Below are 52,965 nucleotides of genomic sequence, written 5' to 3' on the forward strand. Positions count from 1 at the left end.
TTTGCTTGAAGGCAAACCTGTAAAAAGCTGGAATCGCCTGTAACGGCCGGCAATCCGCCAATACAAACACGCGAGCGAACCAAACCCCTTCGCTCTCCTTGCTGTCATCCCGGCGAAAGCCAGGACCCAGAGGCCCCTGAACTCCACCCTCTCCGAAGACCCCTGCGAAGGCAGGGGTCCAAGTCTCTTGGTGCGCTGGATACCTGCCTGCGCAGGTATCTCCGGTCTGCTGCGGCCCAGCACCAAGTCGTCCCAAGGAAATCCGGGTCAAAAATGGCCGGATTTCCACAGCCGGCAGGGCAGGGGCCAGGGTGTGCCAGAATGCCTGCAGATTCCCCCTTAACGGCTGTTGACGCATCCGATTCCCGCGCGTATACGCCCCACTTCGCCGGGAAGGCTGCGCTTTGAAGAGCGAACGCTCCCTCGAAACAGACAATTTAACCTCACCCAAGCCCAGGGCCGCTCGAAGCTGACGAGCTGCGCGCCCGGGGCAAAAGTGTTTTGCGCGGACGGAAGCAAGATGGAAAAACAAAATATCCGGATCAGGCTGAAAGCCTTTGATCACCGCGCGCTCGACATGTCGGCGAAGGAGATCGTGAACACGGCGAAGCGCACCGGCGCTGAGGTCCGCGGTCCGGTTCCGCTGCCGACACGCATTGAGCGCTTCACGGTCATCCGGTCACCGCACATCGACAAAGCTTCGCGTGACCAGTTCGAAATCCGCACACACACCCGCATTCTCGACATCGTCGACCCCACCCCGCAGACCGTTGATGCTCTGATGAAGCTCGACCTGTCGTCCGGTGTCGGCATCGAGATCAAACTCGAGGGAGGCCGTTAATGGCACAGCCAGCTGCCCGTTCCGGCGTGCTCGCACGCAAGGTCGGCATGACCCGTGTATTCGGTGACGACGGACGCCACATCCCGGTGACCGTGCTGTCGCTCGACGGCTGCCAGGTCGTCGGCGTGCGCACCGAAGAAGTGCGCACCGTGAAAACCAAGAAGGGCGGGGAAGTCACCCGTACCGACGGCTACAAGGCCGTCATCCTTGGCACCGGCGAGAAAAAAGCAAAGCGCACCCCCAAGGCTGAGCGCGCTGCGTTCGCCAAGGCCGGCGTTGCGCCGAAAGCGAAACTCAAGGAATTCCGCGTCACCGGCAACCTGCCGGAAGTCGGTTCGACCGTTCTGGCCGACCACTTCGTGCCGGGTCAGAAAGTCGACGTGTCGGCAATCTCGACCGGTAAGGGTTTTGCGGGCGCCATGAAGCGCTGGAACTTCTCCGGTCTGCGCGCCACGCACGGCGTGTCGATCTCGCACCGTTCGCATGGTTCGACCGGTATGCGCCAGGATCCGGGCCGCGTGTTCAAGAACAAGAAGATGGCCGGCCACCTCGGTGTGGACCGCATCACGACGCAGAACCTCACGGTTGTGCGCACCGATGTCGAGCGCGGCCTGATCCTCGTGAAGGGTTCGGTCCCGGGCGTCGATGGCGCCTTCGTCGAAATCCGCGACGCTGTGAAGAAAGCCCTGCCGAAAGACGCGCCGGCCGCCGGTTCGTTCAAGGCACCAGAGAAGCTGACCGCCGGGGGTGAAGGCTAATGGAACTCTCCGTAAAAACCCTGGCCGGCAAGGCTGCCGGCAAGATCGAGCTGGACGACGCGATTTTCGGCATTGACGAAATCCGCGGCGACATCCTGCAGCGCACCGTTCGCTGGCAGCTCGCCCGCCGTCAGGCTGGCACGCACAAGGCCAAGTCGCGTTCGGAAGTGAACCGCACGACGAAAAAGTCGATCAAGCAAAAAGGCTCGGGCGGCGCCCGCCACGGCTCGCGCAACGCCCCGATCTTCGTCGGTGGTGGTGCGGCCCACGGCCCGCGCGTTCGCAGCCATGCGCACGACCTGCCGAAAAAGATCCGCAAGATGGCGCTCGCCCACGCGCTTTCCTCGAAAGTGAAGGGCGATGCGATCATCGTGATCGACAAGGCTGAGTTGAAAGACGCGAAGACCAAGGAACTGGTCAGCGCCTTCAAAGGCCTCGGCATCGAGAACGCGCTGATCATCTCGGGCGCCGAAGTGAACCAGAACTTCGCCCGCGCCGCGCGCAACATCCCGAACATCGACGTGCTCCCGGTTGCGGGCCTGAATGTCTACGACATCCTGCGCCGCCGCACGCTCGTCATCACCAAGGAAGCCGCCGAGGGCATCAAAGCCCGCTTCGATGGCGCCAAAGCGGAGGCTGAATAATGGCCGATGTGAAACCCCACCACTATGACGTGATCCGCCGCCCGCTGATCACCGAGAAATCGACGCTTGTCGCCGAGCAGAACAAGATTGTCTTTGAAGTCGCGCCCGGCGCCGACAAGCAGGCGATCAAGGAGGCCGTCGAGGCCCTGTTCAAGGTGAAAGTGACGAAGGTCAACACCTTGGTCCAGAAGGGCAAGACGAAACGCTTCCGGGGTTTCCTCGGCCGTCGCTCTGACGTGAAGAAAGCCATCGTCACCCTCGCTGAAGGCCAGTCGGTCGACATCTCGACGGGCCTCTAAGGGAGAAGGACGAAGCAAATGGCACTGAAGACATTCAATCCGACCTCTCCCGGCCGCCGCCAGCTCGTGCTGGTGGACCGCAAGGGTCTGCACAAGGGCGCGCCGGTCAAGGCGCTCACCGAAGGCCTCACGAAGAAAGGCGGCCGTAACAACCAGGGCCGCATCACCGTTCGCCACCAGGGCGGCGGCGCGAAGCGTCTGTACCGCAAGGTCGACTTCAAGCGCAGCCGCTGGGATGTACCGGCGACCGTCGAGCGTCTGGAATACGATCCGAACCGCACGGCCTTCATCGCCCTGATCAAGTATCAGGACGGCGAGCTGTCCTACATCATCGCGCCGCAGCGCCTTGAAGTCGGCGACACCGTGATCACTTCGGCCACCGCCGATATCAAGCCGGGCAATACCCTGCCGCTGAAATCGATCCCGGTCGGTACGATCATCCATAACATCGAGCTGAAGCCCCAGAAGGGCGCGCAGATGGTCCGCTCCGCCGGTACCTATGCCCAGCTCGTTGGCCGCGATGCCGGCTATGCCCAGATCAAGCTCGCTTCGGGCGAACTGCGCATGGTGCTGGATACCTGCCTTGCCACGATCGGCGCTGTGTCGAACCCGGACAAGATGAACGAAGTCAGCTCCAAGGCTGGCCGCACGCGTCACCGCGGCGTTCGTCCGACTGTCCGCGGCGTCGTGATGAACCCGGTCGACCACCCGCACGGTGGTGGTGAGGGCAAGTCGTCCGGTGGCCGTCACCCGGTCACCCCGTGGGGTAAGAAAACCCGCGGTCCGAAGACCCGTAACAACAAAGCGACGGATCGCCTGATCATCCGCCGCCGTAACGCGAAACGCTAAGGGAGCCACGAGACATGCCCCGTTCTGTCTGGAAAGGCCCGTTCGTCGATGGCTACCTCCTGAAGAAGGCTGAGGAAGCCCGTTCTTCGGAGAAGCGCGCCGTGATCAAGACCTGGTCGCGCCGCTCGACGATCCTGCCGCAATTCGTTGGCCTGAACTTCCAGGTCCACAATGGCAACAAGTTCATCCCGGTCACGGTCTCGGAAGAGATGGTCGGCCACAAGTTCGGCGAGTTCGCTCCGACCCGTACCTATTACGGCCACGGCGCAGACAAGAAAGCGAAGAGGAAATAGTCATGGCAAAGGCCAAGAATCCTCCGAAGCAGGCGGCTAACGAGTCGCGCGCCGTGCTGCGCATGTACCGCTCCAGCCCGCAGAAGCTGAACCTCCTGGCTCAGCAGATCCGTGGACTGAAGGTCGAGCGCGCCCTGGCAGAGCTGCAGTTCTCGCCGAAACGTCCGGCCAAGGACGTTCGCAAGCTGCTGCAGAGCGCCATCGCGAACGCCGAGAACAATCACGGCCTCGACATCGACAGCCTCGTCGTTGCCGAAGCCCATGTCGGCAAGAACCTGGTGATGAAGCGCATCCGGGCCCGCGCCCGTGGCCGCGCTGCGCCGATCCAGAAGCCGTTCGCCCAACTCACCATCGTCCTGCGGGACGTCAGCCAGACTGCGGAGGCCGCATAATGGGTCAGAAAGTTAATCCGATCGGCTTTCGCCTGGGCATCAACCGCACGTCTGACAGCCGTTGGTATGCCGACAGCTCCGATTATGGCCGTCTCCTGCACGAAGACCTCGCGATCCGCAAAGCGATCCGCGAGAAGCTGAAGCAGGCCGGCATCTCGAAGATCATCATCGAGCGTCCGCACAAGAAATGCCTCATCACGATCCACACGGCCCGTCCGGGTCTCGTGATCGGCAAGAAGGGCGGCGACATCGAAGTGCTCCGCAAAGAGCTCGCCTCGATGACGACCGATGAAGTCCGCGTGAACCTCGTCGAGATACGCAAGCCGGAAATCGACGCGACCCTCATCGCCGATGACATCGCCCGCCAGCTCGAGCGCCGCGCCTCGTTCCGCCGCGCCATGAAGCGTTCGATCCAGTCCGCCATGCGCCTCGGCGCTGAAGGCGTGAAGGTCGTCGTTTCCGGCCGTCTCGGCGGCGCAGAGATCGCCCGCACCGAGAAGTATGCTGAAGGTTCGGTTCCGCTGCACACGCTGCGCGCCGACATCGACTACGGCACCGCCGAAGCCGAGACGACCTATGGCATCATCGGTGTGAAGGTCTGGGTCTACAAAGGCGAGATCCTCGAACACGACCCGATGGCCCAGGACAAGCGTCTTGAGACCTCGGGCCAGTCGCGCGCACGCGCCAACGCCAACCAGCGCGGCCCGGCCTCGGGCGCGCAAGCTGCCGGAGCGTAATCAGTCATGCGTCAACCGAAGCGAACCAAATTCCGCAAGGCCTTCAAGGGCTCGATCAGCGGGCAGGCGAAGGGCGGCTTCACGCTGGCCTTCGGTGAGTTCGGCCTCAAGGCGCTCGAACCGGAACGCGTCACCGCGCGCCAGATCGAAGCGACCCGCCGTGCCATCACCCGCGAGATGAAGCGCCAGGGCAAAGTGTGGATCCGCGTGTTCCCGGATGTTCCGGTCACCGCGAAGCCGATCGAAGTCCGGATGGGTAAAGGCAAGGGTTCCGTCGAGCGTTGGGTCGCTCGCGTTGCTCCGGGCCGTATCCTGTTCGAGATCGACGGTGTCCCGGAAGAAACCGCACGCCTGGCGCTCGCGCTCGGCGCGGCCAAGCTTCCGATCAAGACCAAAGTCGTCAAGCGCATCGAGGGGATCTAAGCCATGAAAGCTGCTGACGTCAGATCGAAATCCGCTGACCAGCTCAATGACGAGCTGGTGAAGCTGAAGAAAGAACAGTTCAACCTGCGTTTCCAGGCGGCCACCGGCCAGCTGGAAAAGACTGGCCGCGTGACGGAAATCCGCCGCGACATCGCCCGGATCAAGACGATCCTGCGCGAAAAGGCCCAGGCAGGTAAGGCGTAAGGAGAGACCCATGCCGAAGCGTATTATGAAAGGCGTTGTTGTCTCCGCGAAGCAGGACAAGACCGCCATTGTCCGCGTCGAACGGACCTTCACGCACCCGATGCTGAAGAAGATCGTTCGCCGTTCGAACAAGTACCATGCCCATGACGAAGGCAATGTCGCCGTCGAGGGCCAGACCGTAACCATCCGCGAGTGCGCGCCGAAGTCGAAGCTGAAGCGCTGGGAACTCGTCACCGGTGAAGGAAGTGACGCATGATCCAGATGCAAACCAACCTGCGGGTCGCCGATAACTCGGGCGCACGCCGCGTGATGTGCATCAAGGTGCTCGGTGGCGCTGGCCGCCGTTACGCCTCGGTGGGCGATGTGATCGTGGTCTCGATCAAGGAAGCGATCCCGACGGGCCGCGTGAAGAAGGGCGACGTCCGCAAGGCGGTCGTGGTCCGCGTGTCGAAGGATATCAACCGGGCCGACGGCTCGACGATCCGCTTCGATTCGAACGCTGCCGTCCTGATCAACAACAATGGCGAGCCGATCGGCACCCGCGTGTTCGGGCCGGTTCCGCGCGAACTGCGCGCGAAGAACCAGGTCAAGATCGCCAACATGGCGCCGGAGGTCCTGTAACCATGGCCGCGAAGATCAAGAAGGGCGACACCGTCGTCGTCATCACCGGCAAGGACAAGGGCACCAAGGGTGAAGTCCTGAAAGTGCTCACGGAAGAGAACCGCGTCGTCGTGCGCGGCGTCAATCTCGTGAAGCGCCATCAGAAACCGACCCAGATGGATCCGGGCGGCCTCAAATCCTTCGAGGCGCCGATCCATGTGTCGAACGTCGCCCATGCCGACCCGCGCGATGGCAAGGCCGTCCGCGTCGGATTCAAGATTGACCAGCATGGCCGCAAGACACGCGTGGCCAAACGTTCAGGGGAATCGATCGATGTCTGAGGCTTATGAACCCCGCCTCAAGCGGAAGTACCGGGAACAGATCCGGGCGAAGCTGCAGGAGCAGTTCAACTACTCGAACCCGATGAAGGTTCCGAAACTCGACAAGGTCGTGATCAACATGGGCGTGGGCGAAGCCGTCAACGACTCCAAGAAGATCAAGGCGGCCCTGGCCGAGCTGGAGCGCATCGCCGGTCAGAAGCCGGTGGCCACCAAGGCCCGCAAGTCGATCGCTGGCTTCAAGCTGCGCGAAGGCATGCTGATCGGTGCAAAGGTCACGCTTCGCCGTGACCGGATGTACGAGTTCCTGGACCGCCTGACGACAATCGCGCTGCCGCGCGTGAAAGACTTCCGGGGCCTCAACGGCAAGAGCTTCGATGGCCGTGGTAACTATGCCATGGGCATCAAGGAACACATCGTGTTCCCGGAAATCAATTACGACGAGGTGGATGAAGTGCGCGGTATGGACATCATCGTCTGCACCACCGCCGAAACGAACGAAGAAGCCAAGGCACTCCTCGCGGAGTGTGGCTTCCCGTTCCGGAATTAGCGCCAGGAGACTGCTTAGATGGCAAAAAAGAGCGCAATCGAGAAGAACAACAAGCGCAAGGCCTTGGCCGAGCGTTACGCCGCCAAGCGCGCTGCCCTGAAAGCGGCCGCGATGGACGAGAACCTGTCGCTGGAAGAGCGCTTCAAGGCCCGCATCAAGCTGGCCCAGATGCCGCGCAACACGGCAGCCAACCGGGTTCGCAACCGTTGCGAAGTCACCGGCCGTCCGCGTGCGTACTATCGTAAACTGAAGATGTCGCGGATTGCGCTTCGTGAGCTCGGCTCGCGCGGCCAGGTCCCCGGCCTCGTGAAATCCAGCTGGTAAGAGAGGAGGGAAGCAGATGAACATTTCCGATCCCCTCGGCGATATGCTGACCCGCATCCGCAACGCCCAGATGCGCGGCATGACGAAAGTCGTGACGCCGGCATCGAAGCTGCGCGGCCGCGTGCTCGATGTGCTCGTCCAGGAAGGCTACATCCGCGGGTACACCGAAATCGAGAAGGACGGTCACAAGTCCCTCGAGATCGAACTCAAATATTATGAAGGCCAGCCGGTCATCTCCGAGATCAAACGCATCTCGAAGCCTGGCCGCCGGGTCTATTCGTCCGTGTCGGACATTCCGCTGGTGCGTAACGGCCTCGGCATCTCCATCCTGTCGACTTCGCAGGGTGTGATGTCCGATAACGCCGCGCGCGCCAAGAATGTCGGCGGCGAAGTACTCTGCCGCGTATTCTAGGAGGCAAGTTCAATGTCCCGTATCGGAAAACTTGCGATCCCGGTTCCTGCTGGTGCGACTGTCACCGTCAGTGGACAGACGATCAAGGCCAAAGGCCCGAAGGGTGAGCTCGAGCTCGTCCTGCCGGAAGTCATCACGCCGAAACTCGAGAGCAACGAGCTCTCGGTGTTGCCGCGGGCTGATCTCGTCGAGGCTGCCAACGAAGTGATCGAATCCGCGAAAGCGAAAGGCAAGCGTCCGCCGACCTTCGCCCAGTCGCTGTCGCCGGATGCGCGCACCCAGTGGGGCACCGCCCGCGCCCGCGCCGCCAACATGGTGGAAGGTGTCACCAAGGGGTATTCGAAAACCCTAGAACTCGTCGGCGTCGGCTACCGCGCCCAGATGCAGGGCACGGACCTGAAACTGGCGCTCGGCTACTCGCACGATGTGATCTACAAGGCGCCGAAAGGCATTACGCTTGCCTCGTCCAAGCCCACCGAGATTGTGATCTCGGGCGCCGACAAGCAGGCCGTTGGCCAGGTTGCTGCCGAGATCAAGAAGTTCCGTCCGCCGGAGCCGTATAAAGGCAAGGGTATCCGCCTGCAGGGCGAATACGTCCGCCGCAAGGAAGGCAAGAAGAAGTAAGGCCATGAAGACAGCACGCGACAAGAAGCAGCGCCGCGCACAGCGGGTCCGCACGAAGCTCCGCCGGGTTGCCGAAGGCCTTCCGCGCCTTTCGGTTGCCCGCAGCCACAAGAACATCTCGGTGCAGATCATCGACGACGAGAAGGGCATCACGCTCGCCTCGGCCTCGACCCTGGAGAAAGACGTTCTCGGCTCGGCCAAAACCGGCGCCAACATTGAAGCCGCTGCCCTCGTCGGCAAGGCAATCGCTGAACGCGCGAAAAAAGCCGGCGTCGAAGACGTCGTGTTTGATCGCGGCGGTTACATGTTCCACGGCCGGGTGAAAGCTCTGGCAGATGCCGCCCGTGAGGGCGGTCTCAAATTCTAAGGAGTCTGCCTGATGGCTGAGGAAAGAGGAGAGAGAAGGGGCCGCCGCCGTGATCGCGAGCAACCGCGTGATCGTGAAGAGGAAGCCTCCGAACTCGTAGACAAGCTGGTTGGCATCAACCGCGTCGCGAAAACCGTGAAGGGCGGCAAGAACTTCGGTTTTGCTGCGCTCGTCGTGGTCGGCGATCAGAAGGGCCGTGCCGGCTTCGGCAAGGGCAAGGCCCGCGAGGTTCCGGAAGCCATCCGCAAGGCGACCGAAGAAGCCAAGCGCAATATGGTCCGCATCCCGCTGCGCGAAGGCCGCACCCTGCACCATGACGGCAATGGCCGTCACGGCGCCGGCAAGGTCGTGCTCCGCGCGGCCCCTCCGGGTACCGGCGTGATCGCCGGCGGCCCGATGCGTGCGGTCATGGAAGTGCTCGGCGTCCAGGACGTCGTCGGCAAGTCGATCGGCTCGTCAAACCCCTACAACATGGTGCGCGCCACGTTTGATGCTCTCAAGGGCCAGGCGAACCCGCGCACGGTCGCCTCGAAGCGCGGCCTGAAAGTGCAGGACGTTATCGCCCGCCGCACCGATGGCGTCTCCGAAGCCGGCATGGCCGATTCGGCTAACTGAGAAGGATTTCGGTCACATGGCTCAGAAAACCCTCACCGTCCGTCAGATCGGCAGCCCGATCGGCCGCAAGCCTGGCCAGCGTGAAACGCTGGTCGGCCTCGGCCTGAACAAGGTTGGCCGCTCGAAAGAACTCGTGGATACGCCGGAAGTGCGCGGCATGATCCGCAAGGTCTCCCATCTCGTGGAAGTGGTCGGCGAATAGGCTTTTCCGCCTGCCGGCCTCTTATCCCTGAACCTGAAAGTCCAGTGTCATGAAACTCAATGATCTCGCCCCCGCAGAAGGCTCCACCAAGAAGCGCATGCGCGTTGGCCGCGGCGTCGGCTCGGGCAAGGGCAAGACGGCTGGCCGCGGCGTGAAAGGCCAGAAGGCGCGTTCGGGCGTGGCCGTGAACGGCTTCGAAGGTGGCCAGATGCCAATCTACATGCGCCTGCCGAAGCGCGGCTTCAAGGCGCCGGGCGCCAAGACGCATGCCTGGGTCAACCTCGGCCGCATCGCGAAAGCCGTCGATGCCGGCAAGCTCGATGCCTCGAACGTGACCGAAGAGTCGCTCGTGGCCGCTGGCCTGGTGCGCAACGTCCGCGACGGCGTGCGCCTGCTGGCCAAAGGCGAAGCCCCGAAAAAGCTGAAAATCACTGTCACCGGGGCCTCGAAAGCGGCCGTGGAAGCGGTCGAAAAGGCTGGCGGCAAGGTTACGGTTACGGGCGCAGCACAGGAAGCCGCTGCGGAATAATCCGGGGGTTTTGCTTAACGCCCCTTCACAAACCATGCGTCGCCGCCGATCTTTGGCGGCGAACGTCTTTCAGGGAGGCTCGTACAGCCGATGGCGAATGCTGCGGAACAAATGGCCCGCAACCTCAATTTCTCGACGTTCGGGAAAGCGAAGGACCTTCAGGCCCGTATCCTCTTTACTCTCGGCATTCTCGTCCTTTACCGGCTGGGCACCTTCATTCCGATCCCGGGTCTTGATCCGGCCCAGTACGCCTACCTGTTCGAACAGCAATCGGGCGGAATCCTCGGCTCCATGAACATGTTTGCCGGCGGCGCCGTCGAACGCATGGGCATCTTCGCGCTGAACGTGATGCCCTACATTACTGCCTCGATCATCATCCAGATGATGACAACCGCCTCTCCGACGCTGGAAAAGCTGAAGAAGGAAGGGGAGGCGGGCCGAAAGCAGATCAACCAGTACACCCGCTATCTGACACTGGTCTTCGCCCTCGTGCAGTCTTTCGCCATCGCGGCGGGCCTCGCCGCCGTGCGCCTTGAAGGCATCTCGTCCTGGTTCTTCATCCTCACCGGCGTCGTGACGCTGACCGGCGGCACCATGCTGCTGATGTGGATGGGTGAGCAGATCACGGCGCGCGGCATCGGCAACGGAATCTCGCTGATCATCTTTGCCGGCATCATCGCGGAAATGCCGAAAGCGATCTTCAACCTGATCGCCCAGGCCCGCACCACTTCGATCGATATCGGCTTCGTGCTCGCGATCATCGTGATGGTCCTCGCCCTGATCGTCTTCATCGTGTTCATCGAGCGCTCGCAGCGCCGGCTGATCATTCACTATCCCAAACGCCAGCAGAGCCAGGGTTTTGCCCAGGGCCAGCGCAGCTTCCTGCCGCTGAAGATCAACACCTCCGGCGTCATCCCGGCGATCTTTGCGAGCGCGCTCCTGATGCTGCCGATGACGGCTGTCGGTTTCCTCGGCGCCGGCGCTGCCGCCGATCCCACCGCCGCCACCGGCGTGCTCGGCTGGCTGGCCGCGAACTTCTCGCCCGGCTCGTGGACCTACATCATCTCCTACGCCGTGCTGGTGGCCTTCTTTGCCTTCTTCTACACGTCGATCATGTTCAATCCGCAGGAAACGGCGGACAACCTGCGCAAGTATGGCGGCTTCATTCCCGGCATCCGTCCGGGTTCGAACACCGCCGCGTATATCGACTATGTCCTGACCCGCCTGACGACCATTGGCGCTTTCTACCTCGTCTTCATCTGTATCCTGCCCGAGCTCCTGCGCCGCTATTTCCCGATGATCCCGTTCTATATCGGTGGCACCTCGCTGCTGATCGTCGTCTCCGTGACGATGGACACCGTCACGCAGATTCAGTCGCACTTGATTGCCCACCAGTATGAGGGGATGATCAAGAAGTCGAAGCTCGGGGGCAAGCGTAAGTGAATCTGATTCTGTTCGGCCCGCCGGCGGCCGGTAAAGGCACCCAGGCCAAGCGCCTGGTCGAAGGCCGCGGGTTCGTTCAGCTCTCCACCGGCGACATGCTGCGCGCCGCGCGATCTTCCGGTTCGGAGCTGGGCCAAAGGGTCGCAAAGATCATGGATGAGGGCGGGCTGGTCTCGGACCAGATCGTCATCGACCTGATCGATGAACAGCTGACAGCCCGCGCCGGTGCGCCGGGCTTCATTTTTGATGGTTTCCCCCGCACGATCGGCCAGGCAGAGGCGCTCGACCGCCTCCTGGACTCGCGCGGCGAGAAAGTGGATCTGGTGATCCGGATGCGTGTGGACGACGAGCGTCTGCTGGCCCGGGTAACCAGGCGTTTCGAGGAGCAGGGGCGGGCGGACGACAATCCGGCCACCTTCTCGCGCCGTCTGGAGCGTTATTATGAGGATACGGCCCCCCTGGTCCCGCTCTATGCGGAACGGGGCGTTCTTGTCGAAGTAGACGGGATGGGCACGATCGAGGAGGTGTCTGCGTCAATTGATGCGGCCCTGAAACAATCGGCCTGAACCGCGCAGTTCTTCTGTTGACGGGCGAAAAAGCGCGGCTATAAGCCTCGTTTCTTAGCTTCAGGCTTAACCGCCGGTGCGCGCGACGGGCTCATTCGCCCGGTTGGCGCGCATTTCATGTTTTAAACCCGCTTGAGGAGACACGGCCTTGGCCCGTATTGCAGGCGTAAACATTCCGACCAACAAGCGCGTGATCATCGCGCTTCGCTATATTCATGGCATCGGCCCAGCCTTCGCAAAGGAAATCTGCGAGAAGGTCGGCGTCGAGGAATCGCGCCGTGTAAACCAGCTGACTGACGCTGAAGTCATCAAGATCCGCGAGACGATCGACGCGGGCTACATGGTGGAAGGCGACCTTCGCCGTGAAACTTCGATGAACATCAAGCGCCTGATGGACCTCGGTTGCTACCGCGGCCTGCGCCACCGCAAGAAGCTGCCCGTCCGCGGCCAGCGCACCCACACCAACGCGCGCACCCGCAAGGGCCCCGCGAAGCCGATCGCCGGCAAGAAGAAGTAGGACTGAGCCCACATGGCCCGCGAAGCAAACCGTATCCGCCGCCGCGAACGCAAGAACATTACCTCGGGTATTGTTCATGTGAACTCGAGCTTCAACAACACGATGGTCACCATCACCGACGCACAGGGCAATACCATCTCCTGGTCGTCCTCGGGCGTCATGGACTTCAAAGGCTCGCGCAAGTCGACGCCTTACGCTGCTCAGATGGCTGCTGAAGACGCTGCGAAGAAGGCGAAAGAGCACGGCCTCCAGACGGTTGAAGTGCGCGTGCGTGGCCCGGGTTCGGGTCGTGAGAGCGCGCTGCGCGCCCTGCAGGCTGCCGGCCTGACGGTTACCGCGATCAACGACACGACGCCGATCCCGCACAATGGCTGCCGCCCGCCTAAGCGCCGCCGCGTCTAGTACCTGACTACTCCCGGCAGCGCCTGAAACAGAGGCGCTGCAGTCCTTTTGAGGATCCCTGATGACCACCGTGAATGACCGCAACTGGAAAGTGCTGATCCGCCCGAACCGCCCTGTGGTTCAGGCCAACACCTTCGACGCGAAACGCAAGGCGAAGCTCGTTGTCGAGCCGCTTGAGCGCGGCTACGGCACCACCCTTGGCAACGCACTGCGCCGCGTGCTGCTCTCCTCGCTGCAGGGCGCTGCCATCATCGGCGTCCAGATCGACGGCGTCGTGCACGAATTCTCGGCCATCCCGGGCGTGCGCGAAGACGTCACCACGATCGTGCTGAACCTGAAACAGGTCGCCATCTTCATGGAATCGGAAACGCCGAAGCGCATGGTGCTTCGCGCGAAAGGCCCGGGCGAAGTGAAAGCCGGCCAGATCGAAACCTCGGGCGATGTGAAAATCCTGAACCCCGACCACGTCATCTGCACGCTGGATGGCAACTCGGAAGTCCGCATGGAATTCACCGTCGCCACCGGCAAGGGCTACCAGCCCGCCGATGCGCACCGTCCGGAAGATGCCCCGATCGGCTATATCCCGATTGACGCAATCTACTCGCCGGTCCGCCGCGTCGGCTACCAGGTCGAAGACACGCGCGAGGGCACGGTCCTCGACTATGACAAGCTCACCCTCGACGTAGAAACCGACGGCTCCGTCTCGCCGGAAGACGCGGTGGCCTATGCCGCCCGCATCCTGCAGGACCAGCTGCAGCTGTTCATCAACTTCGAAGAGCCGACCCTCGACACCGGCAGCTCGGCGGACGAAACCGATCTCGGCTTCAACCCCGTCCTCCTCAAGAAGGTCGATGAGCTGGAGCTTTCGGTGCGTTCGGCAAACTGCCTGAAGAACGACAACATCGTTTACATCGGCGACCTGATCCAGAAGTCCGAGGCGGAAATGCTCCGTACCCCGAACTTCGGCCGCAAGTCACTAAACGAGATCAAGGAAGTCCTTGCTGGTATGGGCCTGCATCTCGGCATGGAAGTGCCGGACTGGCCGCCGGAGGACATCGAAGGCCTCGCCAAGAAATACGACGACCACATCTAGCCCAAGGATTGACCGGGGCCTGACCACCTCGGAAGGAACACCGCCATGCGCCACCAGATTGCCCACCGCAAGCTCAACAAATCGACCTCGCACCGCAAGGCGATGTTCGCCAACATGGCGGCGAGCCTGATCGAGCATGAGCAGATCGTCACCACGCTGCCGAAGGCCAAGGAAATGGCCCCGCTGATGGACAAGCTCGTCACCCTCGCGAAAAAGGGCGACCTGGCTGCCCGTCGTCAGGCCCTGTCGCAGGTCCGCAACGAGGACGCTGTCCGCAAACTGTTCGACACCTTCGGCGAGCGCTACAAGGCCCGCAATGGCGGCTACACGCGCGTGCTGAAAGCCGGCTTCCGCCCGGGTGACAACGCTCCGCTGGCCGTGCTGGAGCTGGTCGACCGTGACGAGTCCGCCAAAGGCGCTGCCGACAAGGCCCGCCACGAAGCCTCGCTCGAAGCCGGCGAATAATCCCTCCGGCAACGGATCAAATGGCCCGGACCCGCAAGGTCCGGGCTTTTTTGTTTGCCCCCTTCGCTTGACAGAATGTCGCATCGCGGACTATACGCCCGCCTCCGTGCCCACCTTGTCCGCACGGCAACATCTCAAGAGCCGCCCATGAAGCAGTGTATCGAAACCCATACCTGCTCCCCAACAGACCGGGGAGCGCCGCCTGCGGCCCCCGCGCGTTTGCAGGGTGCCAGCTGGCGAAACTGAATCGCAGCTGATCAACGCGCGGCGGAAAAACCGTCCGTATCCTGATAAAATAAATGGAGGTGGATCATGGGCATTCCCATGACCCTGCCGGATACGGCCGTGCTTGCGCGCGCCGTGCCGGTTACGCCCCTTCTGGCCTTCCTTGCGGGAGGCCATGCCGGGGCCATCGCCCGCATCTGGCCGGCGCCGCACGAGGATTTTCTCGCGCTGCCGGCTGCGCGCCGCCACGCGGCCGCGATCCTTGCCGGCCGGGCAGACCATGCGCCCGCGCAGGTCCAATGGCTCGCAGCCCGCGCCCGCGACGGTGACATTGCCGCCAGCCTCTATGGCGGCGAGGCGCCCGGCGGCCTGATGAAAGCGCTCGCCCGCATGGGCGAGGTGCTCTGGGCGGCGGATGAGTATGCCCGCCTCCTCCGCCTCTTTGGCGAGGAAGAGGCGCGTCTTCTCATCCGCCACATGAAGGCGCTGGATGCCGGAACGCTCGCCCGTATCTACGCGCTGCCGGCGCCGCTGCGCCTGCCGGGCGTCCTCACCCATCTGGGTGCGGACGAACTGGCCATCGCCGATCTCGCGGCCGCCTGGGCGTTTGCCCTGCGTGTTCGCGGCGAGGCTGCCGGCCCTGCCATCGCCCAGCGGTTCGGGCGGGCCACCAGCAGGGCGGGCCTGTTCGAAATGGCGCGGCAGGAAATCCAGCCGCAGGATTTCGGTGCGGTTCGTCCGCCTCCGGAGCTTCCTGCGCCGTTCCATCCGGTGCGCCGCTACGACACGCTGTCGAAAACGGCGCACGATTTCCGCAACTGCCTGCGGGATTTCGTGGCCGATCTCGCATCGGGCCGGATGGCGGTCTATGTCTGGCGCGGGGAGAGCGGGCCTGCCGCCGTCGCCCTGCGTCAGGACCCAGGCGGCTGGCGTCTCGCCGAGGCCCGTGCCCGCGACAATATCGAGCTTGCCGATGCGCCGCTGTTGGAGATCGTCGCGGCGGTGAAAGCAGCCGGTATCCGCACCGGCGAATCCTGGGGCTGGCTCAACCGCCGGCTTGAGGACCGCGCCCTCGAAGGCCCGCCGCTGCCTGCGCCTCCCGTGGTGCAGGACTGGCGCGCCGCGCTCGGTCTCGGAAACATCTGGGACTAGGCAACAGGGTAGGGCGCTCCGGGGGTTAACCTCGGGGCGTCTTGCTTTTCAGGCCTTCCGTTCCGGGTTACTCTCCCGGCAGAGAAAATGGAGGAAACAGGCATGGCAGACGGTCAGCAGCCCGGCGCGCAGGCGAAGTTCAAGGAAATGCTCGAAGGGTCCAAGGAAGACTGGGACATCATCGCGGAGCATTCGCGCCACTTCAACAAGGGCCTCGCCCAGCGCGTCATCAACCACCTGAAGCTGCTCGACGGCGATTTCGGCGGCTTCCCGGTCGACCGGCTCACCCACTCCCTGCAGACCGCCACCCGCGCCCACCGCGACGGGCGTGATGAGGAATATGTCGTCTGCGCCCTCTTGCACGATATCGGCGACACGCTCGGCAGCTACAACCACCCGGATGTTGCCGCCGCCATCCTCAAGCCCTTCGTGTCAGAGGCCAATCACTGGATGGTTGCCAATCACGGCATGTTCCAGGGTTATTACTTCTTCCACCATCTCGGCCTTGACCGGAACATGCGCGACCAGTTCCGCGACCATCCGCATTTCGAATACTGCGCCCAGTTCTGCCACCTCTATGATCAGGCAGGCTTCGACCCTGACTATGAAAGTGAGCCGCTGGAATTTTTCATTCCGATGGTGGAGCGGCTGTTCGAGCGGCCGAAAAACTCCATGTATCTCAGGAAGCAAGAGGCATAAGTTGAGGCAGGAGGAAAACACCGGATGCTGAAAATCCTCGTCTTCCTCCTCCTCGTCGCGGCCGCCATCCTGTTCTTTGCGCTGCGCAGCACACCCCGGCGCCCGCCGCGAGACTGGCGCCGCGGCGGCGATGATGGCGGCCCCATCCTCCCCACCAGCCAGATCGGCCTCGACGCCGGCGGCAAGAAGTCCGGAGACTCCCGCGAAACGGAATCTGCCTCATCCGACGCTGGCGGCGGCGATGGCGGGGGCGGGGACTGAGCTACGGAAACCCCGTCAGGAAGTGTCTAGGCTTTCCGCGTCACGTCTCTGAATTCCAACAGATTTCAGTCTTCACGCGCTTCGCACTCACCTGCCGCAGCAACGCTGACGCCTGCCGAATGCGCGGCGCACTTGTTGCCATAGGTCTTGCCGTCACAGCCGCAGACCGGGGCATATTCATAGGTGCACATCATCGGCGGCGCGGTGCAGGTGCCCGCCGAGTCCGCCGTCGTGCGGCAGGCGCCGTCTTCATGGATGCAGGCGAGCCCTTCGGCGCACTGGAATGCCGCGATGCCACCGCACATCTCGCCCGCAGCGGCCACTGGCCGCTCGGCCGTGGGCTGCGCGGTCTCGGCAGGTGCTTCCGCTTTCTGCCAGAAGGCGCATCCGGTCAGAACGAGGAAGGCGGCGGCAAAAAGAAAGGGGCGCATGGCGAATCTCCGGTTGCGGAGAAAGCCTGCGCCCCGATCAGGGATTTGACAATATCAGGCCTTGGCGGTCGCCGCGGCCACGGCTGCGAAGATGTTCTGGCCATGCTCGCCGCCGGCCTTGAAGGCGGGGCGGGTGGTGTTCACGTCGGTGATCTGGTCCCACTTCGCGGCCACGGCTTCTGCTGTCAGCGCATCGCCCGCGCCGACAAACACGCCGGCGGTTTCCACAATGCGCGCCATCGAGAAAGCGCCGGCGCCCGCCGACAGGATCATGCCCGTCGGGGCATCTTCCTTGACGAGGTTGATCACGCCCGGCGTCACATATTCGGGCTTCAGTGCGGCCAGCATCTGCTCCGACATGATGTCTTCAGTCATCCGCGTCGCCGCAATCGGGCAGACGGCGTTGATCTTGATGTCGTTCTTCGCGCCTTCGATCTTCAGCGTGTTCATCATGCCGACAACGCCCAGCTTCGCGGCGCCATAGTTCGCCTGGCCGAAGTTGCCATAGAGGCCGGTGGAGGAGGTGGTCACGACGATACGTCCATAGTTCTGGGCCTTCATGATATCCCAGGCGGCATGGATCGGCAGGAACGAGCCGCGCAGGTGAACGGCGAGAACGAGGTCAATGTCCTCAACCGTCATCTTCGAGAAGGAGCGGTCCCGCAGGATGCCGGCGTTCGCGATTAGGATGTCGATCCGGCCCCACTTGGCCATCGTGTCATCGATCATGCGCTTCACGCCGTCGACATCTGCCACCGACGAGCCATTGGCGATCGCTTCGCCGCCGAGGGCTTCGATTTCGGCCACCACGGCCTTCGCCGCGTCCGAACCGCCGCCCGAACCATCGCGCGAACCGCCGAGGTCATTGACCACAACCTTCGCGCCGCGGCGGGCAAGCTCAAGCGCATGCGCACGGCCAAGGCCGCCGCCAGCACCAGTCACAATGGCCACGCGGCCGTCAAAACGGATCTCGGACATCAGGGGTCTCCCTCAAACGGTGGGTCTTGTTGTGGCGGTGTCACACCAGACGTTCACGTCAACGTCAAGAACGTCCGCTGCGGCATGGCGCCTCCGGGGAGAAATCGCCGGCCCGGCTTCCCCTCGGTCAGTCTTGCCTTGCCTTCCTGACCGTGATTTTCTTAGTTCTGAAACAGCACTCAGGGAGGATCCAAGATGCTGGCTTATGTCACCCTCGGCACCAACAACAAGGAAAAGGCCCTGGCCTTCTATGACGCCGTTCTCGGCGAAATGGGCGCCAAGCGCTTTTTCGCGAATGACCGCCTGCAATTCTACGGCACCGGCCCTGGCCAACCGATGATCGCCATCGGGGATGCCTACGACAAGAACCCTGCCACCGTCGGCAACGGCGTCATGCCAGCGCTCGCCGCTAAGGACAAGGAAACAGTCGACAAGGTCTACGCCAAAGCCATCTCGCTCGGTGCGACAGACGAAGGCCCACCCGGCAACCGGATGCCGACCTTCTACGGGGCCTATTTCCGTGATCCGGATGGTAACAAGATTTGCGTCTGTAAGTTGGGCTAAGCTGGAAAAAGCTGGAATCGGCCGGAAAAAATCCGGAAAAATCAGTCAACCACCTGCGAAACGGGCTCAGCAATGGGCCCGTTTTTCGTCCAGCCCTCGATACGGTAATGGCCCGGCGGCAGCAGCAGGGGCAAGCGGTCGCCGGGCAGCAGCAGCAGCCGGTCTTCCGGTACCGCCAGTACCGGATCACCCGCCCGGCGGGCCTCGACGAGAACCGGATCCTGTTGTGGCTGAAACACAACCGGCACCGTCACCGGCGCCTCGCCACTATCCTTCGCCGAGCCCTGCCGGCCCGCCACCAGCGGTGGTCGCGCAATCGCAATCACAATATCCGCCCCCCCGGCAGGACGCGCCCCTTCACCCAGTTCCGGCAGGAAAGCCGGCGCCTCATCCGCTTCCGAACAGCGCACTAACGCCACCGTCACCGGTTCAAATCCCGACAGGCGGCGCACTTCGGTTTCCAGGATTTTTGTCTCCCCGCCGCGCTCCGCCATCAGGATGGCCCGCGCCGTCGGCGAGCGCGACAGCACCCGGCGGTTCACCTGCTGCGCCAGGGCCAGCTGGCGACGGGCTCTCTGCTCCTCGGCGCTCAGCGAGGCGAGTTCCCTCGGGCTCGTCCACCAGATGCCGGGATCGATCAGGGCCAGGCCGCGCCCCTTCATCTCGCGCAGCAGGCGGCCATAGGCCGGATCACGCGCGACCGAACCTTCCGTCACCAGCGGCGCGGCGGCATCCGAGCTGCCACCCGGCCCGAAGGACAGGCTGTCATCGGCATATGTGTCGAACCCGTCCTGCGCGAGACGCGCGGCGATGCGCTGCGTGAAGGCGAGCTGTTCCGGCGCGAACCGGTCCGTCTCCAGGATCACTGCGCGCGCGCCCTTTGCGGCTTGCGAAACAAGTTCCACCGGATCGACCCAGCGCTGCGGGCAGGCCATCTCGGGTTCGGGAATCGTGGCCGGATCAACCAGATCGTCACGCCCCATCGCGCGCAGCATGTCTGCCAGCGGGCCACCTTCCGCCGGGCTTGCCCCGGCAAGGTATAGTTCGGCCTGCGCGAAGAAGAAGGCGCGGGCATCGCGGGCAAGGTCGCCTTCGACATTCCAGCCTGTCGCAGCGGCCGGGTCCACGCCCACGGTCTCCACGCCGACAGTTACTTCCTGTGTCGAGGGAACACAGGCCGTCAGCAGGATCGCGAGGAGGCTGGCGAGACGGCCGGCCATGAGGGACACCTTCATACAATGGGCAGGGTCTGGGTCAGGCATGGGGCGGGCAGGGTCAACGCAACTCCCCTCGGGGGTTAGGCGGTCCTGCCGGATGCAGCCCAGACGGGAGTCGCGCGCCCGCAGATTGCCATTGCTGGCTTTCCAAGCCCGGACACGCCGGTTAAGCCTGTCAGCGGGGTTATCCAGATTTCGGGAGGCGCGTTGAGCATGCCGGCAGGATTTGAATGGGGCTGGGACAATGCCCGTGCACTGATCGGCATTGTCCTGATCTATGCCGTGTGCTGGGCGCTCTCGGAAAAGAAGAAGCTGCTGCCGTGGAAAATCATCCTCGGTGCCACCGCGCTCCAGTTCGCCTTCGCGCTTGTCCTTTTCGGTATTCCGGTCGTTCGTGATGTTCTCTTCCAGGCCAACAATGTCGTCAGCGGCTTGCAGGATGCCACCCGCGCCGGCACGAACTTCGTGTTCGGCTATGTCGGCAACAACCAGGCTGCGTCGGAGCTGATGGGTTCATCGGCGCCGCCGCTGTTCTTCTTCCAGATCCTGCCGATCATCATCGTGGTCGCTGCGCTTTCGGCAATGCTCTGGCACTGGCGCATCCTGCGCTGGATCACCAACGGCTTCGCCGCCGTCTTCCGCCGTACGATGGGCCTCGGCGGCGCTACTTCGCTCGCCGTGTCCGCCAACGTCTTCATGGGTATGACCGAAGCGCCGGTTCTCATCCGCCCTTACATCAAGGGCATGACGCGGTCCGAGCTGTTGATCATGATGACCGCCGGTTTCGCCACCATCGCCGGTTCGGTTCTGGTCGTGTACGGAGCATTCCTTGACGGCAAGATGGCCAATCCGCTGGCCCAGCTGCTCACCGCTTCGATCATGGCGGCGCCTGCGGCGGTCGCCGTGGCGCTCACGATGATCCCGGAAACCACGCCCGCCGACCAGCGCGCGCAGAATCCGGATTTCAACTACGCCTCCACAATGGACGCATTCTCCACCGGCGCGACCGACGGCCTGAAGATTGTCTTCAACATCGCCACCATGCTGATCGCCGCGCTGGCGCTGCTCTGGCTCGTCAATGCAGGTCTCGGCGCGTTTCCGGATGTGTTTGGCGCGCCGCTCTCCATCGAGCGCATCCTCGGCTGGATCTTCGCGCCGTTGATGTACATGATCGGTGTGCCATGGGCGGAGGCCTCGCAGTCCGGCTCCCTGATGGGCGTCAAGACCGTGCTCACCGAATTCGTCGCCTTCATCCAGCTCGCCGAAGTTCCGGTTGAGGCGATGGACCCGCGCACGCGCATTATCACGGCGCATGCCATCTGCGGCTTTGCCAACTTCGGCTCTATGGGCATCCTGATCGGCGGCCTGTCGATTGTGGAGCCGGACCGGCGGGAAGATTTCCTCTCGCTGGCCTGGCGCACCCTGCTCGCGGGCACGCTGGCCACCTGCCTGTCGGGCGCGGTCGTCGGTGCGCTGCCTTATCAACTCTTCGCGGGAGCGGGCGGCTGACGCAGCGGCCGGGGTCGCCATTCCGGGCGCCAGCGCCTAGAACTTCCTGACCTCGTTTCAGTGGAGTACTGCCGCGTGCCGGTAAGAACAGGCCTGATCCTTGTTGCCCTTGTCAGCGCGGTCCCTTGGGCTGCCGCCGAGGAATCCGATGCGCCTGTGCGCATTGCGGACCTGCGCCTGCCAGCGGTCGAGACGCTGGGCGACCGGCCGAGCGCCGCACCCGGTTCGCGCGCCGTGCTGGACGCCGAACTCATCGCCGAAACGGCTGCTGACCGGCCGGCGGAAATCCTGAACCAGGCGCCGGGCGTCAATATCCAGATGAATTCGGGGCAGGAGCACCTGATCGCCATCCGCTCGCCGGTGCTCAGCGGCGGGGCCGGGCAGGGAAGCTTCCTGATCCTCGAAAACGGTGTCCCCGTCCGCTCCCCCGCCTTTGGCAACGTCAACAGCCTGATTGAGCCGCACCATGAAGTGGCCAGCCAGATCGAGATCGTGCGTGGGCCGGGCAGCGCCAAGTATGGCTCGAACGCTGTACACGGACTGATCAACACCTTCCTTCCGTCTCCGGACGATAGCGCCTATCTGCGCGCCAGCTACAACACGCTGGACCGCTGGCGTGGGGACGCGTCCGTGAACCTTGGTGATGATACGCGCCTCAACCTCTCGCTGCTCGACGACAAGGGCTGGCGCGATGACACCGGCAGCAAGCAGCAGAAACTGTCCCTGCTCACCGAACAATCCCTCGGCCAGTGGGATGTGACAGCCTGGATTGCCGCCTCGAGCCTCAATCAGGAAACGGCGAGTTTCATCCAGGGTCCCCGTGCCTATGAGGACCGCGATCTTGCAAAGACCAATCCGAACCCGGAAGCCTTCCGCGACGCCTGGTCTGCCCGCGCCGCCTTGCGGCTGGAGCGCGATCTCGGGCCGGGCAGTCTTGTGCTGACACCGAACGTGCACAGCCAGGGTATGGTCTTCTCACAGCACTTCCTGCCCTATGGCGGCGTCGAGAAGAATGCCCATACCGGCGGCGGACTGATGGCACGCTATGATCTGGATACGAACGGACTCATCGACTGGCGGTTTGGCGCGGATGTCGATCTGGCCTCTGGCTATCTGAAGGAAATCCAGCTCAATCCGAATCCCAGCCCGAACTTTCCACAGGGTATTCATTATAACTATGTGGTTGACACACAGGTCTTCGCGCTTTGGGGCGAGGCGGACATGTCGCTGACCGGTGATCTTCGTCTGCTCGCCGGCCTGCGCGCCGAGACGCACGACTATACCTATGACACGCGCGCGCCTGCCGGAATAAATGGCCGTTTCAATGTGCCCGCTGATCGTTCGGATGATTTCAGTTTTATGACACCGAAGCTCGGCCTCGTCTGGGACCGTGACTGGTATAGTCTGTATGCAAACTATGCGCGCGGCGCCCGCGCCCCGCAGGTGTCCGATCTCTACCGGCTACAGAATCTCCAGGTCCCCGGCGAAATCAAAGCCGAAAGGATCGACAGTGTTGAAATTGGTGTGCGGGGCTCTGCCTTGTTCAACCATCTGGACTTCGACATAGCCGCCTACTGGATGGAAAAGGAGAATTTCTTTTTCCGTGATTCCGATGGCCTGAATGTTGTGGACGGATCAACCCGGCATCAGGGTATTGAAGCCGCCGCGACACTACGCATAGACGACCGGCTCAGCGTTGGCGGAAATGTTGCATGGAGCCTTCAGGAGTATACTTTCGACCGTCCGGTAGTTGCTGCTCTGGAGCGTATCGTTTCGGGTAACCGCATCGATACCGCGCCGGAATGGCTCGCCGATGCACGGATCGACTGGCAGGCGCTGGGCGCCCTGAAACTCTCGCTCACGCTCGAACACGTCGGAGAATATTTCACTGACCCTGCCAACACCGTTGCCTATCCGGGCCATACGGTGCTGGGCGCACGGGCCGGATGGACCCTTTCGGATTCGCTGGAGGCCTACCTCATCCTCCGTAATCTGACGGATGAGCGCTACGCCGATCGCGCGGACGTCGCCTTCGGCAATGAACGCTATTTTCCCGGAGAGCCACTGAACGCCACCTTCGGGATAACCAAGAGATTCTAGCCAGAAATTTGGGAGGACCACATGAAGCTCTATCACAGCCCGCAGGCGCCGAACCCGGACCGGGTCGTCTATTTCCTGCGCGCCAAGGGTAAGCTCGATGCGGTGGAGCTCGAGGAAGTCTCGATCATGAAGCAGGAGCACAAGGCACCCGGCTACCGTGATGTCTCGCCCTATGCGCAGGTGCCCGCGCTCATCCTCGACGATGGCACGAACATCACCGAAAGCCGCGCCATCTGCACCTATCTCGAAGGTGTCTTTCCGGAGCCGAACCTGATGGGACGGGACCCCAAGGAGAAAGCCCTCATCGAAATGTGGGACCGGCGTGTGGAGCTGATGTTCTTCATCCAGTTCGCGGGCTGGTTCCGCAACGCGCATCCGCTGATGGCTCCGCTCGAAGTGCCGCAAAGCGCCGAAGCAGCCGCCAAAAGCGAGAGAGCCGCAAGGAAGATGGCCGAGCGTCTCAACGAGCACCTAGCCAATAACGAATTCGTCGCTGCAGACAGGTTCTCCATCGCCGACATCACGCTCTACATAACCTGCGGCTTCTGCCGCGTGATGAAATGGGCGCCGCACAAGGAATTGCCGCATCTCGGCCGCTGGCATGAAACCATGACGGCGAGGGGCTTTGCCGGCTGATTTCGGAATATAGTCCGCATAAGGACTAAAACGGGTAGGGCGAAAGGACTGAAGAGCAGGGGTTTCCACTGGCGCCAGATGCGCTATCTAGCGCCGTGACCAGATTTCAGGGGGTTGCCCACATGCGCTGGATTGGCCTTGTCGCTGCGCTTTGCCTTGTTGCCACGGCCTGCGCGCAGCGCTCCGCATGGACGCTGCCAGTGCAGTCGGCCGGGCTGGAAGAGCTGCAGCGCGCCGCTCCCGCCGGCCGTCTGCCCGGCATCGCCCGCCCCGCCACCTACCGCGCTGCGCTCGATCTCGACCCGCGCGAGGACAATTTCAGCGGCACGGTCGAGATCGATATTGACCTGAAAGCCGCCGTCACCGGCTTGTGGCTGCACGGCGAGAATCTCGATGTCAGCCGCATCACCGCTACTGCCGGCGGCGAAACCGTGGAGGCGAGCTGGACCGAAGTGCTCGACACCGGTGTCGTCTGGGTGGGCTTTCCAAAGCGCCTCGAAGCGCGCCGCGTGACTCTGAGTATCGATTATACCGCCCCGTTCGATGTGAACCTCGCCGGCCTCTTCCGCGTCGAATCGCAGGGCCGCCGCTATGCGCTGGCCAAGTCCGAGAGCATCCAGGCGCGCCGCTTCCTGCCGGGCTTCGACGAGCCGGGCTTCAAGGCCGTGTTCGATATGGCGATCACCGTGCCGGATGGCATGCACGCGATTGCCAATACGCCGGAAGTCTCCCGCGAACCTGCGCGCGACGGCCACGTCACCATCCGCTTTGCGCCGACGCGCCCGCTCTCGACCTATCTCCTCTCCACCGCCGTCGGCGAGTTTGACCGGATCGAGCGCCCGCCGCTGCCGCCCAACAAGGCGCGCGATTTCGAAGTACCGCTCACCGGCTACACGCGCGCCGGCAAGGCGTCCGAACTCGACTTTGCGCTCAATCTCACGGCAGACATGGTGCGCGTGTTCGAGGAGATGCTGCGCCAGCCCTATCCCTATGAGAAGCTCGACATCATCGCCTCGCCGCAATGGCCTTCCGGCGCCACGGAGCTTGCTGCGGCGATCACCTATAATGAAGCGCGCATCCTGAAAGGCCCGGATGCCGGACCGGCACTCATCCGTGCCCTGAAGGAAATCCACGCGCACGAGATTGCGCATATGTGGTTCGGCAATCTCGTCACGCCGCCCTGGTGGGACGATCTCTGGCTGAAAGAGGCTTTCGCAAGCTGGGCGGAAGTCGTCATCCTTGAGGCGCTGGAGCCTTACGGCAATCATGATGTCGCCGCCGTCGCGGACGGCCTGACCGCAATGGCGCTCGACAGCCAGGCCAGCGTGCGCGCCGTCGCCGAGCCGATCAGCCGGAACGAAGACATCCGCAACGCCTATGATGCGATCACTTATTCCAAGGGCCAGTCGATCATCCGCATGGTCGATCATTACTTCACGCCGGACAGGTTCCGCCCCGCCCTTGGCCGCTATATCAGTCAGTTTGCGGACGGTGAGGCAGACAGCGCCGACTTCTATGCGTCCATCGCCCGCGTCACCGGTGAGCCCGCCATTGGCGAAGTTTTCCGCAGCTTCGTCACGCAGCGCGGTATCCCTCTGATCGAGGCAGATGTCTCGTGCGGCAAAGGTGCGCCAAAGCTCACTCTCAGCCAGAGCCGCTACCGCCCTCTCGGCTCGACGATCGATCCGGGAACGCGCTGGACCATTCCTGTCTGCACTTCCTGGCAGGACGGCGCCAATTCCGGCGAGACCTGCACGCTGCTCAGCACGGAGCGCAAGGTCATCGACCTCAAAGGCGCGATGTGCCCCGGCGTGATCGTTCCGAATGCGGACGGTGCCGGTTACTACCGCTTCAATCTCACAGCCGACCGCTGGGCCGCGCTCGGCAGCGCCATTTCCGAAATGCCCTCCACAGAAGCACTTGTCAGCGTCGACAGCGCAAGTGCCGCCTTCGCCGCCGGTTCAATGTCCGGAGAGGCCTATCTCGGCGTTCTGATTCCTGCGCTTGCGCACAACGAAGCTGCTGTCCTCTCGTCCAGCCTGCGTGCCATCGAGACTCTGCTCACGCAGCTCGCGGATCATCCGGCTTCGGAAGAAATCAGCGCCCGTGCCGCGGCGGCGCTCGATGCCCGCTCGGCCCGCTTGTCCGGACCGGAAGCAGAGGCCCGCATCCTCGGCTTCCGGGCCGAAGCGCTCCGCGATCCTGCCGCGCGCGCCGACCTGCTCCGCCGCCTGCAGCCGCTGCTGGATGGAAGCGGTGGCCTCAGCACAGACCTCTACGCGCCAGCCCTGCGCGTCACCTTTGCGGATGGTGGCGCGGCGACCTTCGACCGGATTCTCGCAGCCAGCGCGCGCATCGACGATGCCGTCTTCACATCCGCGGTCGCCACCGCCATTGGCGCGGTGGCAGATCCGGCGCTCGCTGCGCGCGCCGAGACGCTGATGCGCGAAGGCGCATTCGGTCCCGCCGCCAGCCAGTCCATCGCGACCAGCCTGATGGCCAATCCGCTCCACCGGGAGACCGTGTGGCAGAATCTGAAAGCTGATTTCCCCGGCTTCCTCTCCGTCATCCCGTCGCAGACGCGCCGCGCCACGCCGCGCCTTGCGCGCGGCTTCTGCGACCCGGCACGCGCCAGCGAGATCGAAGCCTTCTTCGCCGCACAAGGCCGCGCCGTCGCGGGCCATGAACGCGCGCTTGCCGAAACGGTGGAGTACCTGACGCTCTGCTCCGTGCAGGCGGAGGCCGCCCGCGCCGCGTTCAGCCCCTAAGCGTTCTTGATCGTCAGACCGCCATCCACCGGAATGTGCACGCCGTTGAGGAAGCTCGCCGCCGGCAGCACCAGCGACAGCGTCATGTGCGCCACCTCTTCCGGAATGCCATACCGGCGCAGCGGCACACGCCGCTTGGCGTAGATTTCCTTGTGCTCGTCCGGAATGCCCGCCGTGATGCCGGTCTTGATCGGGCCGGGGCAGATGCAGTTCACTGTGATGCCCTCACGGCCCAGGTCCACCGCCAGCCCGCGCGTCAGGCCGATCACGCCATGCTTGGCGGCCACATACGGCGAGTTGCCCGGCGTCGCGCCGAGACCTTCCGTGGACGCAATATTGACGATCCGCCCCCAGCCATTCTTGCGCATGTAGGGCAGCGCCGCGCGGATGGCCCGCTGGTGCGAGGTCAGCATCACATTGAGGCTCGGCCCCCAGCTGTCCTCATAGCTCTCCTCGCCGACCTGGCCCGGAATGGCAAAGCCCGCATTGTTCACGAGAATGTCGAGCCCGCCGAAATGCGTGGCCGCCTCATCCACGACGCGCTTGATCGCGGCGGCGTCTCCCACATCCAGCGCCCAGCCCTTCACATGCTCGATGCCCGCCGCCTTGATCTCGGCGACGACGATATCGACGTTCTCCTGCTTCAGGTCCGTCACCGCCACATTCGCGCCTTCGCGCGCGAACAGGTGTGCCGTCGCCCGGCCCATGCCGCTGGCGGCGCCGGTGATCAGTGCGGTCTTGCCTTTGATGGAGCGCGACAGCTCCTGATAGGGCGGCTGGCTCATGCCTGTTTCCTCACTTTTTTCAGCGTTCCCGAGAAGTTGAGACAAGGCCTTCCGTCCGCTGTCACAATGCCGCGCACGAAGACCAGCGACCGGCCCGCCCGCAGCACCTCGCCGCGCGCCTCGACCCATTCGCCGACCTTCGGTCCGTCGAGGAATTCCGAAGTGAACGCGACCGTCAGGCCATAGCCGCCATCCATTTCCTTGTTCGCAATCGCAAACAGGGCGAAGTCGGCAAACGTCATCAGGCAACCGCCATGCATCACCTGAGCGCCATTCATATGCTTGCGCTCGGCCCGGAAGGCGGCGACCGGTCCCTGTTCATCGATGCGGAAGTAGAACGGGCCCGCCGTGTCGTGCTCGAACGGCTCATCCGGCCAGTTGATCCAGCCTGCCCACTCCCCGGATTCGATCGTCACTGGCGGCATTTCGTCTCCCCGTCATGCTGCGGCAACCATACCCCGACGGCCCCCTTCGACAAGCGTGCCGTTGGGGCATAGAGTGGGGCCTGAAAAGACCACATACCGGGAGACGAGACATGGCGTTTGATGCCGAAACCCGCGCCGCCCTGATCGAGCAGGTGCGCCGCTTCGTGACCGAAACCTGCGTGCCGGTCGAGGCCCAGGTCGGCGAGGAAGACGAGGTGCCCCAGCACGTCGTCAACGCGATGAAGGAACTCGGCCTGTTCGGCGTCGCGGTGCCGGAGGCCTATGGCGGGCTGCAGCTCGACATGGAAACCGAATGCCTCGTCGCCCTCGAACTCGGCCAGACTTCGCCCGCCTTCCGCTCCGTTGCTGGCACCAATATCGGCATCGGCAGCCAAGCCCTCGTCCTGTTCGGCACCGAAGCGCAGAAGCAGAAATGGCTCCCCGGCATCGCCTCGGGCGACCTGATCGCCAGCTTCGCCCTCACCGAACCCGAAGCCGGGTCGGACGCGGCCGGTCTCAAGACCCGCGCCGTGCGCGACGGCGACCATTATGTCCTCAACGGCACCAAGCGCTACATCACCAACGCCAACAAGGCGGACCTCTTCACCGTCATGGCACGGACGAACCAGGATGAGCCCGGCGCCAAGGGCGTCTCCGCCTTCATCGTCGAGCGGGGTACGCCCGGCCTCTCCGTCGGCAAGCCCGAGAAGAAGATGGGCCAGCAGGGCGCGCATATCTGCGACGTGATCTTCGAGAATGCCCGCGTACCTGCCGCCAACATGGTCGCGAAGGAAGGCGAAGGCTTCAAGGTCGCAATGAGCGTGCTCGACAAGGGCAGGCTGCATATCTCGGCGGTGGCTACCGGCATGTCGAAACGCCTGATACGCGAGATGGTCGCCTACGCGCTGGAGCGCAGGCAGTTCGGCAAGCCGATCTTCGAACACCAGCTGATCCAGGGCCTCATCGCCGACAGCCAGGCCGAAACCTACGCCGCCGAATGCATGATCCTCGACGCTGCCCGCCGCCGCGATGCCGGCGAGGATGTCACGCTGCTCGCCTCGTCCACCAAGCTCTTCGCAACCGAGGCCTGCGGCCGCGTGGCGGACCGCGCAGTGCAGGTCTTTGGCGGCGCCGGCTATGTCGCCGATTATGGCATCGAACGCTTCTACCGCGACGCCCGCATCTTCCGCCTCTATGAAGGCACAAGCCAGATCCAGCAGATCATCATCGCCCGCGAGCTTGCCCGCGCCGCCAAAGCAGGAACCCTCTGATGTTCGACTACGACCCCACCGATCCGCATGAAGTCGGCCTCAACGCAGACCGCCTCGCCGCGATCCCGCAATTCTTCAAGTCGAACTATATCGACACCGGCAAGCTGCCCTGCATGGGCCTGCTCATCTCGCGCGGCGGCGAGGTTGCGCATGAAAGCTATACCGGCGCCACCGAAATGGGCGGCAGCCAGCCCATCGGCCCGGAAACCATCTTCCGCATCTATTCGATGACCAAGCCGATCACGACGCTCGCCATCATGATGCTGTTCGAGGAATGCCGCCTGCGTCTCGACCATCCGGTCAGCCGCTACATTCCGGAATACAAGGACGCGATGGTGTGGGATGGCGGCACGGCCGCCGCGCCGAAACTGCGCAAACCGGACCGTGAAATGACGGTCCTCGATCTCGTCACCCACACGTCCGGTCTCACCTACGGCTTCCTGATGCAGGACGAGACCGACGAGATTTACCGTATCAACAAGGTCGGCCATCCGAAGCAGACCCTGCAGGACATGGCCCGCCAGATCGCCACGCTGCCGCTCGCTTTCTCTCCGGGTACGGAATGGCGCTACAGCCACTCCATCGACACGCTCGGCGCCATCGTCGAAATCGTCAGCGGCCAGCCGCTCGACGAATTCTTCCGTGAGCGCATCTTCGGCCCGCTCGGTATGAACGACACTGATTTCTGGGTGCCGGAAGACAAGATCCACCGCCTGATGGCCTGCTACCAGAAAGACGCGAAGACCGGCGAGACGACCCTCGCCGATCCCGCCGGCGCTGCCTCGAAACTCTATGCAAAGCGCCCGAACCTCCTCAACGCCGGCGGCGGCCTCGCTTCCACCATCCGCGACTATCACCGCTTCGCCCTGATGCTGCTGCGCGGAGGCACGCTCGACGGCGCGCGCATCATCAGTCCGAAAACCTGGGAGTTCATGCGCCAGAACCATCTGCCCGGCGGTCAGACGATGCGCGGTATGGGCCGCTCGGCCTTTACCGAAGTCATGGCCGAAGGCGTCGGCTTCGGCCTCGGCGGTTCGGTCATCACCGACATCGTGCGCACCACACAGCCCGGCAGCGAAGGCACCTTCAGCTGGGGCGGCCTCGCCTCCACCTTCTTCTGGATCGACCCCGAAGAAGAACTGATCGCCATCCAAGCCACCCAGCTGATGCCATCCTCCACCTACCCGATGCGCCTGCAATTGCAGCAACTCGTCTACGCGGCGATTGACTGGTGAGCGAACAGAAGCCCGTCTCCGTCCGCGATGCTATCCTCACGCTCACCGCAGCCAAGGGCGTGGGCAAGAGCATAGCGCCGGAAGACGCCGCCAAGGCCGTCAGCCCGGAACATTTCGTCCGGGTGCTGAAGGATGTCCGCGCCGAGGCTGTCCGCCTGCACAAGGCGGGCCTCATCACCATCTATCGCAAGGGCAAACCGGTGGAGGACCCCGACACGTTCAAGGGGGTGTATCGTCTTGGCCTGCCGCCTGTTTGACGGTGCACAGCGCAATCCCCACCCCTTGTCATCCCGGCGAAAGCCGGGACCCAGTCTTCGGATGCGTGAAATCGTTGTCGTCTTGGTCCCGGACAAATCCTGCGGATTTTCCGGGATGACGTCGTAGAGAGATTCCTGAGGATAGATGGCGAAACCGCCCGACCCCTTCCATGAATTCGTCGCCGAGATCTTCCACGGCCTCGGCCCGGTCACCATCAAGCGCATGTTCGGCGGTGCCGGTGTCTGGCAGGATGGCATCATGTTTGCGTTGCTGGCGGACGATACGATCTTCATCAAGGCGGATGAGGCCTTGCGCGCCGCGCTCACCGAAGAAGGCAGCTATCCCTTCGTCTGGCAACGCCCGTCCGACGGCGCCGAGATTGATCTCGGCTATGTCAGCCTTCCCTCCGCCGCGCTGGACGATCCGGACGAAGCCGTCAGGTGGGGCCGCAAAGCCCTGGCGGTCGCCCGCGCGAAAGCGGCGGCCAAACCCGTTCGGAAGAGGAAGAAACCCTAAGCGACTTCCGGCCTCGCGACCGGCTGGTCGAGCGTGAAGGCATAGTCCGACGAGCCATGCATCCGCAGGTGCTGCAATCGCTGCCAGCCATCCTCCAGCGTGAAGCGCTCGCCCTTCGCCGCCCACCACATCACGAAGCCGGGGCCGTCGGAGCGGTCGATTTCCTTCGCCAGCCGTCGCATGCCGGGCGGATGCGTCCTGCCGGAATGGCTGAACGCCTTCAGATCTTCCAGCGAGCGCCAGACGGCGAGCGTGGAAATGTCCGGCGCGCGCCATTCATCCGGGTACGGAAAAGCATTGGTGAAGCCCCGCCAGCTGCCATCCGGACAGCGCAGGCCATGGTCGTGGTGCAACAGGCCCTCAAACGCATCGCCATCGCGGAATATCCGCGGCAACAGGGCGATGAACACCTGTACGAATTCATTACTCAGCTCAAACTTGCCCAGAGGCCGGGCACAGTTGAAGTGTACTAGCCTGATGTCCATTACGTCCCGGCCTTGTTTTCTCCATCGGCCGGAACATTAATAGGAATTGGGTTTCGTAATCTTTAAGGGAAACGCGATTTATTCGCATCCACCGGAGATTACTTCCCCTTGAACTCCGCCGGGCGCTTCTGGAGGAAGGCGGTGACCCCCTCGCGGAAGTCTTCCGTGCGGCCTGCCGTACGCTGGGCGACGCGTTCATTATGCAGGGCGGCGCCGAAATCGTCATCGCAGGCATCCCAGATGCACTGGCGTGCCAGCGACAGGGCCACCGTCGGCCCGGTGGCCAGCTTCACGGCAAAGTCCTTGGCCACCGCCATCAGCTCGGCGTCCTCGACCACACGGTTAACCAGGCCCCATTGCAGCGCCGTTTCCGCCGGCAGTTTTTCACCCAGAAGTGCCATTTCCATCGCCCGCACACGGCCGATCGTCTTGGCCAGCAGGTAGCTTGAGCCACCATCCGGCACGAGGCCGATGCGGCGGAAGGCTTGCAGGAAGTAGGCGCTCTTGGCCGCGATCACCAGGTCGCCCATCAGGCCGATGGCGCAGCCGACGCCGGCTGCCGCGCCGTTCACCGCCGTGATCACCGGATGCGGATGCTCCCGGATCGCCGTCACCAGCGGATTGTAGAAAGCATCCAGCGCCTTGCCGGCATCCGGCACCGAGTCCGGATGCGCAATCTGCGGCCCGCCGCCCATGCCGCCGAGGTTCGCGCCCGAGCAGAAGCCCCGGCCCTTGCCGGTCAGGATCGTGCAGCGCGCTTCCTTCGCGGCAACTTCAAACGCATGCAGCAGCTCGATGGCCGTATCTACGCCGCAGGCATTCAGCGTCTTGTCATCGTCGAACGCGATGACCGCGATGCTGCCGTCTAGCTCGTAGGAAATCTTCTCATACTTGGCCATCGGTCTGTCTCCCTGATCTCGGTGCCGGCATGGCTAGCGCGAATGGCACAGGCCGTGAACACGTCACGCTGGGGCAAGGATTTGCGCGCCCCCTTGGGCGAATGCTGAACACGCGCTACAGTATTCACGACAGAACACGCCCAACGGCATTCATCGGGAGAATTCGCAATGGCCCTCGACGGCACCACAGACTCCGGCATGCGCTCGCTGCTCGACCGGCAAAAGGCCGCGCACCTGCGCGACGGCATTCCCTCCGCCGCCAAACGAATCGAATGGCTCGACAAATCCATCGACCTGCTCGTCACGCACGGCGCCGCGCTGAACGATGCGATGTGCGCCGATTTCGGGCACCGCTCGAAAGACCAGTCGAACCTCACCGACATTGCCGGCTCCATCGGCGCCCTGAAATTCGCCAAGGCCAATCTCGCCAAATGGATGCGTCCCGAGAAGCGCAAGGTGGAGTTCCCCCTCGGCCTCCTCGGTTCGAAGGCAGAGCTGCAATTCCAGCCGAAAGGCGTCATCGGCGTCATCAGCCCGTGGAACTTCCCGGTAAACCTAACCTTCACCCCGCTCGCCGGCGTCTTCGCCGCGGGCAACCGCTGCATGATCAAGCCGTCCGAATTCACCGAGGCGACTTCCGAGCTGATGAAATCGCTGATCGCGAAATACTACAGCCCGGAAGAATGCGTCGTCGTCACCGGCGGCCCCGAGGTCGGCGGCGAGTTCACGCGCCTGCCGTTCGATCACATCCTCTTCACCGGCGCGACTTCCATCGCCCATCACGTCATGCGCGCCGCCGCCGACAATCTCGTGCCGCTGACGCTTGAGCTTGGCGGCAAGTCGCCCGTCATCCTCGGCCGCTCGGCCGACATGCAGAAAGCCGCGAGCCGCATCATGGCCGGCAAGACGCTCAACGCCGGCCAGATCTGCCTTGCGCCGGACTATGCCTTCGTGCCGAAGGAAAAGACGCAGGACTTCATCGGCGCCGCCACGCGCGCGGTCGAAACGATGTACGCCTCCGGCCTCAAGGACAATGACGACTACACCTCCGTCATCAACCAGCGCCATTACGACCGCATCATGGGCTATGTCGAAGATGCGAGGGCCAAGGGCGCGCAGGTGGTCGAGATCAATCCGAAGTCGGAGAATTTTGCCCAGCAGCCGCACCACAAAATCCCGCCGACCCTGATCGTCGATCCGACCGACGACATGAAAGTCATGCAGGACGAAATCTTCGGCCCCATCCTGCCCATCAAATCCTATGGCGATGCGAAGGATGCCGTGGCCTATATCAACGCCCACCCGCGCCCGCTCGGCCTCTACTATTTCGGCGAAGACCAGGCCGAGCGCGAGCTTGTGCTCAACAATACCACATCCGGCGGCGTCACCGTCAATGACGTGATCTTCCATGTCGCGCAGGAAGACCTTCCCTTCGGCGGCGTCGGCCCGTCCGGCATGGGCGCCTATCACGGCCGCGAAGGCTTCTACGAGTTCAGCCACAAGAAAGCCGTCTACACCCAGACCGGCAGCGAACTCCTCGCCATGATGCGTCCACCGTACACGGACAAATACCGCGCCCAGGTAAAAGGCCGCATCAAGAAGTAAGAAAAGAGAAAGCCCCCTTCCCTCAGCGAGAAGGGGGCTTTTTTCAGCTCAAAGATTCTTCGACGGCGCTCAGCGCTTCTTCAGGAAGCTCGGCACGTCCGAGCCGAAGCCTTTGACCCGTTCCGGGGCGGGCTCCAGGATCAGGTCGTCATCCTTGCGCTTGAAGTCGCGGTGCGGGCGGTCGCGCTTCTCGCTACGCTCGGCTGTGCGATCGGTGCGTTCGATACGCTCGCTGCGCGGCTGGTCGCTGCGCTCGCGGCGCTTGTCACCGCGCGGGACGCGCTCACGCTTCGGTGCGGCTTCGCGGGCAGGTGCCTCTGCAGTGATGTCTGCAATTTCGGCCACGGCAACGGCCTCGGCTGTTTCGGCAACACCCTCCGCAGCCGGACGATCTTCGCGCTCCCGGCGGCGCGGGCCACGATCTCCACGATCCCCGCGTTCGCTGCGCTCACCGCGCTCACTGCGTCCACGCGGTCCGCGGTCCCGGTCACGTCCGCCGCGGCGGCCATCCCGGTCACGGTCACGTTTCTCTTCCGGCGGCAGGTCTTTCAACTCGTCAAGCAGGCCATCCGGCATGAATTCGGCGACATCCTTCTTGATCATCTTGAGCACGAAGCCCCAGGATTTCTCATCCGCCGGCGAGACCAGCGTATAGCTCTCGCCCGTGCGCCCGGCGCGGCCCGTGCGGCCGATGCGGTGCACATAATCTTCATCCTTTGGCGGGGGGCCGAAATTGAACACATGGCCGACATCCGGGATGTCCAGCCCGCGCGCCGCCACATCGGAAGCCACCAGCAGTTTCAGCGAGCCATCGCGGAAACGCTGCAACGTCTCTGTACGGACAGATTGCGGCAGGTCGCCATGGATCGGCGCCGCATCATGGCCATGCTTGGTCAGCGAAGCTGCCACCACATCCACCTCAACCTTGCGGTTGCAGAACACGATGCCGTTCTTCACATTGCATGCCTCGATCACGCGGCGCAGCGCCGTGCGGCGCGCCTTGCCGTCATTTGTCGGCAGCTTCACCACATATTGCGTGATTGTCTCGGCGGTCTGCGCTGGGCGCGCCACTTCGATTTTCTTCGGGTCTTTCTGGAAGGTCTTGGCAAGGCGCTGGATGTCTGCCGGGAAGGTTGCCGAGAAAAGCAGCGTCTGGCGGCTCGGTGGCAGCTTGGAGCAGATTTTCTCGATGTCCGGAATGAAGCCCATGTCGAGCATACGGTCCGCCTCGTCGATGATCAGCGTCTCGACGCCCATCAGCAGGAGCTTGCCGCGATCGAATTGGTCCATCAGCCGGCCGGGTGTCGCGATCAGAACATCCACGCCGCGCTGCAGCAGGGTTTCCTGGTCCTTGAAGCTCACGCCGCCAATCAGCAGCGCCATCGTCAGCTTCAGGTACTTGCCGTATTTCTCGAAATTCTCGGCCACCTGCGCCGCCAGCTCGCGGGTCGGGCAAAGGATCAGGCAGCGCGGCATCCGGGCGCGGGCGCGGCCGGTGGAGAGGCGCTGGATCATCGGCAGCACGAAGGCCGCCGTCTTGCCGGTGCCGGTCTGGGCAATGCCGGTAACGTCGCCGCCCATCAGGATGTGCGGAATGGCGTCGCGCTGGATCGGGGTGGGGACAGTGTAGCCGGACTCGGTCACGGCCTTGAGGATATTTTCGGCAAGGCCGAAATCCGCGAATGTCGTATCAGTCAAAGGTATTTTCTCCGGGATGTCTGGTTGATTTGCCTGGCCGCCCGGATTGGCGGCTCTCATCCTGCACCTTCAGATCCCCATGACCTGACAAGCTGCAGCCGGGCGAATCCCATGCCCGGAACATTTGATGCGCTGCACATAATGCAAATTTCCGCGCACGGAAAGGCGCTTTGTGGAAATCTTTTGCCGCCAACGGTTAAGGCTGCAGCGTCCGGTAATTCAGGATATCCTGGTGCAGCTCGTCCAGAACGCGCTTCGACCGGCCCCAGTCGCCGCTCTGACCGGGGAACACGACCGCGCTCGACACCAGCGTGCCTTCCGGCCGGCGCTCCAGTGTCAGGGTCAGCTTGCCCTTGGAGGTCGTCAGGCTGGAGGGCACATCGGCCTCCACCACGCAGCCATCGGCCGCCTCATGGATCGCCACGACCGTCTGGCTCCGGCTTGCCAGCGAGCAGAGGATCGCCGCGAGCGTTCGTCCAAAGCTCGTCGCATAGCCGTTACGCGTTTCCTTGCCGACTTTAACGCCCATCTTGGCATAGAAGCCCGGCGCATACTCGGCGATCAGCTTGGTCGCTGCGGTTTCCGCGCCCGCCAGCCCCAGAACCGGCGCCGCCAGCTTCAGGAATTCGTCCGCCGACATGCCCGCCTTGCTGGCTTTCGACGCGTCCGAGATCAGCCCTTTGACGTCCGGATGGCTCAGCACGACGCGGTAATTCGTCGTCTCCCGCCAATCCTCCAGCGGCACGGACGGTGCAGGCGGCGCCGCAGCGGCAACCGGCGAAGTGAACACCACCGGCGCCGCGCTCACCGCCGCTCCGTCCAGCCGCGCGCCGCAACTGGCGCAGAATTTGTGGTCAGGCGCAGCCTTCGCGCCGCATTGCGTGCAGTACATGCCGAGGTGTCCCCTCTCCTCTCCGGAGAGGGGACCTTAGCGGATTCACGCGCCTGCGTCAGCGAGGTTCTGGTTGGCAAAGTCCCAGTTCACGAGACTGCTCAGGAAGGTGTCGATATAATCCGGGCGGCGGTTGCGGAAGTCGATATAATAGGCATGCTCCCACACATCGATCGTCAGCAGCGGCGTCGTGCCGGCTTCGGTCAGCGGCGTTTCGGCGTTCGGCGTCTTCGAGATCACCAGCTTGCCATCCTTGTAAGACAGCCAGGCCCAGCCGGAGCCGAACTGCGTTGCGGCGGCCTGTTTGAACTCCTTTACGAAATTGTCATAGCCGCCCAGGTCGCGGTCGATCAGCTCGGCCACCTTGCCATACGGCTTGCCGCCGCCGCCCGGCTTCATCGAGTGCCAGTAGAACGTGTGGTTCCAGATCTGGGCCGAATTATTGAACACGCCGGCTTTCGCCTTGTCGCCGGCGGAGTCCTTGATCACCGCTTCCAGCGAGGCATTCTCGTGCGGCGTGCCGGCGAGCAGGCCATTGAGGTTTGTCACATAGGCCTGGTGGTGCTTGCCGTAATGGAAGTCCAGCGTCTCCGGCGAGATATGCGGCAGCAGCGCGTCCTTGGCATAGGGCAGGTCGGGCAGGGTGAAGGCCATGAGGGAAGTTCCTTTCTCGCGGATTTTGGTGTCTTTCGCTTCGCAGCGGTTTCGCACATATGGGGTCCATGTCAAACGAGACCAGACCCCTGACCCGCACGCCCTGGGCCGAAATCGACAAGCGCGTGCGCCGTGTGGACGAAGACCGCTGGATCTCCAGCCGCTTCGCCCCGCCGCCCCAGCGCCGCGCCCTCACCGCCCTCTACGCGCTGACTTACGAGCTGGTGCGCGTCCAGGAAGTCGTCTCGGAAGAAACCCTCGGCCTCATCCGGTTCCAGTGGTGGCGCGAGGCCATCACCGAACTGGAAGAGGGCCGCCCGGCCCGCGGCCATGATGTCTGCATGGCCCTGGGAGAGGAAGTCGCCGCCGGCCGCCTGAAAACCGGCGCCTTGCAGAAACTCGTCGATGGCTACCAGACCGCCTTCACTGAACAGGACCGGTCAAAAGAACCCGAAGCCTGGATCGCGCTCACCGCCGCCAACATCCTCATCCCGGTCCATAACTGGGCCGAAGAAATCCGCGGCGTCTCCGCCGCCTACGCCGCCTCCCGCCGCAAGGCGACCCAAGCCTTCGGCCCGCACGTCACCCCGGCCCCCAAACCGCTCCGCCCTGCCATCGCCCATTTCCGCCTGCGCAAACTCTACTGCGAAGGCCGCACCCCCAACCCGCTGACCAAGCGCTTCTCCATAATGAAAGCCATGAACACCGGCGAAGTATAGTTCGGGCAAACCTGTAAAAAGCTGGAATCGCTGCGCCCACTAAGTACACCCCCGCGTGACATTTCCCCGCTCCGGCGCGATAAGGCGCGCCATGACACAGGTTTTTGACCTCATCCTGCGCGGCGGCACCCTCGTCACTCCCGGCGGCGAGTACCACACCGACATCGGCATCATCGGCGAGCGCATCGCCCGCATCGGCGATCTCTCCCAGGCCGCCGCCGGCGAAATCTACGGCGCGGCGGGCCTGCACATCCTGCCCGGTGTCATCGACACCCAGGTTCATTTCCGCGAGCCCGGCCTCGAATACAAGGCCGACCTCGAGACCGAGGCCCGCTCCGCTGCCCTCGGCGGCGTCGTCGCCGTGTTCGAGATGCCGAACACCAACCCGTCCACGATCACACCCGACGCGATGCTCGACAAGCTCGCCCGCGCGAGAGGCCGGATGGACATCGACCACGCCTTCTATGCCGGCGCGACGCATGACAACGTTTCGCTGCTGCCGGAAATGGAGCGCATGCTCGGCTGTTGCGGCGTCAAGGTCTTCATGGGCGCCTCCACCGGCGATCTTCTCATCAAGGACGATGCCGGCGTCGAAGCCGTCCTGCGCGCCATAAAGCGCCGCGCTGCCTTCCACTCGGAAGACGAATACCGCCTCGAGGAACGCCGCAGCCTCGCTGTCACTGGCGACTGGAACAGCCATATCATTGTGCGAGATGTCGAAGCCGCCGTCTCCTCCACGCGCCGCCTGCTCAGCCTCGCGCGCAAGACCGGCAAGCGCATCCATGTGCTGCACATTTCCACCGCCGAGGAGATGGATATTCTGGTGAATGCCAAGGACGTTGCCAGCGTCGAAGTGCTGCCGAACCACCTGACGCTCGCCGCGCCCGATTGCTATGTCCGCCTCAAGGGCTTTGCCCAGCAGAACCCGCCGGTGCGCGAGGCGCGTCACCGCGAAGCCCTCTGGCGCGCGCTGAATGCCGGCATCGTCGATGTTCTGGCCACGGATCATGCCCCGCACACGATCGAGGAGAAGCAGCGGCCCTATCCCGCCTCGCCCTCCGGCATGCCCGGCGTGCAGACGCTGGTGCCGGTGATGCTGACCCATGTGAATGACGGAAAGCTCAGCCTGCAGAGGTTTGTCGAGCTGACCTCCGCCGGCCCGCAGCGTGTGTTCGGCCTCGCCGACAAGGGCCGCATCGCCGAGGGCTATCATGCCGACTTCACGGTCGTGGACCTGAAGCACAAACAGACGATCACAAATGCCTGGTCGAAATCCAAATGCGGCTGGACCCAGTTTGACGGCTTCGAAGCCACAGGCTGGCCCGTCGCCACCATCGTGCGCGGCCATTTCGTCATGCGCGAGGGCGAGATCGTGAAGAAGGGCTCCGGCCACCCCGTCCGCTTCAACGAAACGCTGGAGCCGGTGGGTTGAGCGAAGCTGCGAGCGAAGACAAGAAATCTTCCGGCCTGCGCCGTTCGCTGATTTGGCTCTATGAAGGCGTCGGCAAATGGCCGCTCCGGTTTCGCTGGGCCATGCTCGCCTTCGATGTGGTCACGATCAGCTATTTTCTTGTTTCGCCCTTCATCCCGCGCGAGGGCTATCATTACTGGCTCGACTATGTGATCGGCGCCGTCATTGCGCTCGATCTCGCCGCGCGCTTCTACATCGCCCCGAAGAAGAAACGCTTCTTCACGCGGTTCATGAATATCGCAGACCTGATCGTCGTCATCTCGATGCTTGCCCCGCTGGTCTCTCAGAATTACGGCTTCCTGCGTATCATCCGTGCCCTGAGGGTCGCGCGCGCCTTCAGCATTCTGGACGAGACCAATCCCCTCTCGAAATACCTGCGCTTCCACCGGGTTCTGATCGAGCGCGCGGTCAATCTCGTCGTCTTCCTCTTCATAATGTCCGCCCTCGTCTATGCCGACCAGGTGAACAAGAGCCCGGACATGAAGAACTATCTCGACGCCTTCTATTTCACCGTTACCAGCCTGACGACCACCGGCTATGGCGATATCGAGCTCGTCGGCTGGACCGGGCGCGTGCTGCCCATCGTCATCATGCTGCTCGGCGTCACGCTCTTCCTCCGCCTCTTGAAGGCGCTCGTCACGCCGACCGAGAAGGCAGAGGTCGAATGCACGAAGTGCGGCCTGATGCGGCATGACCGCGACGCGGTCCACTGCAAGCATTGCGGCACGGTCGTCTACATCGAGAACGAAGGCTTCGATCCCTGAGCGCCGGGCGTTACGGCTCCACGCGGTAGCCGTGCACGATCATTTCGATCGCTTCGTCTTTCGCCGGTGCCCGCCACTCCCCGCACCATTCCGGCCAGCGGCACCGCCACAGCTCCGTCACCGGGAACATCGCCACATGGCCGGGCGGAAAGCGCAGCTCCCTCGGCGCGCCGTCCAGCTTCGCCCATTCGGCCACCTGCGCGGGCGTCACCACCAGTTCATCGCTCCAGCCATCGGTCAGGCTCGTTGCCCGCATCGTCACTTCCATCGGCCTGCGGATGATCTCGAAACGCATCCGGTGGCCGGAGATATCCTTCTCCACCTTGCGCATGTTGAAGCCGCCATTGCCATTGTGCAGGTTATACTCGATGCGCCCCTGCATCAGTTCGAAGTCGAACTCGTGCCCGCCTTCGGACGAGCCTTCGGAGTAAAGCCAGAGCGGGGCGTAGACGACGCCCGGATGCATGCCGTTGATCGTCGCCTCGACCGTGTAATGGCCTTCCGTGCGCAGGCGCGACAGCTCGCGTTCCCATTTGATCGCGCCGCCGGAATTCGCATCCAGCTGGTGCAGCAGAGAGCCGTCAGGCTGGGGCACGATCCGGTCGAACCTGAACGCAAATCCATCCGGCATCTTGTAAGGCTGCGGCCCCTCGATCGGATGGTAGATCTGGCTGTAATTGTGCCGCTCCACCGGCTCGGACGCAAAGCGCACCAGCGCGCTCGCATCCGGGTGCGGCGGGACAAGTTCCATCAGCGCGCCAAGGTCCTGCCACAGCTGCGCGGCTGTCTCGCGGCGGGTCTTGAGCAAGCCCTCCAGCGCGGGCACTTCCGCCGCTCGCAGGGCCGCATCCGGCGACTGGCGCAGCTCGATCAGGCGCGCCTCGTCTTCGCGGATGTCGGCCATCACGGTTGCCAGCCGGTTCAGCGTCCGGCTGATCGCCGGGTCGGGCGCGGGCTCCGGCGGCGCAGGGCGCGGGAAAAAGTAACCGGCGGCAAAGGCCAGCAGGGCCAGCGCCAGCGCGAACGGAACCCAGAAGGCCAGCGCGCCGCCGCGGCCTTTCGGCTGTGTCTGTCGGGTGTCCGTCATCGCGCCTGCCTCAATACCGGTGCCGTGGTCTCAGCGCACTTAACAGCCGCAGGCGGCCACGCGCCAGCCGGTTCGCGTGAGATGGGAACCCCGCCGCGCCACCCGTGACAATTCCGCCGGGCCGGTCCAAGAAAAGGAAAACACCTGCCTGCCTGGGGAGTAGACCGCCTGACATGAGCACCACCGCCCATATCCCGTTCCGGGAAGTGCCCTACCTGCCGCTGAAGCTGAAGATGGATCGTCGCCCGGACGGCACGATCTATCTCGACAGCGGCCAGCCGCTGAAGGCCTGGCCGCCGCACACGCTGGCGCCGCTGGTGAAGTGGGCGGTTGAGCGCCCGGACCAGATCTGGCTCGCCGAGCGCTGGCCGGAAGACCCTTCCCAGCCCGGCTGGCGGGAAATGACGTATGCGGACGGTCTCGCCCATGTGAAGCGTCTCGCCGCGGCCTTCCTCAGCGAAGGCGCCGGGCAGGACGCGCCCGTGATGATCCTGTCGAAGAATTCCATCGACAATGCGCTGGTGATGTATGCCGCGATGTGGGCCGGCAGCCCGGCTGTGCCCGTGACACCGGCCTATGCCCTGCTCAGCCAGGACCTTGTCCGCCTCAACTATATCGACAGGCTTACGACGCCTAAATTCATCTATGTCGAAGACGGCGCTGAGTACCAACGCGCTCTCTCCGCCATGAATCTCGAAGGCCGCCTCGTGATCTATTCGCGCAACGCGCCGAACGTGCCGCGCGCCGTCAGCCTCGAGGATTTCGCCGGGCAGGCCGGTCCCGCCGTCGACGCCGCCTATGCTGCGCTGACGCCGCAGGCCGTGGCGAAATACATGCTCACCTCCGGCTCCACTGGCGAGCCGAAAGCGGTGATCAACACGCATGGCATGATCGCCGCGAACTCCAAGATGATCCGCTCTGTCTGGAACGAGGACCGCCTGAACGAGATCACCGGCGGCCCGCAGGTGATGGTCAACTTCCTGCCCTGGAGCCACACCTACGGCGCCAACGCCATCCTTCACAACATGCTGGACTGGGGCGGCACGATGTATATCGACCAGGGCGCGCCCACCCCGCAGCGCCTTCCGGAAATGCTCCGTAACCTGAAGGAAATCCCGACCACGCAGCACACCACCGTGCCGCAGGCCTGGGCCGCGCTTGCCACCGCGCTCGAACAGGACGCTGATCTGGCGGAGGTTTTCTTCTCGCGCCTTACCTCCATGGCCTATGGCGGCGCCGCGATGGGGCAGGACATCTACGAGCGTATCCAGGTCGTCGCCGTGCGTGTCACCGGCCAGCGCATCTCGCTCTCTGCCGGGTACGGCGCCACCGAAACCGCGCCCACCGCGTCCAACGTCCATTGGCCGAATGACCGGATGGGCCTGATCGGCCTGCCGCTTCCCGGCAACACGTTCAAGCTTGTGCCCGCCGGCACAAAGCTCGAGCTGCGCGTGAAAGGCGTCAACGTCACGCCCGGCTATTTCCGCAATCCGGAAAAGACCTCCGAAGCCTTCGATGAAGAAGGCTTCTACCGCCTCGGCGATGCGGTGAAGTTCGTCGATTCCGCCAATCCCGAGAAAGGCCTCGCCTTCGATGGGCGCACGGTGGAAGAGTTCAAGCTCGCCAGCGGCACCTGGGTCTCGGCCGGCGCTGTCCGCATGGCCGCCGTCACGGCCTCCGGCGGCATCCTGTCGGACGCCATCGTCTGCGGTCTCAACCGCGACGAAATCGGCCTGCTCGGCTTCCTCAACGAAGCCTTCTGCCAGCGCCTCGCCGGAGCAGCCCTTCCGCTGGAAGAGCTGCTCCGCCATCCCGAAGTCGAAGCCGCCCTGCGCAAGGGCATCGCCTCCCACAACGCGGCCAATCCCAACGCCGCCGCGCGCATCGCCCGCATCCTGCTGCAACCCGTGCAGCCGCGCGCCGATCTCGGCGAGATCACGGAAAAGGGCTATATCAACCAGTCTCGCACCCAGGAGTTGCGGGCCGATCAGATTGATATCCTCTATTCCGGCGCCGGGCTGCCTGGTAAAATCCTGATCTGATGCAAGTTTCTGCAATCATACCGGGAGTCTGCAGGCGCAAGGGCTTAAAAGGGCTCGATTTTTGGCAGGGCGACTGTATATACGTCCGCAAGCTGTAGCAGTTGCTGCAGCCCAGCCATTCCCCTTTGGCTTGTGGCGGGTCGCAGGATTCACCCGGGAGAACCCCTTGCTCCTAGTGAACTCTGCGGCCCGTTTTGCATTTTTTGCGCTCACGGCGGATTTCGCCTAGGGAACTTCCGGCACGAAGATCGGGAGGCAGCAATGGCAGATTCGGTGGCAACGCTTACGGGCGCAGAGGCGCTGGTCTCGACCCTCGCAGACCATGGCGTCTCGGCCTGCTTCGCCAATCCCGGCACATCCGAAATGCATCTCGTCACGGCGCTTGACCATGAGCCGCGCATCCGCTCCGTGCTTTGCCTGTTCGAAGGCGTGGCGACCGGCGCAGCCGATGGCCATGCGCGCGTCACCGGCCAGCCGGCGATGACGCTCTTGCATCTCGGCGCGGGCTATCTCAATGGCGGCGCAAACATCCACAATGCCAAGCGCGCCTTGACCCCGATGATCAACGTCATCGGCGACCATGCCGTGCCCCACCTTCGCTATGACGCGCCGCTCACTTCCAACATCCGCGGCCTTGCCGGGCCGAACTCGGTCTGGATCAAATCAGCCGACCGCGTTGCCGATGCCGGTGAACTGGCCGCCGAGGCTTGGGAGGCGAGCTTCGGCCCGGTGTCCGGCCCCGTCTCGCTGCTGCTGCCCGCAGACACGGCCTGGACCGAAGGCGGCAAGCCCGGCAAGGCCCGCAAGCGTCCCGCGCTCCGGGCGCCGGATCCGGATCGTATCGCGGCGGCTGCAAAGGCTGTGCGCCATGCCATGAAGCCCGTCATCCTGATCAACGGCACGGCGCTGACGCCTTCCGGCCTCGCGCAGGCGGCGCGCCTGAAAGCCTCCGGAATCCGTGTGCTGACGGATACGTTCTTCCCCCGCATGGCGCGCGGCGCGGGCCTCTTCGCGCCGGAGCGGATGCAATACTTCGCCGAAGGCGCGATGGCAGACCTTGAAGGCACGGACCTGATGCTGGTGGCCGGTACGCAGGTGCCGGTCGCCTTCTTCTCCTATCCCGGCCGCCCCAGCGTGCTGGTGCCGGAAGGTTGCACCCCGATGATTATCGGCGGCCCTGAAAGCGATAGCGCCGCCATCCTCGCCGCCCTCGCAGATACGCTCGGCGCGAAAACCTCCGCAGACGGAGCACCGCTCGACATCCCCGGTACGCCCTCCGGCGCGCTCAATGCCGCTACCATCGGCGCCTCCATCGCGCGCCACCTGCCGGAAGGCAGCTTCGTCTCCGATGATGGCGTCTCCAACGGCCTGCCTGCTTTCATGATGACGGGCCGTGCCCGCCCGCATGACTGGATGATGCTGACCGGCGGCGCCATCGGCCAGGGCATGCCGCTCGCCCTTGGCGCTGCGCTCGCCGCGCCGCACGCCAAGACGCTCTGCCTCACCGGCGACGGCGCGGGCATGTACACCAACCAGGCGCTCTGGAGCATGGCGCGCGAACAGGCGAACGTCGTCACGGTCGTCTTCGTCAACCATTCCTACCGTATCCTGAACATCGAACTTGCCCGCACCGGCGCCGGCAATCCGGGCCGCGTCGCCGAAGACCTCCTCGGCCTAGGGCGCCCGGAGATCGACTGGGTGAAGCTGTCGGAAGCGCAAGGCGTGCCTGCCGTGAATGCCACCACGGCGGAAGAATTCGACACCGCCCTCGAACGCGCCTTCCGCGAACCCGGCCCCCACCTCATCGCCGCCCACGTCCCCGCGCGGTAGGCAAGGCTCCGATTCTTTCCCTTGCGTACGTCCCGGCGCCTGCGCATATAGCCCTCGGAGGCAGGCGGCGGACGGGCCGCTCGCCAACCGGGTCAGGCGGGGAACCGAGCAGCCCTAACGAGTTTCCGCCCGGGTCGCTCGCCTGTCTCCACCCTTTCCCTCACTTCGCCAGTGATGATGCCCGGCCCTCGGTGACGGTCGCTGTTTCCCGCAGCAGCGGGTGCTCCGACAGATCGGAGATGGAGACATAGGTATGCCCCAGGCGCACGCTCTTCTCCGGGATCGCATCCTCTCCCAGCCCCGCCGACATCGCCCGCCAGACGAGTTCCGAACAATAGAGGCTGTTCTCCGAGCGAACCGAGAAGCCATGATCGAAGGGCAGGCCGACCGACGATTCGGCAAAGGCAAGATAAGTCGCGCGGGCCTCTCCGGTGAGATCAATTTCATAGATTCCGAGCGTCTCGACATCCGCCAGGAAGTCCGCCAGCGCCACCTTGCGCACGGCCCCTGCTTCGCCCGGCTTGCCGGTGTCGGCATGGATCACGCTCCGGCCCCCGTCCGCCACGATGCCGACATGCCCCCAGCGTTTGTCGCCCAGCGACCAGCCCGCCGCGACCCGTGTGCCGGCGCCGGTCTCCGCGCCCTTGAACAACAGGTCGCCGGCCTCGAGACCAGGCAGCGCTTTAGGTGAAAGCTGGGCCTGAGCCCCGCCTGCCGCCCATACCAGCCCGGCCGCAAGGATTACTTTTCGTAGCACGCCGAGGTCACCGCAAAGCCGGTATCGCTGACATTCTCGTCGATGTCCGCGAACGCGTCCTCGATTGTCGGGGCCGAGGCGAGGGCGCCGATGATGATGAAAGCATCCGATTCGGGCATCTTCGGGCCGGAATAGCTGGCGCTGGCCTCATCCCAGCTCGCATAATCGATCGACCGGGCCATGCAGTCGCAGTCGGAATCGTAGAAATAGCTCTGATGGCCGTTGGCGATGGCCACCTCGGTTCGTGCCATCAGGCCGGGGCAGGCGTCCAGCGCGCGCTGGGCCAGTGCAGAAACCGGCGCCGGTGTGTAAGAATCGGCCGGCGCCGGGCCGCCCTGTCCGAGCGCCGGAAGGGAAAGCGCGATGATCGCTGCGCCAGCAAGGAATTTTCTCATGAAAGGGGCCTTTCGTGCGTCCACAGGCGCGACGCTACACCCGCCCGGAATCGCCTGCAATCAGGGCCATCCGGGAGCGGCGTTAACCTTTCATTCAGGAGTTTTCCACGGCCTTCTTGAAGGATTTGCGAAAACGCCCGTTGACCCCAAATTAACCTTCGGACACTATATCTTGTGTCAGGGAAGAGGCGCGAAACCACATCTGGTCACGGATGAGGCCCGGCGCCCCGATAATCCCAGTAAATGCAGGTCTTTTCAGGAGGGTCGCCATGTCGGCAACCAACGCTAATTCCGTCTCTAAAGAAGCCGCCCGCAAGGGCAAGCCGAAGGCGGGTGGCGAACCGAAGATCACGCTGGTGCAGGGCAATCCGGTCGTGACCGATCCGTCGCGCGATGCGCTGCTGACCGATTTCGGCAAGAAGACCCTCGACGACCGTTATCTGCTGCCGGGTGAGACCTATCAGGACATGTTCGCGCGTGTCGCCACCGCCTTCGCGGACGATGCGGCCCATGCCCAGCGCATCTATGATTACATCTCGAAACTCTGGTTCATGCCGGCGACGCCCGTTCTCTCGAATGGCGGCGCGGACCGGGGCCTGCCGATTTCCTGCTTCCTCAACCAGGTCGGCGATTCGCTGGACGATATTGTCGAGACCTGGACCGAGAACGTCTGGCTCGCGTCGAATGGCGGCGGCATCGGCACTTATTGGGGCAATGTCCGCTCGATCGGCGAGAAGGTCGGCCAGAACGGCCAGACCTCGGGCATCATCCCCTTCATCCGCGTGATGGATTCGCTGACGCTGGCGATCAGCCAGGGCTCGCTGCGCCGCGGCTCCGCCGCCTGCTATCTCGACATCCACCATCCGGAAATCGAGGAATTCCTCGAAATCCGCAAAGCCTCCGGCGACTTCAACCGCAAGTCCCTGAACCTGCATCACGGCATCAACATCACCGACGCCTTCATGGAAGCGGTGCGCAATGATGAAGAGTTCGGCCTGATCTCGCCGAAATCCGGCGAAACGCTGAAATACGTCAACGCCCGCAAGCTGTGGCAGAAGATCCTCGAGCTGCGCATGCAGACCGGCGAGCCCTACCTCCTGTTCACCGACACCGTGAACAACGCCATGCCGGCGCACCAGAAGCGCCTCGGCCTCAAGGTCACGCAGTCGAACCTCTGCTCGGAAATCACCCTGCCGACCGGCGTCGACCATCGCGGTGTCGACCGCACGGCCGTCTGCTGCCTGTCCTCCGTGAACGCCGAGACCTTCCTCGAATGGTCGAAAGAGCCGATGTTCATGGAAGACGTGTTCCGCTTCCTCGACAACGTGCTGGAAGACTTCATCCAGCGCGCGCCGCCGGAAATGGCCCGCGCCGTCTACTCGGCCAAGCGCGAGCGGTCGGTCGGCCTCGGCGTCATGGGCTTCCACTCCTTCCTGCAGGCGATGAACGTCTCGCTCGAGAGCGCCACGGCGAAAGCCCTGAACCTCAAGATCTTCAAGCATATCCGTCAGGGTGCGGACGCCGCCTCGGTGAAGCTCGCCAAGGAACGCGGCCCCTGCGAGGACGCGCGCGATGTCGGCATGATGGCCCGCTTCTCCAACAAGCTCGCCGTGGCCCCGACCGCGTCGATCTCGATCATCTGCGGTGGCACCTCCGCCGGCATCGAGCCGATCCCGGCCAACGTCTACACCCACAAGACCCTGTCGGGCTCGTTCACGGTGAAGAACAAGCAGCTGCAGGAACTGCTCGCCTCGAAAGACCTCGACACGCCGGAAATCTGGTCCTCGATCCTCGAGCATGAAGGCTCGGTCCAGCATCTCGACTGCCTGACGCAGGACGAGAAGGACGTCTACAAGACCGCCTTCGAACTCGACCAGCGCTGGATCATCGAACTGGCGGCGGACCGCACGCCGTTCATCTGCCAGTCGCAGTCGCTGAACCTGTTCCTGCCGGGCGACATCAACAAATGGGACCTGCACATGCTGCATTGGACGGCATGGGAGCGGGGCCTGAAATCACTCTACTATTGCCGCTCGAAATCGGTCCAGCGCGCCGCCTTCGCGGGCTCGGAAAAGGCCGAGGCCGGCGAAATGAAGGTCGAGCGCACCGATTATGACGAGTGTCTGGCCTGCCAATAGGGCTAACAGCCCCTGAATCGCACGGCCCGCCTTTCCGGCGGGCCGTTTGCGTTCGGGCAGGGATGATTCCCCCACTCAGATTGCCCAAATTTCGCCTGATATCTCAACCGGTTAACAGCGGGGCCATTTGCCTTAACGTGTGCCAGATCCCCAAAAACACTGAGGATTCCGGGTCAAGGCACGGATTCTGCAGCCACTGCATCAGTCTCGACGAATTAATCTTTGAGGCGCGGAATCCCGGTTGGGAGCCCGGTTCGTTCATGGTAGCTTAGGCACACAGGGTCATCATCTTTACGAAGTGGAGTAGAGATCATGGCCGTGAAAGGTATTAGGGGAATGGTGTTCGCACTCGCTACTAGTCTCGCAACTCTGGCATGCCAGGGCTGCGTCTCCTCCGGTGCAGAAGGGTATGCGTACTCTGAGCCGGCAGCCGCGCCTTCGCTCGGTATCCAGCTCGCTGTACCTGGTGCCTTCGGAGATGGCGCGCTCAACGCGCCGACCGGAAGTGCACTTTCCGCAGCCCCTCTGGCCGCCGTTCCCGCCTCTGCATACGCCCTTCATCTGACCGGCCCGGACGCCCGCGTCTCGGTCATCGCCAGCGATGCGGCTCCGTCGGCCTTCAGCCTCACGGGGTCCGGCCTGCCGGGCACGCCGGTTTCGGACACGGCCTTTGGCTGGAGCGCCAGCCCGGCGCTCTCGCGCGTTGCCGCAGAAATGGCGGCCTCGTCCTATGGCCAGCCCGCTCCGGAATATAATGATCTCTCGCTCGGCCTCGCGATTGCGGCCGACAGCTCGCGCACCGGCCTCGGCTTCGATGTCGGCGTTGCGCCCCGCATGGCCATCCGCGATGGCGGCGACCTGAAAGCCCAGCGCTTCGGCGGTGAGGTCCGCTTCGGTCAGGGCCTGATCAAGGAAGGCGGCTCGCCGGAGGGTTGGTACGTCTTCGTCGGCGCCGATGGCGAAGCCCTCGTCTGGGACACCGATTTCAGCCGCCCCGGCCTCGACGCGCTCGGTGACATGCAGCTCACCGATCAGCTGACCGTCGGCGACCTGCAGGCCGGCCTGTCCATCCAGCGCGCCGGCGGCGAACTTTCGCTCAGCTATATCCGCCGCGAAATCGAATTCAGCGACCGCAACCGGACGCTCAAGGATACCGAAGACTTCGCCGGCATCACCTTCACGATGCGCCGCTGATCCCCCTTGCAACTGACCCGCTGACCCCTGCCTCGGCAGGGGTCTTTTTTATGTGCCGGGCTCAGTCATCATCCTGGCCGGGCAGGGCGTCGCTGCCCGTATCCCGGCGCGGGCGCGCAATCAGTTCGCCGAGATCGACCAGTTCGATGAACGTGTCCGCCTCGCGCCGCAGCTCGTCCGAGATCATTGGCGGGGAGGCGTTCATGGTCGAGACGACTGACACCCGCACGCCCTTCGCCTTCACGGCCTCCACCAGCCGGCGGAAGTCGCCATTGCCGCTGAACAGCACGATATGATCGGCCCAGCCGGCCGCCTCAAGCATGTCGGTGGCGAGCTCGATGTCCATGCTGCCCCGGAACCGCTTGCGCCCCTCCCGGTCGGTAAACTCCCGGGCCGGCTTCTTGACCACGTTGAAGCCGTTATAGGCCAGCCAGTCGACCAGCGGGCGGATCGGGCTGTATTCGTCACTCTCCACGATGGTGGTGTAATAGCTCGCCCGGATCAGCCGCCCGCGCTGCTGGAACTCCTTGAGAAGCTTGCGGAAATCGATTTCCAGGCCCACCGCCCGGGCGGCCGAGTAGAGATTGGCCCCGTCAATGAACAGGGCGAGGCGTTCATCCTTGTAGAAGGCCATTGGCAATGTCCTTTTCTTCCAATAGGGAGGGGCCAATAATTGCCCGGAATGCGTATTCCCATTGCCTACCGATCCTTTGCAGTGCCTGCAAGGATGGGTTGCGGCAGTGTGCTGCAGCGCATATAAAAGGCGGTTCTCAGGAGATTTGCCCCATATGGCCCGCGTTACTGTCGAAGACTGCATCCAGAAGGTCCCGAACCGGTTTGAACTGGTTCTGCTGGCCGCGCACCGCTCGCGGATGATCCGCGAAGGCTCGCCGCTGACGGTGGATCGCGACAATGACAAGGATCCGGTCGTCTCGCTGCGCGAAATCGCCGATGCGTCGGTCGATCTGAAAATCGTCAAGGAAGCCCTGATCTCGAACCTGCAGGATATCCGTCCGGGCGAGGAGAACGAGCGCGAGGCCGACCGCCAGGCCCTGCAGGCGGCCCCGGCTGCGACCGAGGAAGACGTGCTGCGCGCCTACCAGGCCGAAATCGAATCCGGGCGCGACGACCGCCTCTAGGAGCGTTTCATGGACGGCAGCGCCCTTTCCGGACCGGAAAAAGGGGCTGGCGCTTCGGCTGGCAAGACAGACGCTGCGCCGGCCCATGATCAGGGCAATGCCGAGCGGCTGCCGCCGGTTCCCACCCGCGAAGAACTGATCGCGAAGGTCCGCGCCTACCACCCGCGCGTCAAATCCGAACTGCTCGGACAGGCTTATGACTTCGCCAAGAAGCATCATGGCGACCAGACACGCGATTCCGGCGAGGCGTATTATTCCCACCCCATCCGTGTCGCGAATCTGCTCGCAGAGGTGCGCCTCGATGAGGTGACCATCGTCGCCGGCCTGCTGCACGATGTGGTCGAAGACACCGACATCGATATTGGCGATATCGAAGTGCGCTTCGGCGCCGACGTGGCCGAACTCGTCGACGGCGTCACCAAGCTCGACAAGCTGGAATTTGCCTCGAAGGAGGCTGCGCAGGCGGAGAACTTCCAGAAATTCATCCTGGCGATGACCAGCGATATCCGCGTGCTGCTGGTGAAGCTCGCTGACCGCCTGCACAATCTCGAGACGCTGCACTACCGCAAGAAGGCCGAGAGCCGCCAGCGCACCGCGCGCGAGACGATGGACATCTACGCGCCGCTGGCGCGCCGCATCGGCCTCTATGATGTTGCCGCACGGATGGACGACCTCGCTTTCCAGGAACTGAACCCGGAGGCGCGCCGCGCCATTCTTTACCGCCTCGAAGAACTCGAAGGCGAAAGCCGCGGCGAACTGGACCGTATCCGCGCCGACCTGACCAAACTGCTGGATGCGACCGGCATCCCATACCGCCTGAAAGGCCGCCGCAAGCAGCCCTATTCGCTGTGGCGCAAGCTGGAGCGCAAGTCGATTTCCTTCCGCGATGTGGCAGACCTGTTCGCCTTCCGCATCATCCTGGATGACGTGCCGGCCTGTTATTCCGTGCTCGGAGCAGTGCACACACACTGGGCCTGCCTGCCGGACCGGTTCCGCGATTTCATCTCCGTACCGAAGCCGAACGGCTATGCGAGCCTGCATACAACCGTGCGCGCCTCCGGCAACCGCCGGGTGGAGCTCCAGATCCGCACCGAGGCGATGGACCGCACAGCCGAATTCGGCGTCGCCGCGCACTGGGGCTACAAGAACCGCTCCTATGGTTTCGACCTCGACTCAGCGCGCGCTGCCGGTCTCGATCCGGAGGCCAACCTCAAGGCGTTTGCCGAACTTCTGCGCGACGGCGCCGAGCCCGGCGAATTCCTCGAACATGCCAAGCTGGAGATGTACCGCGAGCACGTCTTCACCTTCACGCCGAAGGGCAAGCTGATCATCCTTCCCGCCGGCGCCATGCCGCTCGATTTCGCCTATGCCGTGCACACGGCCGTGGGCGACACGGCCATCGGTGCACGGATCAATGGCGAGGAAAAGTCGATGCGCCGCCCGCTGAAGAATGGCGACGTGGTCGACATCATAAGGGGCCGCGCGCCCGCCGCCCTGATCGGCTGGGACGCGATGACCTATACCGGCCGCGCCAAATCCAAGCAGCGCAAGCTGGAGCGTGACCGCGAAGCCGCTGAATTCCGCCGCCTCGGCGAAGGCCTGATCAACCAGGCACTGCGCCGCGCCGGGGCCGATCCTGTCGATGTCATGCTGATCGATGTCGCCGCCAAGCTTGGCAT

General features: G+C 63.7%; 63 protein-coding genes and 1 other RNA gene (1 of these 64 only partly in view). 50 read left to right on the top strand and 14 right to left on the bottom strand.

All coding sequences use genetic code 11. The features are described 5' to 3' along the window. Positions 1-520 precede the first annotated feature (520 nt). The 30 genes from rpsJ (at position 521) to ACK4TE_RS05045 (ending at position 16,824) form a co-directional block, all read left to right on the top strand. A complete protein-coding gene (gene rpsJ, locus ACK4TE_RS04900) occupies positions 521-841 on the top strand; it encodes a 30S ribosomal protein S10 (RefSeq protein WP_368066352.1) in 321 nt (106 codons plus the stop codon). Next, entirely contained in the window at positions 841-1,599 is a 759-nt protein-coding gene (gene rplC, locus ACK4TE_RS04905) for a 50S ribosomal protein L3 (protein ID WP_409910367.1), read from the top strand. Before rpsJ ends, rplC begins: the two co-directional genes overlap by 1 nt. Beyond that, positions 1,599-2,243, top strand: coding sequence for a 50S ribosomal protein L4 (rplD, locus tag ACK4TE_RS04910; RefSeq protein WP_409910368.1), 645 nt, complete (start codon positions 1,599-1,601; stop codon positions 2,241-2,243). Before rplC ends, rplD begins: the two co-directional genes overlap by 1 nt. Then, positions 2,243-2,542, top strand: a complete 300-nt coding sequence (locus ACK4TE_RS04915) for a 50S ribosomal protein L23 (RefSeq protein WP_409910369.1) — start codon at positions 2,243-2,245, stop codon at positions 2,540-2,542. Before rplD ends, ACK4TE_RS04915 begins: the two co-directional genes overlap by 1 nt. An 18-nt stretch (positions 2,543-2,560) precedes the next feature. After that, on the top strand, positions 2,561-3,391 hold the full coding sequence (gene rplB / locus ACK4TE_RS04920; protein ID WP_409910370.1) for a 50S ribosomal protein L2: 831 nt from the start codon (positions 2,561-2,563) through the stop codon (positions 3,389-3,391). A 14-nt stretch (positions 3,392-3,405) separates the two neighbouring features. Beyond that, positions 3,406-3,684, top strand: a complete 279-nt coding sequence (gene rpsS / locus ACK4TE_RS04925) for a 30S ribosomal protein S19 (protein WP_409910371.1) — start codon at positions 3,406-3,408, stop codon at positions 3,682-3,684. Positions 3,685-3,686: 2 nt separating this feature from the next. Continuing rightward, the gene (gene rplV, locus ACK4TE_RS04930; RefSeq protein WP_409910372.1) at positions 3,687-4,076 is read left to right on the top strand and encodes a 50S ribosomal protein L22; all 390 of its coding nucleotides are present in this window, start codon (positions 3,687-3,689) and stop codon (positions 4,074-4,076) included. Then, complete coding sequence (rpsC, locus tag ACK4TE_RS04935; RefSeq protein WP_409910373.1) at positions 4,076-4,813, top strand: 30S ribosomal protein S3; 738 nt, start codon at positions 4,076-4,078, stop codon at positions 4,811-4,813. Before rplV ends, rpsC begins: the two co-directional genes overlap by 1 nt. Before the next feature lie 6 nt (positions 4,814-4,819). After that, positions 4,820-5,236, top strand: a complete 417-nt coding sequence (gene rplP, locus ACK4TE_RS04940) for a 50S ribosomal protein L16 (RefSeq protein WP_409910374.1) — start codon at positions 4,820-4,822, stop codon at positions 5,234-5,236. A 3-nt stretch (positions 5,237-5,239) separates the two neighbouring features. Beyond that, positions 5,240-5,440: a 50S ribosomal protein L29 gene (gene rpmC, locus ACK4TE_RS04945; protein ID WP_409910375.1), complete on the top strand. Its 201-nt coding sequence runs from the start codon at positions 5,240-5,242 to the stop codon at positions 5,438-5,440. 10 nt (positions 5,441-5,450) lie between these two features. Next, a complete protein-coding gene (gene rpsQ, locus ACK4TE_RS04950; RefSeq protein WP_409910376.1) occupies positions 5,451-5,696 on the top strand; it encodes a 30S ribosomal protein S17 in 246 nt (81 codons plus the stop codon). After that, entirely contained in the window at positions 5,693-6,061 is a 369-nt protein-coding gene (rplN, locus tag ACK4TE_RS04955) for a 50S ribosomal protein L14 (protein ID WP_291068634.1), read from the top strand. Before rpsQ ends, rplN begins: the two co-directional genes overlap by 4 nt. A 2-nt stretch (positions 6,062-6,063) precedes the next feature. Next, positions 6,064-6,381, top strand: coding sequence for a 50S ribosomal protein L24 (gene rplX, locus ACK4TE_RS04960; protein WP_409910377.1), 318 nt, complete (start codon positions 6,064-6,066; stop codon positions 6,379-6,381). Further along, positions 6,374-6,928, top strand: a complete 555-nt coding sequence (rplE, locus tag ACK4TE_RS04965; RefSeq protein ID WP_409910378.1) for a 50S ribosomal protein L5 — start codon at positions 6,374-6,376, stop codon at positions 6,926-6,928. The genes rplX and rplE overlap by 8 nt, the downstream gene beginning before the upstream one ends. An 18-nt stretch (positions 6,929-6,946) precedes the next feature. Beyond that, positions 6,947-7,252 carry a 30S ribosomal protein S14 gene (rpsN, locus tag ACK4TE_RS04970; RefSeq protein ID WP_409910379.1) on the top strand — a complete coding sequence of 102 codons (306 nt, stop codon included), beginning with the start codon at positions 6,947-6,949 and terminating at the stop codon, positions 7,250-7,252. A 16-nt stretch (positions 7,253-7,268) separates the two neighbouring features. After that, the gene (rpsH, locus tag ACK4TE_RS04975; RefSeq protein WP_409910380.1) at positions 7,269-7,664 is read left to right on the top strand and encodes a 30S ribosomal protein S8; all 396 of its coding nucleotides are present in this window, start codon (positions 7,269-7,271) and stop codon (positions 7,662-7,664) included. Between the two features lie 12 nt (positions 7,665-7,676). After that, positions 7,677-8,288, top strand: coding sequence for a 50S ribosomal protein L6 (gene rplF, locus ACK4TE_RS04980; protein ID WP_409910381.1), 612 nt, complete (start codon positions 7,677-7,679; stop codon positions 8,286-8,288). A 4-nt stretch (positions 8,289-8,292) separates the two neighbouring features. Continuing rightward, on the top strand, positions 8,293-8,655 hold the full coding sequence (rplR, locus tag ACK4TE_RS04985) for a 50S ribosomal protein L18 (RefSeq protein ID WP_409910382.1): 363 nt from the start codon (positions 8,293-8,295) through the stop codon (positions 8,653-8,655). A 12-nt stretch (positions 8,656-8,667) separates the two neighbouring features. After that, positions 8,668-9,270: a 30S ribosomal protein S5 gene (rpsE, locus tag ACK4TE_RS04990; RefSeq protein ID WP_409910383.1), complete on the top strand. Its 603-nt coding sequence runs from the start codon at positions 8,668-8,670 to the stop codon at positions 9,268-9,270. 16 nt (positions 9,271-9,286) lie between these two features. Continuing rightward, positions 9,287-9,472 carry a 50S ribosomal protein L30 gene (rpmD, locus tag ACK4TE_RS04995; protein WP_409910384.1) on the top strand — a complete coding sequence of 62 codons (186 nt, stop codon included), beginning with the start codon at positions 9,287-9,289 and terminating at the stop codon, positions 9,470-9,472. Between the two features lie 49 nt (positions 9,473-9,521). After that, a complete protein-coding gene (gene rplO / locus ACK4TE_RS05000; protein ID WP_409910385.1) occupies positions 9,522-10,001 on the top strand; it encodes a 50S ribosomal protein L15 in 480 nt (159 codons plus the stop codon). A gap of 90 nt (positions 10,002-10,091) precedes the next feature. Beyond that, positions 10,092-11,444 (top strand): preprotein translocase subunit SecY, encoded by a 1,353-nt coding sequence (secY, locus tag ACK4TE_RS05005; RefSeq protein WP_409910386.1) that lies wholly within the window; start codon positions 10,092-10,094, stop codon positions 11,442-11,444. After that, a complete protein-coding gene (locus tag ACK4TE_RS05010) occupies positions 11,441-12,010 on the top strand; it encodes an adenylate kinase (protein WP_409910387.1) in 570 nt (189 codons plus the stop codon). Before secY ends, ACK4TE_RS05010 begins: the two co-directional genes overlap by 4 nt. A gap of 148 nt (positions 12,011-12,158) precedes the next feature. Beyond that, entirely contained in the window at positions 12,159-12,527 is a 369-nt protein-coding gene (rpsM, locus tag ACK4TE_RS05015) for a 30S ribosomal protein S13 (RefSeq protein WP_409910388.1), read from the top strand. A gap of 12 nt (positions 12,528-12,539) precedes the next feature. After that, a complete protein-coding gene (gene rpsK / locus ACK4TE_RS05020) occupies positions 12,540-12,929 on the top strand; it encodes a 30S ribosomal protein S11 (RefSeq protein ID WP_291058230.1) in 390 nt (129 codons plus the stop codon). A 61-nt stretch (positions 12,930-12,990) separates the two neighbouring features. Continuing rightward, positions 12,991-14,022 carry a DNA-directed RNA polymerase subunit alpha gene (locus ACK4TE_RS05025; RefSeq protein WP_409910389.1) on the top strand — a complete coding sequence of 344 codons (1,032 nt, stop codon included), beginning with the start codon at positions 12,991-12,993 and terminating at the stop codon, positions 14,020-14,022. A 45-nt stretch (positions 14,023-14,067) separates the two neighbouring features. Beyond that, positions 14,068-14,487 (top strand): 50S ribosomal protein L17, encoded by a 420-nt coding sequence (rplQ, locus tag ACK4TE_RS05030; protein ID WP_409910390.1) that lies wholly within the window; start codon positions 14,068-14,070, stop codon positions 14,485-14,487. A 312-nt stretch (positions 14,488-14,799) separates the two neighbouring features. After that, positions 14,800-15,864 (top strand): hypothetical protein, encoded by a 1,065-nt coding sequence (locus ACK4TE_RS05035; protein ID WP_409910391.1) that lies wholly within the window; start codon positions 14,800-14,802, stop codon positions 15,862-15,864. Positions 15,865-15,966: 102 nt separating this feature from the next. Then, positions 15,967-16,563, top strand: a complete 597-nt coding sequence (locus tag ACK4TE_RS05040) for an HD domain-containing protein (RefSeq protein ID WP_409910392.1) — start codon at positions 15,967-15,969, stop codon at positions 16,561-16,563. Positions 16,564-16,587: 24 nt separating this feature from the next. Further along, the gene (locus ACK4TE_RS05045) at positions 16,588-16,824 is read left to right on the top strand and encodes a hypothetical protein (protein WP_409910393.1); all 237 of its coding nucleotides are present in this window, start codon (positions 16,588-16,590) and stop codon (positions 16,822-16,824) included. Positions 16,825-16,889: 65 nt separating this feature from the next. On the opposite strand, the gene ACK4TE_RS05050 is transcribed toward ACK4TE_RS05045, so the two are convergent. Both ACK4TE_RS05050 and ACK4TE_RS05055 read right to left on the bottom strand, forming a co-directional pair. Next, the gene (locus ACK4TE_RS05050) at positions 16,890-17,255 is read right to left on the bottom strand and encodes a Kazal-type serine protease inhibitor family protein (RefSeq protein WP_409910394.1); all 366 of its coding nucleotides are present in this window, start codon (positions 17,253-17,255) and stop codon (positions 16,890-16,892) included. A 54-nt stretch (positions 17,256-17,309) separates the two neighbouring features. Then, positions 17,310-18,233: an SDR family NAD(P)-dependent oxidoreductase gene (locus tag ACK4TE_RS05055; protein ID WP_409910395.1), complete on the bottom strand. Its 924-nt coding sequence runs from the start codon at positions 18,231-18,233 to the stop codon at positions 17,310-17,312. A 195-nt stretch (positions 18,234-18,428) separates the two neighbouring features. Between ACK4TE_RS05055 and ACK4TE_RS05060 the strand changes: the two genes are divergently transcribed. After that, the gene (locus ACK4TE_RS05060) at positions 18,429-18,797 is read left to right on the top strand and encodes a VOC family protein (RefSeq protein WP_409910396.1); all 369 of its coding nucleotides are present in this window, start codon (positions 18,429-18,431) and stop codon (positions 18,795-18,797) included. A gap of 41 nt (positions 18,798-18,838) precedes the next feature. On the opposite strand, the gene ACK4TE_RS05065 is transcribed toward ACK4TE_RS05060, so the two are convergent. Then, positions 18,839-20,017, bottom strand: a complete 1,179-nt coding sequence (locus ACK4TE_RS05065) for a hypothetical protein (protein WP_409910397.1) — start codon at positions 20,015-20,017, stop codon at positions 18,839-18,841. 210 nt (positions 20,018-20,227) lie between these two features. Between ACK4TE_RS05065 and ACK4TE_RS05070 the strand changes: the two genes are divergently transcribed. The 4 genes from ACK4TE_RS05070 (at position 20,228) to ACK4TE_RS05085 (ending at position 27,027) form a co-directional block, all read left to right on the top strand. Next, positions 20,228-21,523 (top strand): NupC/NupG family nucleoside CNT transporter, encoded by a 1,296-nt coding sequence (locus ACK4TE_RS05070; RefSeq protein ID WP_409910398.1) that lies wholly within the window; start codon positions 20,228-20,230, stop codon positions 21,521-21,523. Positions 21,524-21,598: 75 nt separating this feature from the next. Next, complete coding sequence (locus tag ACK4TE_RS05075; protein WP_409910399.1) at positions 21,599-23,623, top strand: TonB-dependent receptor; 2,025 nt, start codon at positions 21,599-21,601, stop codon at positions 23,621-23,623. 21 nt (positions 23,624-23,644) lie between these two features. Further along, positions 23,645-24,259: a glutathione S-transferase family protein gene (locus tag ACK4TE_RS05080; RefSeq protein ID WP_409910400.1), complete on the top strand. Its 615-nt coding sequence runs from the start codon at positions 23,645-23,647 to the stop codon at positions 24,257-24,259. 122 nt (positions 24,260-24,381) lie between these two features. Next, a complete protein-coding gene (locus tag ACK4TE_RS05085) occupies positions 24,382-27,027 on the top strand; it encodes a M1 family aminopeptidase (protein WP_409910401.1) in 2,646 nt (881 codons plus the stop codon). On the opposite strand, the gene ACK4TE_RS05090 is transcribed toward ACK4TE_RS05085, so the two are convergent. Beyond that, positions 27,024-27,812: an SDR family NAD(P)-dependent oxidoreductase gene (locus ACK4TE_RS05090; RefSeq protein ID WP_409910402.1), complete on the bottom strand. Its 789-nt coding sequence runs from the start codon at positions 27,810-27,812 to the stop codon at positions 27,024-27,026. The two genes, ACK4TE_RS05085 and ACK4TE_RS05090, sit on opposite strands and share 4 nt — an antisense overlap. Beyond that, positions 27,809-28,237: a PaaI family thioesterase gene (locus tag ACK4TE_RS05095; RefSeq protein WP_409910403.1), complete on the bottom strand. Its 429-nt coding sequence runs from the start codon at positions 28,235-28,237 to the stop codon at positions 27,809-27,811. The genes ACK4TE_RS05090 and ACK4TE_RS05095 overlap by 4 nt, the downstream gene beginning before the upstream one ends. A 110-nt stretch (positions 28,238-28,347) precedes the next feature. Between ACK4TE_RS05095 and ACK4TE_RS05100 the strand changes: the two genes are divergently transcribed. The 4 genes from ACK4TE_RS05100 to ACK4TE_RS05115 all read left to right on the top strand — a co-directional run bounded on the left by ACK4TE_RS05100 (position 28,348) and on the right by ACK4TE_RS05115 (position 31,517). Further along, positions 28,348-29,508 (top strand): acyl-CoA dehydrogenase family protein, encoded by a 1,161-nt coding sequence (locus tag ACK4TE_RS05100; RefSeq protein WP_409910404.1) that lies wholly within the window; start codon positions 28,348-28,350, stop codon positions 29,506-29,508. Beyond that, positions 29,508-30,743 carry a serine hydrolase domain-containing protein gene (locus ACK4TE_RS05105; RefSeq protein WP_409910405.1) on the top strand — a complete coding sequence of 412 codons (1,236 nt, stop codon included), beginning with the start codon at positions 29,508-29,510 and terminating at the stop codon, positions 30,741-30,743. Before ACK4TE_RS05100 ends, ACK4TE_RS05105 begins: the two co-directional genes overlap by 1 nt. After that, positions 30,740-31,000, top strand: a complete 261-nt coding sequence (locus ACK4TE_RS05110; protein WP_409910406.1) for a DUF3253 domain-containing protein — start codon at positions 30,740-30,742, stop codon at positions 30,998-31,000. Before ACK4TE_RS05105 ends, ACK4TE_RS05110 begins: the two co-directional genes overlap by 4 nt. 145 nt (positions 31,001-31,145) lie before the next feature. After that, positions 31,146-31,517 carry a TfoX/Sxy family protein gene (locus ACK4TE_RS05115; RefSeq protein WP_409910407.1) on the top strand — a complete coding sequence of 124 codons (372 nt, stop codon included), beginning with the start codon at positions 31,146-31,148 and terminating at the stop codon, positions 31,515-31,517. Here the strand turns inward: ACK4TE_RS05115 and ACK4TE_RS05120 are convergent. Together ACK4TE_RS05120 and ACK4TE_RS05125 are read right to left on the bottom strand one after the other, a co-directional pair. Beyond that, positions 31,514-32,002, bottom strand: a complete 489-nt coding sequence (locus ACK4TE_RS05120) for a DUF3291 domain-containing protein (protein WP_409910408.1) — start codon at positions 32,000-32,002, stop codon at positions 31,514-31,516. The two genes, ACK4TE_RS05115 and ACK4TE_RS05120, sit on opposite strands and share 4 nt — an antisense overlap. A 98-nt stretch (positions 32,003-32,100) precedes the next feature. Beyond that, the gene (locus tag ACK4TE_RS05125; RefSeq protein WP_409910409.1) at positions 32,101-32,901 is read right to left on the bottom strand and encodes an enoyl-CoA hydratase/isomerase; all 801 of its coding nucleotides are present in this window, start codon (positions 32,899-32,901) and stop codon (positions 32,101-32,103) included. A 168-nt stretch (positions 32,902-33,069) separates the two neighbouring features. Here ACK4TE_RS05125 and ACK4TE_RS05130 point away from each other — a divergent pair, with 168 nt between their 5' ends. Beyond that, positions 33,070-34,506, top strand: a complete 1,437-nt coding sequence (locus ACK4TE_RS05130; protein WP_409910410.1) for a coniferyl aldehyde dehydrogenase — start codon at positions 33,070-33,072, stop codon at positions 34,504-34,506. Between the two features lie 69 nt (positions 34,507-34,575). Here the strand turns inward: ACK4TE_RS05130 and ACK4TE_RS05135 are convergent, their stop codons facing one another. The 3 genes from ACK4TE_RS05135 to ACK4TE_RS05145 form a co-directional block, all read right to left on the bottom strand. Further along, positions 34,576-36,204 carry a DEAD/DEAH box helicase gene (locus ACK4TE_RS05135; RefSeq protein WP_409910411.1) on the bottom strand — a complete coding sequence of 543 codons (1,629 nt, stop codon included), beginning with the start codon at positions 36,202-36,204 and terminating at the stop codon, positions 34,576-34,578. A 196-nt stretch (positions 36,205-36,400) separates the two neighbouring features. Continuing rightward, a complete protein-coding gene (locus tag ACK4TE_RS05140; RefSeq protein ID WP_409910412.1) occupies positions 36,401-37,096 on the bottom strand; it encodes a zinc-ribbon domain-containing protein in 696 nt (231 codons plus the stop codon). Positions 37,097-37,141: 45 nt separating this feature from the next. Beyond that, entirely contained in the window at positions 37,142-37,750 is a 609-nt protein-coding gene (locus ACK4TE_RS05145; protein ID WP_409910413.1) for a superoxide dismutase, read from the bottom strand. A gap of 68 nt (positions 37,751-37,818) precedes the next feature. Between ACK4TE_RS05145 and ACK4TE_RS05150 the strand changes: the two genes are divergently transcribed. From ACK4TE_RS05150 to ACK4TE_RS05160, 3 genes are all read left to right on the top strand, one after another. Continuing rightward, positions 37,819-38,469, top strand: coding sequence for a squalene/phytoene synthase family protein (locus ACK4TE_RS05150; protein WP_409910414.1), 651 nt, complete (start codon positions 37,819-37,821; stop codon positions 38,467-38,469). Between the two features lie 91 nt (positions 38,470-38,560). After that, a complete protein-coding gene (locus ACK4TE_RS05155; protein ID WP_409910415.1) occupies positions 38,561-39,901 on the top strand; it encodes a dihydroorotase in 1,341 nt (446 codons plus the stop codon). Next, the gene (locus tag ACK4TE_RS05160) at positions 39,898-40,704 is read left to right on the top strand and encodes an ion transporter (protein WP_409910416.1); all 807 of its coding nucleotides are present in this window, start codon (positions 39,898-39,900) and stop codon (positions 40,702-40,704) included. The genes ACK4TE_RS05155 and ACK4TE_RS05160 overlap by 4 nt, the downstream gene beginning before the upstream one ends. A gap of 10 nt (positions 40,705-40,714) precedes the next feature. Here ACK4TE_RS05160 and ACK4TE_RS05165 read toward each other — a convergent pair whose 3' ends face one another. Then, entirely contained in the window at positions 40,715-41,791 is a 1,077-nt protein-coding gene (locus tag ACK4TE_RS05165) for a hypothetical protein (RefSeq protein WP_409910417.1), read from the bottom strand. Positions 41,792-41,964: 173 nt separating this feature from the next. Here ACK4TE_RS05165 and ACK4TE_RS05170 point away from each other — a divergent pair, with 173 nt between their 5' ends. The 3 genes from ACK4TE_RS05170 to ffs all read left to right on the top strand — a co-directional run bounded on the left by ACK4TE_RS05170 (position 41,965) and on the right by ffs (position 45,814). Then, positions 41,965-43,833: a feruloyl-CoA synthase gene (locus tag ACK4TE_RS05170; RefSeq protein WP_409910418.1), complete on the top strand. Its 1,869-nt coding sequence runs from the start codon at positions 41,965-41,967 to the stop codon at positions 43,831-43,833. A gap of 261 nt (positions 43,834-44,094) precedes the next feature. Continuing rightward, positions 44,095-45,663: an acetolactate synthase large subunit gene (locus ACK4TE_RS05175; RefSeq protein ID WP_409910419.1), complete on the top strand. Its 1,569-nt coding sequence runs from the start codon at positions 44,095-44,097 to the stop codon at positions 45,661-45,663. A 58-nt stretch (positions 45,664-45,721) separates the two neighbouring features. Further along, positions 45,722-45,814, top strand: an RNA gene (gene ffs / locus ACK4TE_RS05180) — signal recognition particle sRNA small type. 9 nt (positions 45,815-45,823) lie between these two features. Here ffs and ACK4TE_RS05185 read toward each other — a convergent pair. Beyond that, positions 45,824-46,420, bottom strand: a complete 597-nt coding sequence (locus ACK4TE_RS05185) for a YiiX/YebB-like N1pC/P60 family cysteine hydrolase (protein WP_409910420.1) — start codon at positions 46,418-46,420, stop codon at positions 45,824-45,826. Beyond that, positions 46,405-46,815, bottom strand: a complete 411-nt coding sequence (locus tag ACK4TE_RS05190) for a hypothetical protein (protein WP_409910421.1) — start codon at positions 46,813-46,815, stop codon at positions 46,405-46,407. The genes ACK4TE_RS05185 and ACK4TE_RS05190 overlap by 16 nt, the downstream gene beginning before the upstream one ends. Positions 46,816-47,084: 269 nt before the next feature. On the opposite strand from ACK4TE_RS05190, the gene ACK4TE_RS05195 reads away from it, so the two are divergent. Then, positions 47,085-48,953, top strand: coding sequence for a ribonucleoside-diphosphate reductase subunit alpha (locus ACK4TE_RS05195; RefSeq protein ID WP_409910422.1), 1,869 nt, complete (start codon positions 47,085-47,087; stop codon positions 48,951-48,953). A gap of 336 nt (positions 48,954-49,289) precedes the next feature. After that, positions 49,290-50,147, top strand: a complete 858-nt coding sequence (locus tag ACK4TE_RS05200) for a hypothetical protein (protein WP_409910423.1) — start codon at positions 49,290-49,292, stop codon at positions 50,145-50,147. Between the two features lie 61 nt (positions 50,148-50,208). Here the strand turns inward: ACK4TE_RS05200 and ACK4TE_RS05205 are convergent, their stop codons facing one another. After that, a complete protein-coding gene (locus tag ACK4TE_RS05205; protein ID WP_409910424.1) occupies positions 50,209-50,781 on the bottom strand; it encodes an NYN domain-containing protein in 573 nt (190 codons plus the stop codon). Between the two features lie 154 nt (positions 50,782-50,935). Here ACK4TE_RS05205 and rpoZ point away from each other — a divergent pair, with 154 nt between their 5' ends. Beyond that, the gene (rpoZ, locus tag ACK4TE_RS05210; protein ID WP_409910425.1) at positions 50,936-51,286 is read left to right on the top strand and encodes a DNA-directed RNA polymerase subunit omega; all 351 of its coding nucleotides are present in this window, start codon (positions 50,936-50,938) and stop codon (positions 51,284-51,286) included. A 9-nt stretch (positions 51,287-51,295) separates the two neighbouring features. Beyond that, positions 51,296-52,965, top strand: partial view of a RelA/SpoT family protein gene (locus ACK4TE_RS05215; RefSeq protein ID WP_409910426.1) — the 5' portion only. 610 nt of this gene lie beyond the right edge of the window; only the first 1,670 of its 2,280 coding nucleotides appear in the window; the start codon lies at positions 51,296-51,298; the stop codon falls past the right edge of the window.

Source organism: Hyphomonas sp. (genome assembly GCF_046313975.1).
In the GTDB taxonomy this organism is placed as follows: Bacteria; Pseudomonadota; Alphaproteobacteria; order Caulobacterales; family Hyphomonadaceae; genus Hyphomonas.

Coding starts and splice junctions, on each gene's coding strand:
- rpsJ (WP_368066352.1), top strand. CDS start 521: ATGGAAAAACAAAATATCCGGATCAGGCTGAAAGCCTTTGATCACCGC.
- rplC (WP_409910367.1), top strand. CDS start 841: ATGGCACAGCCAGCTGCCCGTTCCGGCGTGCTCGCACGCAAGGTCGGC.
- rplD (WP_409910368.1), top strand. CDS start 1,599: ATGGAACTCTCCGTAAAAACCCTGGCCGGCAAGGCTGCCGGCAAGATC.
- ACK4TE_RS04915 (WP_409910369.1), top strand. CDS start 2,243: ATGGCCGATGTGAAACCCCACCACTATGACGTGATCCGCCGCCCGCTG.
- rplB (WP_409910370.1), top strand. CDS start 2,561: ATGGCACTGAAGACATTCAATCCGACCTCTCCCGGCCGCCGCCAGCTC.
- rpsS (WP_409910371.1), top strand. CDS start 3,406: ATGCCCCGTTCTGTCTGGAAAGGCCCGTTCGTCGATGGCTACCTCCTG.
- rplV (WP_409910372.1), top strand. CDS start 3,687: ATGGCAAAGGCCAAGAATCCTCCGAAGCAGGCGGCTAACGAGTCGCGC.
- rpsC (WP_409910373.1), top strand. CDS start 4,076: ATGGGTCAGAAAGTTAATCCGATCGGCTTTCGCCTGGGCATCAACCGC.
- rplP (WP_409910374.1), top strand. CDS start 4,820: ATGCGTCAACCGAAGCGAACCAAATTCCGCAAGGCCTTCAAGGGCTCG.
- rpmC (WP_409910375.1), top strand. CDS start 5,240: ATGAAAGCTGCTGACGTCAGATCGAAATCCGCTGACCAGCTCAATGAC.
- rpsQ (WP_409910376.1), top strand. CDS start 5,451: ATGCCGAAGCGTATTATGAAAGGCGTTGTTGTCTCCGCGAAGCAGGAC.
- rplN (WP_291068634.1), top strand. CDS start 5,693: ATGATCCAGATGCAAACCAACCTGCGGGTCGCCGATAACTCGGGCGCA.
- rplX (WP_409910377.1), top strand. CDS start 6,064: ATGGCCGCGAAGATCAAGAAGGGCGACACCGTCGTCGTCATCACCGGC.
- rplE (WP_409910378.1), top strand. CDS start 6,374: ATGTCTGAGGCTTATGAACCCCGCCTCAAGCGGAAGTACCGGGAACAG.
- rpsN (WP_409910379.1), top strand. CDS start 6,947: ATGGCAAAAAAGAGCGCAATCGAGAAGAACAACAAGCGCAAGGCCTTG.
- rpsH (WP_409910380.1), top strand. CDS start 7,269: ATGAACATTTCCGATCCCCTCGGCGATATGCTGACCCGCATCCGCAAC.
- rplF (WP_409910381.1), top strand. CDS start 7,677: ATGTCCCGTATCGGAAAACTTGCGATCCCGGTTCCTGCTGGTGCGACT.
- rplR (WP_409910382.1), top strand. CDS start 8,293: ATGAAGACAGCACGCGACAAGAAGCAGCGCCGCGCACAGCGGGTCCGC.
- rpsE (WP_409910383.1), top strand. CDS start 8,668: ATGGCTGAGGAAAGAGGAGAGAGAAGGGGCCGCCGCCGTGATCGCGAG.
- rpmD (WP_409910384.1), top strand. CDS start 9,287: ATGGCTCAGAAAACCCTCACCGTCCGTCAGATCGGCAGCCCGATCGGC.
- rplO (WP_409910385.1), top strand. CDS start 9,522: ATGAAACTCAATGATCTCGCCCCCGCAGAAGGCTCCACCAAGAAGCGC.
- secY (WP_409910386.1), top strand. CDS start 10,092: ATGGCGAATGCTGCGGAACAAATGGCCCGCAACCTCAATTTCTCGACG.
- rpsK (WP_291058230.1), top strand. CDS start 12,540: ATGGCCCGCGAAGCAAACCGTATCCGCCGCCGCGAACGCAAGAACATT.
- ACK4TE_RS05025 (WP_409910389.1), top strand. CDS start 12,991: ATGACCACCGTGAATGACCGCAACTGGAAAGTGCTGATCCGCCCGAAC.
- rplQ (WP_409910390.1), top strand. CDS start 14,068: ATGCGCCACCAGATTGCCCACCGCAAGCTCAACAAATCGACCTCGCAC.
- ACK4TE_RS05035 (WP_409910391.1), top strand. CDS start 14,800: ATGGGCATTCCCATGACCCTGCCGGATACGGCCGTGCTTGCGCGCGCC.
- ACK4TE_RS05040 (WP_409910392.1), top strand. CDS start 15,967: ATGGCAGACGGTCAGCAGCCCGGCGCGCAGGCGAAGTTCAAGGAAATG.
- ACK4TE_RS05045 (WP_409910393.1), top strand. CDS start 16,588: ATGCTGAAAATCCTCGTCTTCCTCCTCCTCGTCGCGGCCGCCATCCTG.
- ACK4TE_RS05050 (WP_409910394.1), bottom strand. CDS start 17,255: ATGCGCCCCTTTCTTTTTGCCGCCGCCTTCCTCGTTCTGACCGGATGC.
- ACK4TE_RS05055 (WP_409910395.1), bottom strand. CDS start 18,233: ATGTCCGAGATCCGTTTTGACGGCCGCGTGGCCATTGTGACTGGTGCT.
- ACK4TE_RS05060 (WP_409910396.1), top strand. CDS start 18,429: ATGCTGGCTTATGTCACCCTCGGCACCAACAACAAGGAAAAGGCCCTG.
- ACK4TE_RS05065 (WP_409910397.1), bottom strand. CDS start 20,017: ATGGCCGGCCGTCTCGCCAGCCTCCTCGCGATCCTGCTGACGGCCTGT.
- ACK4TE_RS05070 (WP_409910398.1), top strand. CDS start 20,228: ATGCCGGCAGGATTTGAATGGGGCTGGGACAATGCCCGTGCACTGATC.
- ACK4TE_RS05080 (WP_409910400.1), top strand. CDS start 23,645: ATGAAGCTCTATCACAGCCCGCAGGCGCCGAACCCGGACCGGGTCGTC.
- ACK4TE_RS05085 (WP_409910401.1), top strand. CDS start 24,382: ATGCGCTGGATTGGCCTTGTCGCTGCGCTTTGCCTTGTTGCCACGGCC.
- ACK4TE_RS05090 (WP_409910402.1), bottom strand. CDS start 27,812: ATGAGCCAGCCGCCCTATCAGGAGCTGTCGCGCTCCATCAAAGGCAAG.
- ACK4TE_RS05095 (WP_409910403.1), bottom strand. CDS start 28,237: ATGCCGCCAGTGACGATCGAATCCGGGGAGTGGGCAGGCTGGATCAAC.
- ACK4TE_RS05100 (WP_409910404.1), top strand. CDS start 28,348: ATGGCGTTTGATGCCGAAACCCGCGCCGCCCTGATCGAGCAGGTGCGC.
- ACK4TE_RS05105 (WP_409910405.1), top strand. CDS start 29,508: ATGTTCGACTACGACCCCACCGATCCGCATGAAGTCGGCCTCAACGCA.
- ACK4TE_RS05115 (WP_409910407.1), top strand. CDS start 31,146: ATGGCGAAACCGCCCGACCCCTTCCATGAATTCGTCGCCGAGATCTTC.
- ACK4TE_RS05120 (WP_409910408.1), bottom strand. CDS start 32,002: ATGGACATCAGGCTAGTACACTTCAACTGTGCCCGGCCTCTGGGCAAG.
- ACK4TE_RS05125 (WP_409910409.1), bottom strand. CDS start 32,901: ATGGCCAAGTATGAGAAGATTTCCTACGAGCTAGACGGCAGCATCGCG.
- ACK4TE_RS05130 (WP_409910410.1), top strand. CDS start 33,070: ATGGCCCTCGACGGCACCACAGACTCCGGCATGCGCTCGCTGCTCGAC.
- ACK4TE_RS05140 (WP_409910412.1), bottom strand. CDS start 37,096: ATGTACTGCACGCAATGCGGCGCGAAGGCTGCGCCTGACCACAAATTC.
- ACK4TE_RS05145 (WP_409910413.1), bottom strand. CDS start 37,750: ATGGCCTTCACCCTGCCCGACCTGCCCTATGCCAAGGACGCGCTGCTG.
- ACK4TE_RS05150 (WP_409910414.1), top strand. CDS start 37,819: ATGTCAAACGAGACCAGACCCCTGACCCGCACGCCCTGGGCCGAAATC.
- ACK4TE_RS05155 (WP_409910415.1), top strand. CDS start 38,561: ATGACACAGGTTTTTGACCTCATCCTGCGCGGCGGCACCCTCGTCACT.
- ACK4TE_RS05165 (WP_409910417.1), bottom strand. CDS start 41,791: ATGACGGACACCCGACAGACACAGCCGAAAGGCCGCGGCGGCGCGCTG.
- ACK4TE_RS05170 (WP_409910418.1), top strand. CDS start 41,965: ATGAGCACCACCGCCCATATCCCGTTCCGGGAAGTGCCCTACCTGCCG.
- ACK4TE_RS05175 (WP_409910419.1), top strand. CDS start 44,095: ATGGCAGATTCGGTGGCAACGCTTACGGGCGCAGAGGCGCTGGTCTCG.
- ACK4TE_RS05190 (WP_409910421.1), bottom strand. CDS start 46,815: ATGAGAAAATTCCTTGCTGGCGCAGCGATCATCGCGCTTTCCCTTCCG.
- ACK4TE_RS05195 (WP_409910422.1), top strand. CDS start 47,085: ATGTCGGCAACCAACGCTAATTCCGTCTCTAAAGAAGCCGCCCGCAAG.
- ACK4TE_RS05200 (WP_409910423.1), top strand. CDS start 49,290: ATGGTGTTCGCACTCGCTACTAGTCTCGCAACTCTGGCATGCCAGGGC.
- ACK4TE_RS05205 (WP_409910424.1), bottom strand. CDS start 50,781: ATGGCCTTCTACAAGGATGAACGCCTCGCCCTGTTCATTGACGGGGCC.
- rpoZ (WP_409910425.1), top strand. CDS start 50,936: ATGGCCCGCGTTACTGTCGAAGACTGCATCCAGAAGGTCCCGAACCGG.